A 57,671-nucleotide genomic window follows, 5' to 3' on the forward strand; every position below is an offset into this window, starting at 1 on the left:
ATAGAAGAAATCACAGACTGTGGTTACTCCATAGCGCAGCATCTCACCGAAGGCCAGCAGGGCGCCGGTATAAACCGCATGCTCATCCAGCAGCGGGGAATAGCGGTACAACGCCTGATCCCGCCATTCCAGGAACGGCTTATCTATAGCAATCCCGCGCAGCAGGCTCTGAAAAGAGTGGTTGTGAGCGTTGATCGTGCCGGGAACAATCGCTTTTCCATCCCAGCGGATGTGCCGGATATCCGGATACCGCTGCAGCAGCACCTCCCGGCTGCCTACCTCTGCTATCAGGCCATTCTCGACCAGTACAGCAAGTTCAGGCCGGAACTGGTTCTTCGTGTATACAGCATCTGCCGAATATAACGTCCGCAAGCGGCTCCCCCCTGCCTGTTATGGGCTCAGTTCAACATCCAGCGCCAGAATGGACTGCAGCAGCACATTTCCGGCCTGTTCAATATCCTCTATCCGGCTTTCTTCTTCAGGACAGTGGCTTTTTCCGCCCAGACTGGGCACAAACAGCATGCCGGCGCTGGTCAGAGACGCCATGTGCGCGGCATCATGACCGGCCATGCTGCCCAGCGGATAGGTCTTGATGCCAAGCCTGCCGGCCTGGGCGGCAAGCAGCCGGATCAGCAGCGGGGCCATCGGCTGGGACGGCTGATCCAGGATAAGCCGCCGCTCCAGCGACAGCCCCCGGCGCTTTGCAATAGATGCAGCCTGCACACCCCAGGCTTCCATTACCCAGCGCTTCTGCTCCTGCTGCGCTGCTCTGACTTCCAGATGAAAAACAGTCTGCCCCGGGATAATGTTCGCGGCGTTCGGCTCATTGCTGATCCGGCCGACGGTGCCCACCACTTCATCCGCCGGATGCTCGCGGCAGAGCTGCTCAAAGGCAAGCATGATTTCGGACGCGCCCATCAGCGCATCCTTCCGGTCCTCCATCAGAGTGGTTCCCGCATGATTGGCTTCTCCCGAGACCGTTACCTCCTCCCGGTAAATACCGGTTATAGCGGTCACAATTCCGACCGGGACAGCCCGGTCCAGCAGCCGTTTACCCTGCTCGATATGAACTTCAAGGAATGCTGCCAGCTCCTCCGGACTGCGCCGGGCCCGTTCAAAACGTCCGGGGTTCCCTCCGGCAAGCCGCAGCGCCTCAGTCAGCAGCTGCCCCTGCCCGTTGCGCACATCTGTGAGATCGTCCCGGCTGAGCTTGCCGGTAACTGCACGGCTGCCGAAGGTGGACAGCCCAAAGGGATTCGGCTCTTCGGCGCTGAAGGACACAAGCTCCAGCGGATGCCGGGTAACGGCGTTGTGATCCGCCAGCACCTGCATCACCTCCAGTGCCAGCAGCACACCAAGCGCACCGTCATATTTGCCTCCGTTCGGCACGGTATCAATATGGGAGCCAAAAGCAATGACAGGAAGCGCATCCTCTGATCCGCTGCGCCGCCCCCAGATATTGGCCGCCTCATCCACCCTAACCTCCAGCTGCAGCCGGAACAGCTGATCCTCCAGCCATTCGCGGGCAGCGAGTTCAGCCGCGGTGAACGTCGTCCGGTCCAGGCCTCCCGTAGCTTCATTCAACCCGAACCGGGCCAGCGCTTCGATATTCTTTTGCAGCCTGGCCGCATTGATCCGCAGTTCCTTCACCTGCATCCCGCTCATGCCGTCACCCTCTTTCCGTCACGGATAACAATCCTGCCTTTTTTGAGCACCGTATCCGTTAAATTTACCGCGTAGTGATATTGCAGGTATTGATAATTGGGCGCATCGAAAATGACCAGATCGCCTGCTTGCCGGCCTCAATGTTGCCGATATCCGCAGCACGGTCAATCGCATGAGCCGCATTAAGGGTACAGGCCGTCAGCACCTCAGCCGGGGTCATTTTCATCGTTAAGCAGGCCAGATTCATAATAAAAGGCAGCGATTCCGTCGGCGAGGAGCCCGGATTGCGGTCCGTTGACAAGGCGACCGGCACACCGGCGTCAATCATCGAACGCGCATCGGCCGGCGGAGCCATCAGGAAAAAGGCGGTGCCCGGCAGCAGCACGGCGATTACTCCCTTAAGGGCCATCCGGCGGATGCCTTCGGCTGAAGCATGCAGCAGATGGTCGGCGGAGACAGCACCCAGCTCAGCGGCCAGCTCCGCTCCTCCTCCGGATACAAGCTCGTCAGCGTGCAGCTTCGGTTTCAGCCCCCAGCGTTTGCCCGCCATCAGGATTTCACGGGACTGCTCCACGGTGAAGACCCCTTCCTCGCAGAACACATCGCAGTATTCCGCCAGCCCTGCCCGGGCCACAGCCGGAATCATCTCCTCGATCACCGTCCGGACAAAAGCATCCGCATTCCCTTTATACTCCGGCGGAACCGCATGCGCTCCCATAAAGGTGGACACCAGCTCTACCGGGTGCACCGCATTCAGTCTACGGGCCACTCTAAGCTGCTTGAGCTCATCGGCCAGCCGCAGCCCGTAGCCGCTCTTTGCTTCAACCGTCGTCACCCCGTGGGCCAGAAACCGGTCCAGCCGCCGCTCCGCTTCGGCCATCAGCTGCTCCTCAGAGGCTTCGCGGGTACGCTCCGTTGTAGAGAGGATTCCGCCTCCGGCCTGCAGGATATCCAGATATTTAGCCCCTTGAAGCCGGAGCGTGAGCTCGAATTCCCGCGAGCCGGCGAACACCAGATGGGTATGCGGATCAATGAGGCCCGGGGTCACCGTCTTCCCGGCAGCAGACAGCACCGTGACCGGCTTTCCCCCGGAGTGCAGCTCCACATACCGCCTGGCCTCCCCGCTGCTGCCCACGAAGACAAACCTCCCGTCCTCAATGACTATCCCCCCGTCCTCAATCAGACCGAGCTCTGCCATCTCCCTGCCAATCTTGGGCTTCATGCCTGCCCCGCCCAGCGTGGCAATCTGCGCTGCCCCATCAATGTGGATCATTCCGCTGCTCCTCCCCCGGCTCCAGCATGGGCATGCGGATGCCATGGGCTCTGGCGGTTTCGGCGGCCAGCGGATAGCCGGCATCTGCATGCCGGACCACGCCCATACCCGGATCTGCCGTCAGCACCCGCTCAAGACGCGCCTCTGCCTCCTTCGTGCCGTCTGCGACAACCACCATCCCGGCATGCTGCGAATAGCCCATCCCCACTCCGCCCCCGTGATGGATCGACACCCAGCCGGCTCCTGCGGCCGTATTGACCAGCGCATTCAGCAGCGGCCAGTCGGAGACGGCATCGCTGCCGTCCAGCATGCGCTCCGTCTCCCGGTTAGGTGAGGCCACGGAGCCGGCGTCCAGATGATCCCGGCCGATGACCACCGGAGCGGACAGCTCCCCGGAAGCAACCATATCGTTAAGGATCCTGCCGAACGCGGCCCGCTCGCCGTAGCCGAGCCAGCAGATCCGGGCAGGCAGGCCCTGGAAGGCTATTTTTTGCCCGGCTAAAGTAATCCAGCGCTGAAGGCCTTCATTTCCGGGAAAAGCCCGGAGAATCGCAGCATCCGTTTTATAGATGTCCTCCGGATCACCCGACAAGGCTGCCCAGCGGAACGGCCCTTTCCCTTCGCAGAACTGCGGACGAATATAGGCGGGAACAAATCCGGGAAAATCAAAAGCCCGGCTGACGCCCTGATCGTATGCCGCCTGCCGGATATTGTTGCCGTAGTCAAAGGTGACAGCCCCTTTGCCCTGCAGCTCAAGCATCGCCTCAACATGCCGGGCAATGCTGCCGCGGGCAAGGGCAATGTACGCCTGCGGGTCGCTGCCGCGCAGCTGCCTTGCAGTTTCGGCAGTGAAGCCGGCCGGCACATAGCCGTTCAGCGGATCATGCGCTGACGTCTGATCGGTCAGCACATGCGGCACAAAGCCGCCGGCCGCTATTTCCGGCAGCAGCTCCGCCGCATTGCCCAGCAGGCCGATGGAGAGCGGAGCGCCTGCGCTGCGGCCGCCTCAGCCATAGCCAGCGCTTCTTCCAGCGTCTCTGCTACAGCATCACAGTACCCGGACTGAATCCGCTTCGCGATCCGTGTCCGGTCTACTTCGATACCGATGAACACACCGCCGTTCATGGTCACGGCAAGCGGCTGGGCGCCGCCCATGCCCCCGAGGCCGCTGCTAAGCGTGATCGTCCCCCTTAGTGTGCCGCCGAAATGCTGTCTGGCGCATTCGGCGAAGGTCTCATAGGTGCCCTGCACGATACCCTGCGTGCCGATATAGATCCAGCTGCCGGCGGTCATCTGCCCGTACATGATCAGGCCCTTGCGGTCCAGCTCGTGAAAGCTCTCCCAGGTTGCCCATGCCGGAACCAGATTGGCGTTCGCCAGCAGGACGCGCGGGGCATCCGGATGGGTGCGGAATACCGCCACCGGCTTGCCGGACTGGATCAGCAGGGTCTCGTCGTTCTCCAGCGTCTTCAGCGACCGGACAATCGCGTCGTAAGCCTCCCAGCTGCGGGCTGCTTTACCGGTGCCGCCATAGACAATCAGCTGCTGCGGATGCTCCGCCACGTCGGGGTCGAGATTGTTCATCAGCATCCGCAGTGCTGCTTCCTGCGTCCAGCCTTTGGTATGCAGCGTGCTTCCTCTGGGGGCGCGGCAGATTCTCTCCTCATTACGGCTCATACGGCTGCTCTCCCTCCGTTCCTTATTCCTTCGGTGTTCCCCGGATTTACTCCACACAGGAGTCAAAGGTCACCTTGGCAAACAGTCCGGCCAGCACACCGGGCTGTTTCATCCACTGCGCAACCGTAGCAAAATCGCCGGATAGCACACGGTCCTCCTTCACCGGGGCCGCCAGCTCCCGGCAGCGGTCATACAGCCACTTCGTACCCCGTCCAAGCTGCTGCGGACCGCGGTAATCAAGGGCCTGGGCCGCGCACAGCAGCTCAATTGCCAGCACGGTATAGGCATTATCAACAATTTGGCTTGCCTTACGGGCAGCGATAGTGCCCATACTGACATGATCCTCCTGATTGCCCGAGGAGGGAATGGAGTCCACACTGGCCGGATGGGCTAGTGCTTTGTTCTCCGACACAAGCGCAGCGGCTGTGTACTGGGCGATCATGAAGCCGGACTGCAGTCCACCGTTCTCCGTCAGGAACGGGGGCAGCCCTTCATTCAGCTGCGGATTAACCAGCCGCTCGATCCTCCGCTCGGCAATGCTGGCCAGCTCCGCCGCACAGACGGCCAGATGGTCCATCGGCAGCGCGACAGGCTGGCCGTGGAAATTCCCGCCGGAAATGACCCGCGCAAGTTCGGTAAAGATGAGCGGATTATCCGTGGCCGAGTTCATCTCGGTGGTCAGCTTCCCGGCGATATACGCCAGCGCATCCCGGCTCGCCCCGTGTACCTGCGGCGCACAGCGCAGGGAATAGGCATCCTGCACCCGCTTCTCGCCCTGATTGGTCATCAGCGTGCTGCCAGCCGTCAGGTGCCGGATGTTGCCGGCTGACTGCTGCTGCCCTTTATGCGGCCGGACAGCATGGGCCGCCGGGTCAAAGGCGTCCCGCACTGCCAGCAGCGCCTCACAGGCCAGCGCTGCCGTGCAGTCCGCCCAGTCGGCCAGGTTCATGGCATCCCAGCAGGCCAGTGCGCCGACCGCCGTCATGACCTGCGTCCCGTTAATCAGGGCCAGCCCCTCCTTGGCCTCGAGCACGATAGGCGCAAGCCCGGCCTGCGCCAGCGCCTCTGCCCCCGGCAGGCGTGTGCCCTGAACATACGCTTCGCCCTCGCCGATCAGAACCAGCGCCATATGCGACAGCGGGGCCAGGTCACCGCTGGCGCCAAGCGAGCCTTTTTCCGGAATGACCGGGATGACGCCCCGGTTCAGCATATCAGCCATCAGCCGGATAACCTCCGGGCGGATCCCGGAATAGCCGAGGGACAAGGCGTTAATCCGCAGCAGCAGGATGGCCCGGACCGTCTCCTCCGTAAGCGGCGCTCCGGTTCCGCAGCTGTGGCTGCGGATTAGATTAAGCTGCAGCAGCTGCGTATCCTCCGGGGAGATGTACGTGTCGCTGAACTTGCCAAAGCCTGTGGTCAGGCCATACACCACCTGTTTCTCCAGCAGCAGCTTCTCCACATACCTTCGGGTCTGCTCCACCTTGCGGCAGCTCTCCTCTCCAAGCTCCACAGGATGGTGATAACGTGCAACTCTGACGACTTCCGCAATTGTCAGCGAATGGCCCTGAACAACTACTGCGGTACTGTTTTTTTCCGGCACGGGCGTCACCTGCTTCTGCGTATTAGAAAAAGCCCATACCTAGCAAGAGGTACCGGCTTCCATCTGATTCTGATCCTTGCGGCATGCGTTCATCGATGCTCCTGGCCATGAAAATGCCCTATTATATCCTATTCTTCCGCAGCCCGGATATGATCGCCGCCAGCAAAAAGAGCAGAAGTTCCCGGTAACCGGTACCTTCTGCTCCCTGCAGCCGCATGCTCTACAGCAGCTTATCCAGCTCCCTGCAGGCTTCTTCATATGCAGGCGCAAGCTTCGGCAGCTGCCGTACAGCGAGCTCGAATTCCCCTGCTCCGGCATGGCGTTCCACCGCCGCACACAGATGGGCGAAATACTGCACCCCGATGCTCAGGCTGCCTGATTTCAGGCTGTGGGCCGCTGCCGACATTTCCGCCAGATCGCGTCTGGACGCTGCATCCTCCAGGGCAGCCACCCGCTGCGGAGTATCTTTCTTGAAAATCCCGATCAGCATACGCAGCAGCTCAGGCTCGTCTTCCTCGTCCATCTCCCGGATGCCGGACAGGGTCTCCTCCTGCAGGACGGGAATATAAGGCTTCATGCTGTACCATTTAACCAGCAGCTTGCTCAGCGTCTGCAGATTCAGCGGCTTAACCGTCCAGTCATCGAGTCCTGCCTCAATAAATTGCGCGCGGCTCTCCTCGCCTTCATCCCCGGTCACGCCGATGATCGGAACCCGCACCCTCGACCCGGAAGCCTCCAGCCGGCGGATGGTCCGGACCGCCTCCTCACCGTTCATGGTCGGAAGCCTGCTGTCCATCAGAATCAGCCCGTATTCCTGCCGCTGCCAGGCGTCCACTGCCTCTTTGCCGTTGCCGACCAGGTGGACATCCGTCACCCCCAGCTTCTGCAGCTGCCGCAGCAGCACTGCACTGTTCAGTCCGTTATCCTCGGCGACCAGCACCGGCAGTATGCTGAAGCCGCTCACCGGCAAGTCTGCCCCGCCAGCCGGAGTCGGCTCCGGAAGGACGGTCGGTTTGTCCAGCGGAAGCTCAAACCGGAAAACCGAGCCGGCTCCTGGCACACTCTCCGCCATAATGATTCCGTCCATCAGCTCTACCATGGACTTGCAGATGGACAGCCCAAGTCCCGTTCCCTCGGCAGACAGCTCCGCGTCTTGGCCTACCTGTGAATACGGCCGGAACAGGGAGCCCACATCCTCAGGTGATATGCCAACACCCTCGTCCCTTACTTCAAAGCATAAACGCTGGCGTGCTGCTTCCTCAGAGACCAGACTCACTGTAACTTCTACTTTACCGTTCTGCGTAAACTTCACCGCATTGCCTAGCAGATTAATCAGCACCTGCATGATTTTGGGGGAATCTCCCTCCAGCTGATCCGTAACCCCGTCCAAAATTTGATAGGATAAGCTATTTTCCCGCTTTGCCGCTGCAGGAGAGAGCAGCCGTAACGCATGCTCAACCAGCTTCCGTATGCTGAAGGGTACTCTGCTGATTTCCATTTTCCCGGCTTCAATTTTGGAGTAATCCAGCAGATTCCGGATCATCTGAAGCAGATATTGTGCCGACTCCCGGATCACCTGCAGGTGATTCTGCTGTTCTTCCGTAACGTCCTCTGCCTCCAGCAGCTCGGTTAAGCCGAGAATTCCGTTCATCGGTGTACGGATTTCATGGCTGACAGTAGCCACAAACAGGCTTTTGGCCCTGTTGGCTGCTTCCGCTTCCTCCTTGAGCGCTTTAAGCTCTGCATTATTTTTGGCCAGCAGCCGGTGCATCGTAATGAGTTCGTTATTCATGGCGGAAAACTCGGCCAAAGCCTGCTCTTCCCTATGCTTGCCTGCAATTAACTGTTCTGACAGATTTTCAATCGTGTCCCTCAGAACACCGATTTGCTGCTCACTGCCGTTCATTTTAGTACCTCGCCTTCTGTATCAGTTCTTCTGGCTCCAGGTACCCGGAACAAGCTGTGCTGCGATGTCGAGCGCGCTCCCGGCATCGGGGGCGTAACCGTCTGCGCCGACCTTTTTCCACAAATCCCTGTCTATATTAAACGGCATTCCGCCGACCATGATTTTGAGGTCGTCAAGCTCAGCATGACTACGGATCATTTGAATCAGGCGGACGACCTCAGACACATGAAAGGTCATTGTAACCGAAACAGCCAGCAGATCGGCAGGCTGCTCCTTCAGGTAACGTATCAGGCTTTCAGCAGGCATGTTGGAGCCCAGGTAGAAGGTATTCCAGCCCTTCATTTCAAAAAAGTCTGTCAGCATCCGCAGACCGATTTCATGCAGCTCTTCACCAACACCGACTGCAACCAGCCTCTTGCGGCCGTTCTGCGCCTGAATCCAGCGGGGGTACAGCTGCGAGATAATGCTCTGGGTGCAGGCTGTACAGTAATGCTCCTGGGCGACCGTAATTTGCCCCAGCTGCCAGAGCCGTCCGATTTCGTATTGGCTCTGCTGGAAGATATGCAGGTAAAGATCCTGGACTGCCATGCCGTCATCATACAGCTTCATTATAAATTCCGCAGCCTGGCGCCGTTCTCCGTCCAGCAGAAGCCTGAGGTATTGCTCCGCCTCCCGGAAATAGGGCTGATCCGGCTGCAGAAACGAAGGCACACTCTCTTCCCCGCGCATATGATACATACCCATATCCAGGTAGCTCAGGATCAGCTCTCTGTCCGGCGGCTCTACCTTGACGGTGATTGCATCCTTCATCAGTTCCAGATTGATCCGCAGATCCTCAGCCGTAATCTTATACTGCATGAGCAGTACTTTAAGCCAAATAATATAGTTAATGAACAAGAGCGGGCTTTCCAGCGACACGCTTTGTGCAAGATAACGAAGATGGTATAAGGAATCCTGCCTGGTCCGGGCTATTCCGGAAGGACCAAAGCGCTGCCTTAATTCAGGCTGGCGTTCATATTGACGCAAGGTAACTTCTTCTGCAAGCTGCTCGGCTATCATTTTAAGGCGCTCTCCTGCATTTTGCTGATTAGAATACATTGAGTCACTCCTTCAGTATACGCATTAAAAAATAATGCTTATCTCCTATTATACCTTATTTGGCAAGTCTACCGGAAAAACCGCAGCATTTGTCATATTTTAAAGCACAGCCTGACAATCTATTTAACTTTTGAGAGAAAGCAAAAAGAAACCTGATCTCTTAGTAGAGAATCAGGTTTCCTTGAGAATAGGATGTGCTGGTGTCTGGCAGCTTCAGGCGGGTGATTATCCCCGGGCGGCATCCCCTGAAGCAAACAGCCCCAGGTATCGCTCCAGCCCGTGCGCCGCAAGCTCTTCCCTGGGGACAAAGCGCAGCGCAGCTGAATTGACCCGGTAATGCAGCTTCGCAGGCTCCGGGCCGTCATACAGCAGCTGGCCGAGATAGGCTCCGCTTAACCTGCTCCGCAGCACAGTCCGCGCTGTCCCGCCGCTTAAGTCTGCCTCACGGCGGATCAGCCCCGGCTCAAGCGGTGCGGCAAAGGACGGCCAGCCGGTGCCGGAATCGAATTTATCCAGCGAGCTGAACAGCGGATCTCCATTCAGCACATCAATATAAATGCCTTCACGGTATTCATCCCAATAGGCGTTGTCATATGCAGGCTCTGTACCCTTGTTCCGGACAACCCCATATTGCAGGGCCGTCAGCCGGGCACGCAGCCGTTCCCGGTCTTCGCCCCTCTGCCAGTGCCGCTCCAGGTAATCATCACGGCCCGAGCCCTTGAGATACAGCTTGTAATCCAGCGGATGCGTCTTATAGTAATCCTGATGCTCAGCTTCAGCCGGGTAGAACGGTGCCGCAGGCAGAATCTCTGTTACAACCGGTCCTTTGAACCGTTTTTCTGCCTGAAGTGCAGCCTTCGAAGCCTCCGCCGCTGCCCGCTGCTCCTCACTGTGGACAAAGATGGCGGTCCTGTAGGAATGCCCGCGGTCCATGAACTGGCCGCCGCGGTCTGTCGGATCAATCAGCTGCCAATAAATATCCAGCAGACGCCGGTACGGAAACAGCTCCGGATCAAAGGTAATCTGCACCGCCTCGATATGGCCTGTCGTCTCTGTCCCGACCTCGGCATAAGTCGGATTCTCGGTATGCCCGCCTGTATAGCCCGACACTACCGAGATGATTCCCGGCAGCTCGTCAAACGGCTTGACCATACACCAGAAGCAGCCGCCGGCAAAGGTGGCGAGCTCCAGCCGCTGCCCGGCCTGCTGTAATTCATCCATCCGGTCTGCCTCCTGTTGTTCAGATTTGTTATAACCATGAAAACCCCGCTAACCATATACGGTTAACAGGGCCTGTCTGGCAGGGCTTACAGATAAACCACCTGATTTTTCCCTGCTTTTTTGGCTTGCGCCAACGCTTTTTCCGCCTGGCGGATCAGCTTGGCATGGCTTCGCTGCAGCGTCGGTATCATGCAGGAGACACCGATGCTGACGGTAAGCGAATTGCCGGCCGGCTGCAGGTCAGCCGGTATTTGAACAGCCAATACGGCTTGCCGGATATTCTCGGCCAGTTCGACCGTTACATCCCGGGGAATTCCTGTCAAATACAAAGCGAAGGTCCCCCCGCTATACCGGGCAATAAAGGCGCTGTACTCCGTACTTAGTGCACTGAGCACATCTGCGACCCACTGCAGGCACAGATCGCCTCCCTGAAAGCCCTGGATGGTATTGTACAGTTTGAAATTGTCGATATCCAGCATCATCAGGCAAATGGACCGCTCAATCTTCACACACTGTTCCCACTCATGATACAAGGATTTCTCGAAAAATTGCCGGTTGGAAATTTCGGTCAGCGGGTCCATGTTCATATAGTTCTGCAGCTGGTCCGCTAAATCCGTAAAACCTTCTTCACGGCTTTTGCCCTCTGCCCGGTCTCTGACGATGATCCAATAGGAGACAGTCTCATCAAATTGGACCTGCACAGCTGTTAATTCAACATTCAGCTCCGTCCCGTCTAATGCGGTGAGCGTCTCGTTCATCGTTGACATCTGCTCCGCGGAATGCTCAAGACGCGCCAGCTCCGAGAGCAGCCTTGTTCCTTCATTCTCATGTTTAAACAGCTCATCAAGCGGCTTGTCTATGATTTCAGTGTTAGAGTCTGCGCGGAACATCCCCGCCGCCCGGTCATTGCAGTATACAATTTTGCAGCCGGTCACCGTAAAGAAGGCTGCAGAGGATATATCCATAAGCTGTAAGTATCTTTTTTCGTTTTCTTTGATAATGCGCTTGTTGAGCATCGCTTTCTCTTCAGCCTCATGCAGCTGCTGTTCGGTCCTTTTGAGCAGTACACTGTTAAAGTCCGGTATGACGCGGATTTCAAGCTCACGCCAGGGCAATGAAGTTGATTCTAACACCTGTCTCCATTTTTCAAACGATTTACGGGGGGACAGCCGCAGGCCGTCGTTCTCTTGGATGACCGCTTTTGCCGGATCTCCAGCCCACTCAACGACCTGAACCACCTCCGGACGGAACCAGATGATATAGTCAGTCTGTTCCGAAGACAAGGCTGTATACATGACACCTGAAGCAAGATGCTTGTATACTTCAGCAGGCCTATACTCCCGGCTGAGGTTCGAAGTGTGATACATGTTGTCTTTAGATTGCTTTGACAGCCAGCAGGCCAGATCCTCCACCTCACTGCGGCCGGGTACAGCTCCAAAAAGAGCCAATTCACCCTGATAACATACAGCGGCACCGCCAGCCTTCATGACATCCAGCAATGCCGTTTCTTCTTTTGCCAGCTGCTCCATGACACTCGAAGCCGTTGTGCTACCTATGAATATACCGGACAGCCGGTTGATTCGGGTCTTTAGCTCCACTTCCTCCTGATAATTGTCAAGCTGCAGACGCTGATACAGCTCGCTGGAGAAAAATACACCCAGGAAGTTACACAGATTGCGGATTCTGTGCGGAACATATTTTACAGAATTATGATGGCATGTAACCAGTCCCCAGAGCTGTCCGTCATGAATCAGCGAAATGGTCATCGTAGCCTGAACACCCATATTCTGAAGGTACTCAATATGCATCGGCGACACACTGCGCAGCGTAGACAGGCTGAGATTGAGCGGCAGGTCAGTCCGGGGATTAAGCACAGGAAGAATAGGTACAGGCTTGTAGCCGACATCGACAATCAGCCTCAGCCAGTTCCGCAAATACAGCTCCCTTGCCTGCCTTGGAATATCGGAAGCAGGATAATGATGGCCCAGGTACGGCTCCAGCCCCTTTTTTTTCGCCTCCGCAATGACTTTTCCATTCCAGCTGCTGTCAAACTCATATATCATGACCCTGTCGTATCCCAGAATGAGCCTCAGCTGTTCGGCCGTTACCTGGCTAGCCTCCACTCTGCTCTTTGTTTGCTTCAAAATGTTAAAAAAACTTTGAATCCATTGAAAATCATTCTGCTCCGTGTCCGCTTCGTCATAGCCAGGCTCCAGCTCAACGATCAGCGTGTCCTCACTATCATGCATTATGGCAAAAAAGGGGCTTTTTCCATTGGGAGTATACACGTTAACCTGCATATAGTTTAGTACAGGCGAAACGGAACGGTTCCGGTAGGTTTGAATCATATTGTCCAGCTCCTGCTCCGGAATGAGCTCCTTCAGACTTTTCCCCACAATATTAGTATGCTCTATTCCCAGCAGCTCTCCGGTATTGGTACTGCTCTGAATAATAGTAAGTGTATCTGATGCTATAGCCAGCAGTACCCCATGCGGCTGAATACTGCCCGGAATATGAATGGGTTCCTTCTCACAGTTCGTTAAATCGAGCGGTTCATTAAGAATCTCCCCTTCAGCTGCAAGAAGGGTGCGATTCAGCAGTTCTTTGTTGTTTGTTTTACCCGCTTCAGTCATCCAATCACTCCTTATGTGGTGCATCCATTAGTGCTTATAATCTGCCTATGACTCTCCCGGCTCAGCAAACCATTGATCAAGATAATAGAAGGTATCCTTGGCTGCCTCAATCATCTCTGCCTCAGCTTCGACACTGTCTCCCGCGCTCTCCAGTTCATTACAGAACGCTTTCCAGCGCTCGCGGGTTTGCTCACCGTAACTGTTAAAATAGTTGCCGTTAACAGCCGGATCAATCGGCAGATAACCTGAAAGCATACGGATGATCATCTGCCCGCCGAGCGTTGAACCTTCCAGGACATACAGGCAGCCCAGCGCTTTCACATGCGTAGACAAATCAGGCAGCCGGGTGCACAGCGGCAGTCCAGCTATCCTCTCCTCGCTTAGTCCCAGTGCGGACAGATCCCGCTCCAGCCAAAAGCGCTTATTACCCGCTGACTCCGCGAGCACACCTTCACCGGCCTCTAACCTCTCCCTTAGCCGCTCCTCCACCGGCTTCACGAATCCATAGAATTTCATAAGATATAATTCATATTTACCCATAGTCAGGCTATTATTCATTATGGATTTGGCATATTCATTGTTTTCAATGTTCCGATGCATCGGGGCTGTTTCTTCTTTCAATCGCTTAAGAATAGCGGATGGTTTATGCAAAGTACGGTCTCCTTTAGATTGTCTAGTAGCCAGCTTCTTGAAACGCTAGTAACTTAACGGAATTAATAAAGCAAATTTTATATGAATGTACGGTAATGGTATCTTATAGATACCCGCGAACAAAAGCAAGCTTTGGTTAATAAGAAGCCTCTGCGTTTAGTAAATAATAACTCCCGGATATGTACCGCCCATGTGCTGATTCAACAGAAAAGCAGCGGACCTCCTCTTCCCGGGAGAGCCGCTGCAGGGTGATCGCGCCTATTTATCCTGCTCGTTAATGTCCCACAGATCCTTGTGCGTCAGTCCGGCAAACAGAAGCAGGATCAGCGTCAGAATCATCACCAGCTCTCTGATTGTATTGGATAGGCTGTCCACATTATAACCAAAAACAATGTTCAGCCGCCCCCACAACAGGTTAAGGCACAGCAGTGAAACCATGAAATACGTCATCCATACACTCCGGAGATAGAGGTTATACGTCCGGTTCGGGCCTTTTCCGATAAAAAATGTACGGTACCGCAGCACATAAGCGGCAAACACAATAAAAACAGCTACTTCCAGAGTAATAATAATCAAATCAACGATGGCCATGTAAATCATCTCCTCTCTTGCCCAGGCCGTTACGGTGCAGATCTAACAGGCTTTCAAGATCATTCATTTCATAGGCCTCCCGGATTCTGCCCAGGTTCTCAATTTCTCGCTTTACAGAGCTGGGCTTGACTTCGTTTTTCTTAAAAATATCGAGGAGCTTCACTTGTTGACGACCTCCTCACCATTAGATTTATCGGCTCTCGCTCGTTCCAGGGCCTCTCTTTCAATTAAAAGCTTGACCAGGGAACGGTTGTATTCATTCAGCTGCTTCTCGTTCTCCTCATCACGTTTCTGGTAATTCTGAATGACCTTCTCTTTGCCTGCCATCTGCCGGATAGCCCAAATTAAAGCAACTGATAAAAGGACATTTAGCACGACTGAACCGTTATTGTTGGCAAACAGGCCAGTCAATGCATTCAAATCCATCCATATCACCCCGTTTATTGTGGTCTGGTTTTGCTGGTTATCAGGGCTGTTTATAACCGGGTGAACCTGTCCATCCCCAGGCTGCGCCCATAACTAAAACGCGGCTGCCGCAGGATCAACTGCTATACTCTATTCTTTCGGTGCTAGATTGGTTTGGGTAATCCAGTATCAATAAAATAAAGCCGGACAAACAAAAAAAACCTTGAGAAGCCTGTAAACAGGCCTCTCAAGGTTTACGGTAAATCGTCTTACATCATGCCGCCCATTCCGCCCATGCCGCCCATGTCTGGCATGCCGCCGCCTTTTTCAGGCTCTGGCTTGTCAGCGATGACAGCTTCGGTGGTCAGGAACATAGCCGCTACGGATGCAGCGTTCTGCAGCGCGGAGCGTGTTACCTTCGCAGGGTCAACGATTCCGGCTTCGAACATGTTCACCCATTCGCCGGTAGCTGCGTTGTAGCCTACGCCAACTTTTTCTTTCTTCAGACGGTCCACGATAACGGAACCTTCTTCGCCGGCATTTGCAGCGATTGTACGGATCGGCTCTTCCAGAGCGCGCAGAACGATGTTTACGCCGGTTTTTTCGTCGCCGGATACATCTACTGCTGCTACTGCATTATATACGTTCACAAGAGCTGTACCACCACCGGATACGATACCTTCTTCAACCGCAGCGCGGGTTGCGTTCAGGGCGTCTTCGATGCGCAGCTTGCGCTCTTTCAGTTCAGTTTCAGTTGCTGCGCCGACTTTGACTACGGCTACGCCGCCAGCCAGTTTAGCCAGACGCTCCTGCAGCTTCTCTTTGTCGAACTCGGAAGTGGTTTCTTCCAGTTGGGCACGGATCTGGCTTACGCGGGCATTGATATCCGCTTTGTCGCCGCTGCCGTCTACGATTGTAGTGTTTTCTTTGGTTACGCGCACTTGACGTGCGTTACCCAGCTGATCAATGGAAGTGCTCTTCAGGTCAAGACCGAGCTTCTCAGTGATCACTTGGCCACCTGTCAGGGCAGCGATATCCTGCAGCATAGCTTCACGGCGGTCGCCGAAGCCAGGAGCTTTAACAGCTACAGCGTTGAAGGTTCCGCGCAGTTTGTTCACGATCAGCATAGCCTGTGCTTCGCCTTCGATATCTTCAGCGATGATCACGAGCGGACGGGCCTGCTGTACGATCTTCTCAAGCAGCGGCAGGATTTCCTGTGTGCTGCTGATCTTCTTATCAGTGATCAGGATGTACGGGTTGTCCAGAACAGCTTCCATTTTGTCCGTATCAGTAATCATGTACGGGGAAATGTAGCCGCGGTCGAACTGCATACCTTCAACCACTTCAAGCTCAGTCAGGAAGCCGCGGGATTCTTCAACGGTGATAACGCCGTCTTTGCCCACTTTTTCCATAGCTTCAGCAATCAGCTGGCCTACTTCGTCATCAGCAGCGGAGATAGCTGCTACTTGAGCGATAGCCTGGGAATCTTCGATTGGCTTAGCGATGTTCTGAAGTTCAGCAACAGCCGCTTTAACCGCTTTGTCGATCCCTTTGCGGATAACCATCGGGTTAGCGCCTGCAGTTACGTTCTTCAGACCTTCGCGGATCATGGCCTGAGCCAGAACTGTTGCAGTTGTAGTACCGTCACCGGCTACATCGTTAGTCTTGGTAGCTACTTCTTTAACGAGCTGTGCGCCCATGTTCTCGAAAGCATCTTCCAGTTCGATTTCTTTGGCAATGGTAACACCGTCATTAGTGATCAGCGGGCTGCCGAATTTCTTCTCAAGTACCACGTTACGGCCTTTAGGACCCAGTGTAACTTTTACTGCGTTAGCCAGAGCATCAACCCCGCGGAGCATCGAGCGGCGGGCGTCTTCACTGAATTTAATTTCTTTTGCCATTAGTGTTAACCTCCTAGAAATTGTTGTAAGTGTTTAAAATCTTCTGAAGCTTAAGTATATTTACCGCTATCCTTATAAAGGATCTTCTTAGTCAAGAATCGCGTGAATGTCGCTTTCTTTCATAATCAAATATTCTTTGCCTTCGTATTTGATTTCGGTTCCGGCATATTTCGAGAAGATCACGCGGTCGCCTTCTTTAACTTCCAGCGGTACACGCACTCCGTCTTTCAGAGCTCCGCTACCTACTGCGATAATTTTGCCTTCCTGCGGTTTCTCTTTGGAAGAGTCCGGAAGCACGATACCGAAAGAAGTGGTTTCCTGCTGCTCGCTTGCTTCTACCAATACGCGTTCACCTAATGGTCTGATCATGAAAAATAGCCTCCTTTGAAATTATGTGGTTTAGCTTGAAAACAAAATTGGAATACAAGAATCTGCCCGGGACAATACCGGTTCGGCACACCTGCTGCCTGCCGTTTCCGTAATATCCGGCAGCGTTAGCACTCAACCTTCTTCAGTGCTAACAACAATTTTTATGATACTCAACTTGAAGACGGATTTCAAGTCCTTTTACGTAAAATCAGATCCTGAATGCGGAAAAATATGGCTGAACGGGTTGTCCTTGCGCACACTCACATACATTCTATCCACCGGGAGGCAAAATATGCCTCCACGGCTCCAAAACCAGGCATCTAGCTGTCAACGTCCCTGCTGCTTCACATAGCGCGCCTCCCGCGCAGCATCCTCTGCGAGTTGTCTGCGGTAGACCAGCGCTGAAAGAAACACACTGAATTCATACAGGATAAGCAGCGGAATGGTCACCAGGAAATCCGAGATGAAATCCGGAGGTGTGATGACCACCGCAATAAAGACAAGCGCGAAATAAGCATAACGCCGCATCCGGCGCAGGCGCAGCGGATTAAGCACCCGCAGCTTGGTCAGAAACATGACGATCAGCGGCAGCTCAAACAGCAGCGCCAGCGGAATGCACAGACTGAACATAAAGCTGAAGTACTCGGTAATCCCGTAAGTCTCCTCCAGCCCCATGCTGCGGGTAATGGTGATTGTAAACGACAACGCCATCGGAAAAACAATGTAATAGGCAAATAATAAGCCCAGTATGAACAAAACAGCCACGTAAGGAACATACCTTAGCGCCGCGCTCTGCTCCTCCGGCCGCAGCCCCGGACTGATAAACGCCCACAGCTGGTAGACAATAAACGGCAGCGAAACGGCCAGCGAGACGGCCATGGCAATCTTCATATACATCCCGATGCCATCCCAAAAGGAAAAAGCATGCAGCACAAAGCCCTGCGCCTGATCGGCATCAATCAGATACAGATACACGGGTCTAGCCACAAATAATCCGCCGATCAGACCGGCTGTGAACACTATCAGCACATAGATAATCCGTCTGCGCAGCTCAGTGAGATGATCAACCACCGACATTTCTTCCGATTCCAGAGACATGACTGACACCACCCAGATCCGTATGTAAGATTCCCCGCCAAAGATGGCCTGTGATATGACTGCAGGTTCAAAGCCTCTGCAGCTCTTCTGTTTACAAAAAAAGAGGCGCCACCCGGTCTGAAGCAGACTGAGAGAAACGCCCCCGCGTAGTTACACCTGTTATTCCGGCAGCTTCCGTTCCTGCGGAAGGTCTGCAGCTAATGTCTGCGGGGCCGGCGGTGCAGGAGCTTCACTGCGCCGAGCCGGTTCCGGCTCATTAATAATTTCACGTGCCCCGTCCTTGAATTCACGGAAGGTGCGTCCGACCGCCCGGCCAAGCTCCGGAAGCTTATTCGGACCAAAAAGCAGCAGCGCCAGGATCACCAGTAGAATAATTCCGGGAGCACCAATACCATTCAGCATTCGCTTTTCCTCCTCGCCCTTTGTCCGTTCATGATAGATTAAGCAGCAGCTTAATAATACCATAACTTTTGTCACACATCCAACAGCTTTAGCGCTGAGGCGGCAGGGCGGGGCATCCGTCTGTTACTGGCGGTATTGTCCGGTTACCATAAGCAGGGCCTCCGGCAGCTGATCCATGATCGCCGCCAGGTTCTCATGCACTCCCTTGGGCGTTCCCGGCAGATTGACAATCAGCGTCCGTCCGCGGATTCCGCAAATACCGCGGAAGAGCATGACCGCACGGTTCTTCTGCATCACTGTGCTTCTCATCGCCTCCGACATTCCGGGCACCTCACGCTCAATGACCCGGCGGGTAGCTTCCGGAGTAACGTCGCGGATCGCCAGCTCGGTTCCGCCGGTAGTAAGTACAAGATCCGCCTTGAAATAATCGGTAAGCTCGATCAGCGCAGCAATAATCTCATCCTGCTCATCAGGTACAATTCTGACCTCGATGATCTCACCGCCAAGCTCCTCTTCTACCAGCTCGCGGATAACCTGGGCGCTGGTATCTTCCCGTTCGCCCCTGGATCCTTTATCGCTTGCCGTCAGGATTGCTGTTTTCCACGCCATAGGTTGTTCCTCCCTCTCTTTTCTATGTAAGGAAGGCCGCAATGTGCAGCCTTGCCGCACTTCTCTCTTGCAGTAACTAAGCTTCCAGCTCGTAATTCCCGTTCTTCCCGCCGCTCTTGGAGACAAGCATCGTAGGTCCGATGACCATATCCTTCTGCAGCGCCTTGCACATGTCATAGACGGTCAGAGCCGCCGCCGAAACGGCCGTCAGCGCCTCCATCTCCACTCCGGTCTTTCCGGTCGTCTTCACGGTTGCTTCTATATAAAGTTCATCTTTGCTGTTGTCCGAGAAGCGGATGTCAACACCGGTAAGAGAGAGGGGATGGCACATCGGAATCCAGTCCGAGGTCTGCTTCGCAGCCATAATGCCGGCTACCTGTGCAACTGCCAAAACATCTCCTTTGCCGACGCTTCCTGACTTGATGGCCTCGAGCGTCCCGGGATCCATTGTTACCTTGCTTCTTGCAGCCGCTGACCGCTTGGTGATGTCCTTGTCGCTGACATCCACCATACGCGCCCGGCCCTGCTCGTTAAAATGACTAAATTCCATGCTGTCTCTCCCTCCGGCAATCCATGACGCCGTCTTCCGTAATTAACAAGTCCATGTAAGCATCATGGTCGTCCATGGGCACTTCCTCAACCACCTGGCAGCCGAAAGCCAGACCAATCCATAATGGATCTTTCTCTTGCAGGGTAGCTTCGGTATCCAGGGTGGCCCGCAGGCGGTCGTAATATCCGCGTCCGTAGCCCAGCCTTCCGCCCCGCCGGTCAAAAGCCAGCCCCGGGACGAAGATCACATCCGGCCTGGGCAGGCGATCCTGCCTGTCAGCAGAATCAGCAGCCGGCTCCAGTATGCCGAAGGCTCCCGGTACGAGCTCCTTCCATGAGTGTACCGGATGCAGGCTCATCATTCCTGTGGCTTGTATCACACGGGGCAGCAGTAACGTGCAGCCCTCCGCCCAGGCGCCGGCAATCAGCGGGCGCGTATCCAGCTCCGAACGGAAAGGGACATACGCAAGCAATGTCTTCGCTTCTTCTCCCGCCAGCCTTTCCGCCGCATGCCTGCAGACCAGAGAAGACAGTGCGTTTCTCTGGCTCTCCGGCAGCTTGCTGCGGGCGGCGGCAGCCGCTGCACGCAGCTCCCGCTTCCTTTCAGCGGTCAGGGCACTTTGGCCTGTCATGTGCAGCCGCCTCCCGTTTGTTTTTGCCTAGCTTATCATCGTTTGTAAACTCAGTTTACCACTCTTCTCCCCGGTTCGCCAAGGTTGTATCATTTCCGCTGTTAGACGAATCCGGAAAACCGTCCCCCTCGCGCGGCAGAAGCTTTTCATGTAAACTGTAGTATAAGCAAGATATACAGCCGGGTCAGAGCGCCCGGGCGAATATGCAAGGGCGGAGGGTTCAATCAGTATGCTTCTTCAAGCGACAGGAATTTCGAAATCATATGGTATTCAAAGCGTGCTGGACGGCATCAGCCTGCAGGTGAATGAGAAGGAACGAGTCGGACTCGTTGGCGTCAACGGCGCCGGCAAATCCACCTTTCTGCAGATTCTCGCAGGCGAGATGTCCTATGACAGCGGGCAAATTCATAAATCCAAAGAGACAACCGTAGGCTACCTGGCCCAGAACAGCGGCCTGCAGTCGGACAAAACCATCCAGGAGGAAATGCTGGCTGTGTTTGCTCCCTTAATTGAAGCGGAAGCAGAGCTCCGGCAGATGGAAGCGGACATCGCAGACCCGAAGCTGGCCGATGATCCGAAGCGTTATGAGGATCTGCTGGAGCGTTACTCCAAGCGCTCGGACTGGTTCAAGGACCACGGGGGCTATGAAATGAACACCCGGATCCGCAGCGTTTTGCACGGGATGGGCTTCGGGGATTTCGCGCCGGATACTCCCATCTCCACACTCAGCGGCGGACAGAAGACACGGCTGGCACTCGCCCGTATTCTTCTGCAGGCTCCAGACCTGCTCATGCTGGATGAGCCTACGAACCATCTGGACATTGAGACGCTGACCTGGCTGGAGGATTACCTGCGCGGTTATGCCGGCGGCATTCTGGTCGTTTCCCATGACCGGTATTTCCTCGACCGGCTGGTTACAACAATCGTTGAAATAGAACGCCATCAATCCCGCCGTTATACGGGCAATTACAGCCGCTATATGGAGCTGAAGGCAGCGGAATATGAAATCCGCATGAAGCAGTATGAGAAGCAGCAGGAGGAAATCTCCCGGATGGAGGATTTCGTGCAGCGCAACATCGTGCGCGCCTCGACCACCAAGCGTGCACAGAGCCGGCGCAAGGCACTGGAGAAGATGGAGCGCATTGACAAGCCGCTTGGCGATCTCAAAAAGGCCAGCTTCTCCTTCGAGCCTGATTTCATGTCCGGCAAGGAAGTGCTGCAGGTACGGGACGTTGCCGTATCCTTTAGCGAAGCATCTTCGCCGCTGTTCCGCAGTGCCTCCTTTGAGCTGCGGCGCGGGGAGACGGCTGCCCTCATCGGGCCGAACGGGATCGGCAAATCGACGCTGCTGCAATGCCTGACCGGCACCCGCCAGCCGTCCGCCGGAACCGTCAACTGGGGAGCCAAGGTCAAAATCGCCTACTACGATCAGGAGCAGACACGCCTCAACCCGCGCAATACCGTGCTTGAAGAGCTCTGGAGTGAATATCCGATGCTCGAGGAGGCGCGCATCCGCACCATCCTCGGCAACTTCCTGTTCAGCGGCGAGGATGTCCTCAAGAAAATAGCCGCGCTGAGCGGCGGGGAGAAAGCCCGGGTGGCGCTTTCCAAGCTGATGCTGCGCGGCGCAAATATGCTTATTCTCGATGAGCCTACCAACCATCTGGATCTGGTCAGCCGCGAGGTGCTGGAGGCGGCCTTGATTGATTTTGAAGGCACCCTGCTGTTCATATCCCATGACCGTTATTTCCTGAATAAAATGGCTGAACGTGTCCTGGAGCTGCATCCCGGCGGCATTGACCAGTATCTGGGCAACTATGACGACTACATCGAAAAGAAAAAAGAGCTGGAAGCCATTGCACTGGAGGAAGCCGGACTGCTTGCAGCCAAAGCCGCACGGATTGCCGATGCTGAAGCCGCATCTGCCGACAAGGGCAGTGCCTCCTCTTTTGAAGCCGACAAAGCGGCCAAACGGGAGGAGCGTAACCGTCTGCGGCGGATTTCCGAGCTGGAAGAAGCCATTGCCCGGCTGGAAGAGGAGATTGCCGGCATTGAGAATGAAATGACGAAGCCGGAGGTTTATCAGGATTATATGGCGCTCCAGCAGCATGAAAGCGACCTGAAGGAGAAGAAGGAGCAGCTTAGCGGACGGTTCGACGAATGGGAGCAGCTGGCTGACGAATAATGTAAACAGGTTAAATAAATTTTTTTAAACTGTTCCCGATTTGTTCATAAACAGTTATCCACATGCTCATCCACAGTTTTCGTGTATAACCTCAAATAAAAAAAGCCCCTCGGGGCTTTTTTTTATGCATTAAATCAGCATTTCACCTGTCAAGTACTTTTTATCCACCGAATTGTCCACATTATCCACAGTTTCCACATAAACCTCACATTGGAAAACTCCCCAATCCCGGGTTGCACGAAACAGGCGTTATTGCTGATTTTACACGGTTTTTACACAACCAGGGCGGAATATGTGGATAACGTTGTCCACAGCTTGACAAATCCTGCATTCGCTAAAATTCTACTTTTTCAGACAACATAATCTGCCGCAAAAAAACAGCTTAATTGTCTGCAAAGCTGCTTCTGCCTGCGCTCTGCTTCCGATTGGACGATTATCCCCGTTCGCGGTCTGTAGCATGGTTGACACCGCCCCTTTGTCGGCTGAACCCGCAAACTGTCCAAAGCCGTCTGTACTGCCGGTTACACCGCCGTCTCCCGGCCGGTTTCCGCACGGGCAGAGAGCAGCGCCGCATTGCAGGCGGCTACATAGGCTATTCCTGCCGCCATTACGATATCCTGATGAATAGCCGTGCCTCTGAATTTGGCGCCGTTCCATTCCACCATGACCGCCGCTTCAGCCTGGGCCTGCTCTCCGCTGCCCAGTGAATGCAGCTCAAGACCGTCAAATCCGATGCTCTCGGCAATCCCCAGACTGATCGCTGCAATCACTGCTTCCAGCGGGCCGCTGCCTGTGCTGGTATAGGCTTCCTCCGCACCGCTCTGCAGATTACGCACGGTCACTGCAGCCACCCGGCGCGGCGCACTGCCGGCAAGCACCTGGACATCGCCAAGCTCATAGAACTGCGCCTGCTGTCCGGTCGCACTGCTGACCATGCGCAGCAGCTCGTCATCGCTGACTGCTTTCTGGCGGTCTGCCTTCTCTTTGAAGGATTCGTAGAGCGCATCCAGCTCCGCCGCATCCAGGGCAACACCGTACTTGGCGGCACGGTCCTTCAGCGCATGCCGGCCGGAGTGTTTGCCGAGAATAATCATGCTGCGCGGAATGCCCAGCCGTTCAGGATCCATAATCTCATAGGTGCTGCGGTCCTTCAGCAGGCCGTCCTGATGGATGCCGGATTCATGCTGGAAGGCATTGCGTCCTACGACCGGCTTGTTGAAGGCAATCGGGAAATGCATCGCCCCGCTGATCAGCCGCGAGGTATCATACAGCTTATCCAGCACAATTCCCGTCTCCGCGCCAAGCACATCCCCTCTTGTCTCCAGCGCCATGACCAGCTCCTCCAGAGCACAGTTTCCGGTACGCTCACCGACACCGTTCACCGTAACCTCGATTTGCGTTGCCCCGCCTTCAATGGCAGCCAGGCTGTTCGCAACGGCAAGCCCCAGATCGTTATGACAATGGGCGCTGTAACTTACGTTCTTTCCGCCCCTGGCCCCCAGGCGCACCCTCCGGAACATCTCTCCGTATTCGTGCGGCAAGGCATAGCCGACTGTATCCGGCAGATTAATGATGCTGGCCCCCTCCTCAATAACTGCCTCTACCATTTCAATCAGGTCATCGATTCCCGTCCGGGCCGCATCCATCGCGGTGAATTCCACCACATCGCAGAACTGGCGGGCATAGGCCGTCATTTCACGGGCGGCTGCAACAACCTCAGGCCGGCTCTTGCGCAGCTGATGTCGCAGATGAATATCGGACGAGGAGATGAACAGGTGAATCCGCCGCCGCGCCGCATCCCGGGTTGCCCGGACAGCCGCATCAATATCCCCGCGGACCGCGCGGGCGAAGCCGCAGATCTCTACACCCTGCACCTTCCGTGAAATAGTCTCCACAGCGGCGAAATCCCCCGGACTGGAGACCGGAAATCCCGGTTCCAGCACATCTACTCCCAGCCCGGCAAGCTTGTGGGCCAGAACAATCTTCTGCTCAGGGGTCAGGCTGGCCCCCGGTGCCTGCTCGCCGTCCCGCAGCGTCGTGTCAAAAATCTGAATACGTTTTTTTACCGGAATAATCATTATGAACCCTCCTGAAATGTAAGTTTAGTTTAAGCTGTTCTTCCGCTTGTGCAGGGCGCACGTCGACTTGCACCCTGCTTCTATTCCCGCCCACTGCTGCCGGCAGCACCCGATCCAACTGCAGATAAATTCCGGGCCATAGCCCGGCTAACTGCAAAACAACACAAAATCCCCCCACAAAGTGGAACTTTAACACGGAGGCTGACTCAGATACTTTGCGGGGACCCCAAATAGCTTTCTGATAAAACAAAAAACCCGCCGTCTCTATAAAGAGACGGCGGGTTACCCCTCCGCGGTACCACTCTTCTTGACGCATCCGGCTTACCTTCAAGGCAAACCGCAAGCTGCGTCCAGCTCACCCCAGACCCGCTCTGGTCCATGCAGGCATGGTCAGGCAAGTATGAGTGTCCGGTAACGGGGACTGCCGTTGCAGCGTACATATTTCACTTCCGCCGCTCCGCTCCCGGGCGAGATTCAATGCTTCTCAGGTGACTGCGTCGCACCAACCCGCAGCTCTCTGCACACCTTCTTCATCTACTGCTCCCGTTCATCGCATTTAATCCTTATAAGCATACAAAAAAGCCTGCCGTCTCATTCAAGAGACGACAGGCTGTTCACCTTCGCGGTACCACTCTTGTTGATATCCCGGTTCAGCCGTATTAGGCCGTCCGGAGAATATCCACTCCATTAATCAGGCAAAAGCATCCGGATGACTTCAATCATCCTGCCATTGCTGACCACCCTTTCACGGAGGTTAGCCGTAGACGGTGTACGAAAGGCCCGGCACACTAGCATGCCGTTTAATATTCTTCCGGAATTTCCTCCAGAAAAACATCCCGCTTCCACCGCTCCGCTCCAAGACGAGTTCAGGTCTCCTTCGGCTGCGTCGCACCTACCCGCAGTTCTCTTAACCCGGAAATACCTTACTGCTTCTTTTCATTGCGTTTCGTTATTTGAATTGGGTTGATTATACTCTTCCCGTTTGAGGAATGTCAATAGGCAGAAACTGACCACTGCTCCAGCGACAAGCCGGATCGGCAACCATATCGAGCGGCGTGCTGCCGTCATGCCGCCATTTCACATAGGCTGCCGCCCCGATCATCGCCGCATTATCCGTGCAGTATACCGCCGGAGGAATAATCAGCTCGATGCCCTCTTTCTCACAGCGTGACACCAGTGCTTCGCGCAGCCCTTTGTTAGCGGCAACCCCGCCGCAGAGCAGCAGCTGCCTGGCTTCATTGGCTTTGACCGCACGCACGGCCTTCTCCACCAGAACCTCCACCACGGACTCCTGGAAGCCCCGGGCAATACCGGCCACATCCGGAGCCAGCCCCTTCATCTTACTCTGGTTGACCACATTCAGCACAGCCGACTTCAGGCCGCTGAAGCTGAAATCGTATGAATCGGGCTCCAGCCATACCCGCGGCAGGGCTACTGCCTCTTCCGCTTCATGAGCAAGCCGGTCGACATGCGGACCGCCCGGATACGGGAAGCCGAGAGCGCGCGCGACCTTGTCGTAAGCTTCACCCACCGCGTCGTCACGGGTGCGTCCGATAATCCGGAACTCCCCTTCGCGCTCCATATTCACAAGCTCCGTGTGCCCGCCGGATACAACCAGCGTCATACACGGATACTGCAGCTCCTTGACCAGCCGGTTGGCATAAATATGACCGGCGATATGATGGGTGCCGATCAGCGGCTTGCCCCAGGCCAGCGCCAGGCTCTTGGCGGCCACGACACCGACCAGCAGCGCACCGACCAGCCCGGGTCCCTGCGTAACTGCAATAGCCGTAAGCTCGTCCGGCTGTACACCTGCAGCTGTCATGGCCTCCTCAATCACCAGGGTAATGACCTCCACATGCTTGCGGGAGGCAACCTCCGGTACTACACCGCCAAAAGCGCGGTGGGTTTCGATCTGGCTGGAGATGATGTTCGCCAGCACCTCACAGCCGTCCTTGACAACAGCTACCGAGGTTTCATCACAGCTCGTCTCGATAGCCAATATAAGTACAGGCGCAGCTGCACCCGTTTCTGTATTCATTTCAGATCCACTCTTCCTTCCATCATTCCCTGCTCCCCGTAAGCCGGCAGATCCGCCCACATGATGAGCGCATCCTCGCGGTTGTCCGAATAATACCCTTTGCGGGTTCCGGCCGGACGGAAGCCTTTTTTGCGGTACAGATTCTGGGCCACCTCGTTCGATACCCTGACCTCAAGTGTAATTGATTTCATGCCCAGGAACCCTGCTGTTCTCATCAGCTCATCGAGCAGCCGCTCGCCCCATTTACGTCCCCGGTAAGCTTCCAGGAGCGCAATGTTTGTTACGTGCGCCTCATCAACAATCGCCCACATCCCGGCATATCCGATAATGCGCTCCTGCAGTTCCATCACCATATACTTGGCGAAATGATTATGCGTCAGCTCATTGCGGAACGCTTCCTCGGTCCACGGCATGGTGAAGGCTTCCCGCTCGATTACGAGAATTTCCGGAATATCCTCAAGCTTCATCAGGCGAAAAACAAGCTCGCTTCCCTGATCCCCCACTATCATAGGCTCCGTCATACTTGGCTTGTGCTCCCTTCACTGCTCCGGCGCAGATTGGCTTCCGCTTCGGAAAGCTGGGTATAGTTCGGGATTAACCCGTGAACATCATCACTGCCCGCCAGCAGTGCAGCCTCGCCGAGAAAGCCGGCCCAGCGCCCTTCCAGCTCGTATGGCACCGGCTGTATTTCCGCCTCGCCAAGCAGCGGTTCAAGGCTGGCATGGCTTGCATGCTGAGCGGTTTCACCTACGAACCACAGAATGCGCGGCTTCATGCCCTCTGCCTCCGCCTGCTTCAGCCGCCCGGCAAGATGCGTTACCCAGTCAGCCATCAGCCGGATCGCATCCGGTTCAAGCCGCTGCGGAGCAGCCTGGCCATCAGCTGTAAACAGCCCGGTGTAGGCTTGCCCGCGGCGGGCATCGATCAGCGGAATGATCCAGTCGGGTCCATATCCGCCTTGTCCCGCTTCAGCAGCCGGGCCTTCCGCCTGCTTCTCCAGCGCGGCAGCATAACCGCCCCAGGCCAGCGCATGCAGGCTGGAAACGCCTGCAACCGGCACCTTCCAGGCCCAGGCCAGTGTCTTGGCCGCAGACACCGCAATGCGCGTTCCGGTGTAAGATCCCGGGCCGACGCCCACGGCAATCCCCTTTAGCATGGACGCATCGGTACCGCTGGCCTGCATTGCCTGCTCGATTATCGGGAGGAGATGTACGGAATGGTTCCGCTCCCCGGATGCATTAATCTCATGCAGCACCCTGCCTTCCTCCGTAACAGCTACGCCCAGTATGGCCGTCGAAGTATCCAGCGCCAAAAGCCGCTTCCGCGGCCCGTTATTTTCCTTCATCATCATTCGTTACCCCACTTCTGGATCAGCTCGCGGCACAGTTCCCCGTATGGCTCACCGGCTGCCTTCACAGTAATCAGGCGTTCCTCCGGTCCGGCCGTTTCCATGTATAGATGCAGATGCCGCTGCGGCATCAAATCTGTAATGATGCTGCTCCATTCCACCAGGCAGACTCCCTGCCCGTAGAAATATTCATCGAGCCCCAGCTCGTCCGCTTCCTGCGGGGAGATCCGGTACACATCCATATGGTACAGCGGCAGGCGTCCGTTGTATTCTTTGATAATAGTAAATGTAGGACTGTTCACAATCCCCTCTACACCCAGATGGCGCGCAAAAGCCTGCGAAAATGCCGTCTTGCCGGCACCCAGGTCACCATCGAGGCCGATCACCATGCCCGCCGATGCCGCACCGGCTATCGCAGCTGCAAGCAGCTCCGTATCCTGAAGGCTGTGTGAACGGTAAGTAAATACCGTTTCAACATGATTGTCCAAGCTGCAACTCCACCTTATATAGTATCCTTTTAAAGACATCAACCGACATAGCATAACAATACTTTTAATTATATCGGTATGCTACTTGTCCCGCAACAACCCCCTCTATTCCCGGCTGCCGGCCGTATAGGCTGAATGCGGCTGTCTGCTTCTCTCTGCCTGTTTTTTCTTCGGGTTATGTCCGGAAAACAGGCTGTGCAGCACCATTCCGGCGATAATGACCGCAATTCCAGTCCAGGACAGCAGAGAAGGCAGCGGTGCAGACAGAATCAGGATTTCCCCGATCAGCGCAAACAGCACCTCCAGCGACTGGGTGGCTTCCACCGAAGCCAGTCCGCTCATGCTGCTGCGGACCATATCCGTAGCCCGGAAAAACAGGACGGTAGCAATGACACCTGAGGAAAAAGCGACAATCACAGACTGTAGGGCCTGCGGGCCTGAGGGCAGCCCCACATCTGCCAGACCGATAAGCGATATAATAAGCCAGAACGGCAGGCTGGCCAGTGTCATGCCGAGAATACGCTGGAACACGTCGAGCCGCTCCCCGCACAGCTCCATTGTTTTGCGGTTTCCAAGCGGATACGCGAAGGACGCGATCAGAACCGGGACTATGCCCAGCAGTACCTGTGACGCTTCAAGCTTACGGGCATGATCGGCCTGGAGCAGCGCTACACCAGCCAAAATGATCAGGGACAGTCCGAGGCCGCGCAGCGGAATCCTGCCCCGTTCATAGACGCTTGAACCTCCGGAGCCGGCAACCCATTGTCCGAAGAACGGGGCCAGAAGGGAACCGGAGATAATGGTAATCTGCCAGGTTCGGCGGTCAGCCAGCCCGGCGCATAAGCAGCCGCGAAGCAGATTGGTGCGTAGAACAGGCCAAAGCCGACCGTTCCCCAGAGCAGCCAGGCCCCCGGGCGCTCCTTCATCGCTGCCAGCAGCGGCTTCAGCCTGCCCCGCCCCGCAACGATAGCCACCAAAAACGGAAGTGTAAACAGATAACGCAGTGAGGCGCTCCAGGCCCAGCTGCCTCCCGACAGCTCCATCCGCCGGTTAAGGACAAAAGTTACCGCAAAAAATAGCGCCGAACAGACGCCAAGTAAAATAGGACGCACGTTCATCATCTCTTTTCATCAAATTCACCTCCCCAATATAGGGTCAGACTTTTGCCACCGTCAACCCTTGTGTCAGCTGTACGGCAGCTTGGGCCGGATGGGCGGCCTCTGCTTCACTTCATAAACGCAGCCAGCAGATGCATTCCTTCTGCAAAGGCCCTGCCCGTTATATAGCACAACACAAACAGAGCAGCTATTATCCGTGACAGGACATCGCTGCTCTGGCGTTGTTAGAACACTTTATTATCTTCCGAAGAACCGTTAACGACACAGCCGCATCATTTGCGGTTATTTCCTCTGCTCCTCCAGCCGGTCTACACCGACTGTATGTGTATTGGTTGGCCGTGAGCCTACCTGTACGGTTGCCATTCCATTTTCCTCATCCACACGTTCGATCCAGACCGATTCGCCGTCCAGATGAACGGGGATCATATCCTTGGATGTATAGATATCCATCGCACGTTTTACGTCCATGATTCAAGTCTCCTTCGCAAGCATACGCTTTATTTTTATTAGTACCGTCTCAAAAAAATGGATTTTCCTGCACTTCATCCGCTTCAGGCTCGCCGATGGTGTCATCGGCATCGAGATATCCGGCCTCCGGACCGTAATCCGTATCATCCGGATCGGCAACAATCCCGGCCCAGTCCACAACCTCGGCAGGAATATCCTGCTCGGATAATTCATCAAGCCATTCCTTGCGCCCCTTGCCCATGGTTCTTATCCCTCCGCTTTTCTCCATACATGACAGATATGCCTGCCATTAGGCCAGCTTTTACAAGCCCGGCTTTATTTTTTCCCAAGACTCGCAAAAAATGCATCAGGGTAGAAACTGCGCCCGCACACCATACTAAACAGTAACTACATGATGGGGTTCAGCTCATACAGCACTTATACAGCACTTATAACTCAGGAGGCGATATCCATGCATACCGTCTGGAAAGGGGCCATCAGCTTCGGCCTTGTTCACGTCCCGGTCAAAATGTTCTCGGCAACCGAGGATAAAGACATTTCACTCCGTTACATCCATAAGGAATGCGGAAGCCCGTTGTCCTATGTCCGTAAATGCCCTGTATGCGAAAAGGAAGTCGGGTGGGAGGAGATCGGCAAGGGCTATGAATATGAAAAGGGTAAGTTTGTCCTGTTCGACAAAGAAGAACTGGAGCAGCTGACCGAGGAGAGCAGCAAGAGCATCACCATTCTGGATTTCGTGGATTTGACGGAGATTGACCCGATTTATTTTCAAAAAACCTACTACCTGTCACCCGATCAGGCCGGCACCAACGCCTACCGTCTGCTGATGGAGGCCATGCGCCAGAGCGGCAAAATCGGGATCGCCAAAATTTCCATCCGGTCCAAAAGCAGCCTGGCAGCCATCCGGGTGCTGGAGAACTGCCTGGCCATTGAGACGATTTTTTATCCGGATGAGGTTCGGCCTGTAACCCAGGTTCCGGGCCTGCCGGAAGCAGGCATTGTCAGCGACAAGGAGCTGGAAATGGCCAAGCTGCTGATCTCCCAGCTGTCCACTCCTTTTGAGCCGGGCAAGTATACCGATGATTACCGCCAGCGGATGCTGGATCTGATCTCGCACAAAATCTCCGGCGAGGAGTTCCACATTGCACCAGCCCGCCAGGAGAGCAATGTTATTGACCTGATGGCCGCACTGCAGGCCAGCATCGAGGCAGTTCAGCATATCCCGAGCGATCCTGGGACCGCTCCGGCAGCGGCTGCAGGCAAGTCAAAGACGGGCACCGGCACCCGGAAAAGAGCAGCCAAAGCCAGCGGCACCGAAGCGGCAGCCGGTACTCCTGTCCTCAGCGAAGCAACCGGACCCATTCCGGTTATTGCCCCCAAGACCAAACGGCGCAGCTCAAAAAGCAAAGAGACCGTATCCTGACGCGGACGGTCAGGCACCCAAGGAGGCGGTTTGATGGAATTGAAGCCTGTTACACCGTTCGAACCGGTACTTGCTGCGCAGCTTCCCTCCGGCAGCCAGTGGATTGCCCAGATTAAATGGGACGGGGTCCGCATGCTGTCCTATTATGACGGCAGCCGTATAGAGCTTGTTAACCGCCGGGGCAACCGGCGCACAATGCAATACCCCGAGTTAACTGTGCAGGACCGCTATTGCCGGGCAGACAGCTTCATCCTGGACGGTGAAATTATCGCGCTGGCCGGCGGCAAACCGTCCTTTCATGAAGTGATGCGCCGTGACGGCGTGAGAAGCGAAGCCGCAGTCCGCGCCGTGCTGCCTCAGGTTCCGGTACTCTATATGGTCTTCGACATGCTGTACTGCAGCGGCAAGTGGCTGCTGGATCAGCCCTTGTCCATGCGGCAGCAGATGCTGCAGGATATGCTGCTGCCCCATCCCCATGTGCAGAATGTGCCAAGCTACACTGATCCGGCTAAGCTGTTTGCTGCTGCCAGCAGCGGAGGATTAGAGGGGATTGTCTGCAAAGACCTGGACAGCACCTATGCTCTGGGCGGCAAAGACAAACGGTGGCAAAAGCGTAAGAACATCCTCGACGTAACCGCTGTAGCCGGAGGAGTCACGTTCCGGGACGGGATCGTTAATGCCCTGCTGCTCGGTCTTTATGACAATGAAGGCAGGCTGCATTACATCGGCCATGCCGGGGCCGGCAGAATGACCGCCATGGACTGGCGTAATCTGACCGCCCAGGCCCATAACCTGACTATACCTGCATCGCCTTTTGCAGCCATGCCGGAGCGCAGCAAGGATGCGGTATGGATCAGTCCGAGCCTGGTGTTCAAGCTGCATTTTCTGGAGTGGAACCCATCCGGAACGCTGCGCCAGCCGGTCATCCAGGCACAGGTAGATTTGCCGGCTGAGTCCTGCGCCTTGAGCAGAGAGGCTGAGCACTATTTTACAGGAGGTGAATCTGTATGCCGGCAACCCTTAAAGGCACGATTACCATTGACGGACAGGAGCTTACCGTTACGAATCCGGAGAAGCCGCTTTGGCCGGAGATGGGTATAACGAAGCGGATTTATCTGCAAAAGCTGGCCGCCCTTTCGCCTTACCTGCTCAGCTACTGCAGAAACCGGCTGCTGACGGTGATAAGGTACCCCCACGGCGTGCCCGGGATGTCCTTTTACCAGAAAAACGCCCCGCAGCCGCGGCCTGAATTTGTAAAAACAGCTGTGCAGGACGGGATCGAATATATTGTTCTGCATGGCTTGCCGGAGCTGTTATGGCTGGGGAATCTGGCCGCGCTGGAGTTTCATCCTTCGCTGCATTACGCCGGAAGCAGCCTGCCCTGTGAGTGGATGATTGACCTCGATCCTTCCCTTGAAGTGGAGCCGCGTATTATGGAGGCTGCTGCTCTCGTCGGCGATGTGCTCAAATCACTGGGGCTTGCTTCAGTTCCCAAAACTTCAGGGGCTACAGGGGTTCAGATCATTGTTCCGGTGCAGCAGGGTATTACCTTTGAAGAGCTGCGCAAGACCGGACACTTCATCGGGCGTTATGTGACTGAGAAGCGTCCCGACCTGTTCACGCTGGAACGCCTGAAAAAGCACCGCGGTGACCGGATTTATTTTGATTATCTCCAGCACTACGGCGGCAAAACGCTGGCTGCCCCATATACTCCCAGGGCACGCCCGGGAGCAACCGTGTCCACTCCGCTGCTGTGGGAAGAGGTTGCCCGCAACGTATCGCCGCTTGATTATCATCTGCTGAACATTGAAGAACGGCTGAACCGCACGGGTGATCTTATTGCCAAGGTAGCGCCACAGCCTGTAGGCGAGATTGCTGCGAAGCTGCCTTGAAGCCGCAGATCAGGCAGGGTCGGCAGAGCCGCAGAACAGCATACAGACAGCAATAAGCCCGCAATGCCTATAATGGCTGCGGGCTTATCAGGCGTCCAGCTTGTGGACGGAAGGTATTGTTCTATATGAGAATTCGGTACAAAGAGCTGCGGGCACCGGATTGATTACTCTGACTTTCGTAAATATACCTTCCTTCGGACAGCGTACCCGTTCCCCCGGATCACGCTAGTGGATTGATTTCTTTTTGAAGCGGCCGCCTTTTACATCGTGGATATTGCCAATTGCAATAAATGCATCAGAATCCCAGTCTTCTACAATGGATTTGAGCTTTGCTTCTTCCAGACGAGTAATAACTACAAAAATCACCTTTTTATTTTCACCGGAAAAACCGCCTTCGCCATCCAGATACGTCACACCACGCCCGAGACGCTCCGTCAGCGCTTCCCCGATATCACGGAACTTGTCGCTGATAATCCAGACCGATTTCGACTGGTCCAGACCTTCGAGTGTTACATCAATCATCTTGAAGGCAATATAATAGGCAATCAGGGAAAACATCGCATTATTCCAGCCGAACACAAAGCCCGCTCCGGAAAGGATAAAGAAGTTGAAGAACATGACTACTTCTCCGACAGAGAATGGCAGCTTCTTCGCAACCAGAATGGCCACTATCTCCGTACCGTCAAGCGATCCCCCGTATCTGACAACGAGCCCGACCCCGACGCCCAGTATAACCCCGCCGAACACGGCTGCCAGCAGCGGCTCAACGGTTATCGGATTGACCGGATGCAGCAGCTGAGTACCGATCGACATGACAACGACTGCAAATAAAGTGGATAAGGCAAAGGTCTTGCCGATCTGCTTGTAGCCGATTATCAGGAACGGCAGGTTGAGCAGGGTCAGCAAAATACCGAGAGGAATATGAAAAATATGGGATAGCATAATGGAAATACCGGTTATTCCGCCGTCAATCAACTCATTGGGAACCAGAAAAATTTCCAGGGCCACCGACATCATCGATGCACCCAGCACCATCATAACCACCCGTTGGGCGAACCGCAGTCTGGCGGTCTTCAAGGATGCTTTCTGAGGCTTTTTCTGATCCTCATTCGTAAAGATTTGCTGGCTCACAGTCATAGAACTCCCCCTATAAATAAGTGTCCAAAGAATAACTGAAAGCATAAGGTTGAGCTATACTTTCTTATATTTCTTCTCGTACTTATATTATATCACAAAAGACGGCCAAATAAGGTATGGAACATATTCGCGCCTTAGAAAAGTTAAGGTTTAGTCCTATTTTTGGTCATAAAAGCGGAGATAACAGCTGACAAAGACCTTGAATCAACTTGACATTTCTGTCCCGCTTCATGAATTTGTCAGGGTCAATAAACTCGCTGTGCTTCTGGTCTTTTTCAAAAGCGGCGGCAAGCCGGACAACCATATCCGGGGCCAGCAGTACCGCAGTAAGCTCGAAATTGGAATAAAAGCTGCGCATATCCAGATTGGCACTGCCGGCCGTCGCCAGCAGATCATCCACAATCATGACCTTGGCATGCATGAAGCCCGCAGTATATCGGTAAAATTTCACCCCGGCATCCTGAAGATTTTCCAGATAGGATAAGGAGGCAGCATAGACAAGCTTGTTGTCCGGCTTGGCCGGAATGATGATCCGCACATCCACTCCGCTCAGCACCGCATTTTTCAGTGCCCGGCAAATCGGCGGATCTGGTATGAAGTAGGGCGAGGTGATCCAGATACGCTTTCTGGCCGCCGTAAGAGCGCCAAAAAACATCTCCTGGGACCCATCCACCGCGCCGTCCGGCCCGCTGGCCACGATCAGCACAGCTTCCTCCCCGCTGCAATGATGCTCCGGAAAAAAACGCGGATGGCTGAGCCAGTCTCCTGCGGCCAGCTTCCAGTCCTTCAGGAACACATACTGCAGATCATATACCGCATCTCCCTCCAGCCTTAAATGCGTGTCGCGCCAGTTGCCCATTTTGGGGTCTTTGCCCAAATAGTCATCTCCGACATTCATTCCGCCCGTAAACCCTACCAGCCCGTCGACAACCATAATTTTGCGGTGATTCCGGTAATTGAACCGCCGTTCCAGCAGCGACACCAGCGGCGGCAGGAAGAAATGAACCTCTACACCGGCATTTTTCAGCGTCCGGATGAACCTCTTACCCAGCGCATGACTGCCCAGGCCATCGCATAAAAGACGGACCTTCACCCCCTGGCGGGCCTTGCGGACCATGACATCCTGAAACCGTTCGCCAATCTCATCATCGCGGAAAATATAAAATTCCAGGTGGATATGCTCCCGCGCACTTTCCATCGCCTCCAGCATAGCCTCATAGGCAGCTCCGGCGTTGGGCAGGATCCGGCATCGGTTACGTCCGGTAATCTTCATATCGGACAGCCCGGAGAGCAGACGAAGCAGGCTGCCCCGGCCGGCAAATTTGGGATTTCCGCATTCCTCCGTTTTTTTAATTATCCTGATTTTACTGCAGACATGTGTGCGGATTTCACTACGGCGCGCCGGCGTACAGCGCCTGCCTATTCTGCGGCTCTGCCAGTAATCACGCCCGAGAAAATAATAGAACGCAAGACCTGCCGGAGGGCAGCAGAAGCTGAGAAATATCCAGGCCATAGCCCTTTGGGGACGGCGGTATTCGAACAGCATGATGGCTGCAATCTGCAGTATAAAGAGAGCCAGTAAGAGTGCAATAATGGTCAAGCCGTCACCTCCGCAATCTCAATAAACACCAGCCGGCAACCTCTGATCCGCTGCTCTGGACAGGCTGATTCTAGTACAGGTTTTGCCGGAACTCTTCCTCTTTATTCAGGCAAACCGTTGTCATGTTCATCCAAAGGGCTGAATACATAGAGTAATAGGACAAATCGGATGAGCCCCAGGATTGCAGGATTTACGGATTCACAGCCAAGTACAAGGCGGCTGCGCAGCCGCAGAAAGGAGAAGCTATGAAACCCCAGCATAAGGATAACCGGATTACCCTGCTCGTTGTCCGCGAAGCCGGACGTCCGGTCAGACAACTGCAGCTGTCCAAGCCTCTGGCCCTGGCCCTGCCGGCTGCGGCTGCCCTTTCCATTTCCAGTCTGGTCACCTCGATGCATTTTCATGCCTCGCGTTCCATTGCCGAGCTGGAGGCGGAGGCCGCCTCCTTGTCGCTGGCCAATCTCCGGATGGAGATGAAGGTGGCCGACAAGGATCAGACGCTGCAGCAGCTCCGCAGCCAGGTAACGGAGCTGTCCGAAGAAGCCGAGGTAATCAAAGACAAGCTCAAAAGTGTAAGTGAGCTTGAAGCAGAGCTGCAGTCGCTGATTGATACTGAGGAAGCAACCGGTACAGATTCAGACGCAGATATGGACTCTGCCTCTATCTCAGGGATTCCCCCGGTATCCGCTTCCGGAAATGCATTTGCGGCTACTGCAGCAGGCCCATCCGCAGGCTCCAGAACAGCTGCCTTAAATACAGGACCGCAGGTAAGTCCTGCCGCCGCCCTTGCCTCCCTGCCGGCCATCAGCTTCCGTCTCGGAGCCATCTCAGGCGCGATCAGCAGCACGGTAACTCCGCAGGTAGGCGGAGAATATATCGCTGTCTATCAGGATGATCCCCTGGGAATGGTACAGGAGGCACGGGATGACTACGAAGAAATCCGCAGCCTGCTGGATGAGATGCTCGCCAGCCTGTCCGCCACCATTACAGAAGCCAAAGAGGTCCGGGATACAGAGGCCCAGCTTAAGGCCAGCCAGGCCCTCGCTGAGAAGGCACGTCTGGCACCGGCCGTTATCTGGCCTACCCGTTCCAAGATCATTACCTCCAGCTTCGGCTACCGTTCCGATCCCTTTAAGAGAATCTCCGCCTATCACTCGGGCATCGATATTGCCGGCAGTATCGGAGACCCCATCTATGCGGCCATGGAAGGTGAGGTTACAGCATCGGATCAAATGGGCGCAAGAGGCAAATACATTATTATCAAGCATGCAAACGGTCTCGAAACCTGGTACATGCATCTGAACAGCATGACCGTCTCCGCCGGTGACAAGGTCGGCAAAGGCGAGCAAATCGGCACCCTCGGCAATACCGGGCGCAGCACGGGGCCACATTTACATTTTCAGGTTATCAAGCAGAATAAAGCGGTCAACCCTTTGGGTTATGTCAAACCATAGAACATGGATGAGAGGCGGGTATACATGTGGAATAAACGTAAGCAGGCTGCGCCGTTCAGGCCGACGGATTCGCTGATCGGCCACGGGGGCAATCTGGAGGGCAAGGTGCAGTGTGATACGAATCTGCGGATTGAGGGGAACTTCAGCGGAGAAATCCAGTGTCAGGGCACTGTTACAATCGGCGAACAGGGAACCGTACGGTCCTCAATCAAGGCAAGAGAAATCATCATCGCCGGAAAAGTGTACGGTGACGTCACAGCGGATCAGCGGCTCACCATGACAGGCACTGGTCAGCTGCACGGCAACATTCTGGCGGGCACGCTGAGCATTATGGAAGGCAGTGTGCTGAACGGCTCAATCGCTACAGCCGAACAACCTGCAGCCTTGCTGTCAGATGCTTCCGCCGGGGCGGAAAACACGGACAAAGCAGGCAAGCGCGGGTCCAAGCAGCAGGGCAAACGCGAAGCAGGCTAAGCGGGCAGTGCCCGCTTAGCCTCACTTTTATTACATCAGATGACCTGTTTAAGCAGCTACATCCCTTTTACTGAAGACAAGCCAGGAAACGGCCAGGAACAGCACATAGTACGCAGCCAGCACTGCAACCGAGAAGCCAAGGCTGACCCCTCCCGGACCTGTATCGCTGAGCAAATAGCCCCGCAGGTCCATATGGGTAAAGATCAGATACTTGGCCCACTCGAAGCGTTCAGGATTAAAAATCTGGACAAAATATTTTGGTGAACATGATAAACAGCGACAGTCCGATCGCCAGCCCGCTTGCGCGGAAGACACTGGAGACCATAAAGGCAAGGGCTGCTGTCAGGAACAGCTCAATGTAGCGGCAGAACAAATCCATGAACGAGTATTCCGCCGGGGTCCAGGACATCAGATTGGTTACATCAGAGGTATCCTGCCCGGAGAAAATGAGCGATGACGCATATCCGAAAGCAACCAGCACAGCGGTGCTGAGCAAGCTGAACAGGATCATCGAAATGTATTTCGAGAGCAGAATTTTGGAGCGGCTCCACGGACGGATCAGCAGCAGCTTGATGGTTCCCCAGGAAAATTCACCGGCCACAGCATCAGAAGCGATCACCACCGTAAAGATGGTATTCAAAAAGAAGGAGATTGTTACCGTCAGCTGAAAATTATCCCACACTCCAACCGGGTCAGAACTGCTTGTAAAATAAATCAGTGCCGGAAACAGCGCACTCATGAGTCCCAAGATAACCAGCATAACCCATGTGCGGACCCGGCTGTAAATCTTGATGTTCTCATTATGTATGAGAGCTGCGAACTCACCCAATGCCTTCACCTCCGGTAATCTCCAGGAATTGATCTTCAAGTGACCGTGACAGCGCCCTGATGCTATATACTTTGAAGCCTGCCGCCACAAGTTTTGCATTCAGCTCAGCAATGTCCTCACGTCCGGCCTCCACGGAGATCCCCCCGTTTTTTAACACGCCTTGTCCCAGCACGGCCAGCGCACCCTCAGGATCATCAACCTCAAACAGCGTTTCCGTGACCGGCAATACAGCGTCCCCCACTGCTTTCAGCTGCTTGACATCAATCAGCCGGCCGTTCTGGATAATGGCCACGCTGTCACACATCAGCTCCATCTCGGACAGCAGGTGGCTGGAGACAAATACGGTCGTACCCTCCTCCTGGCACAGCCGCCGCAAATAATCGCGCAGCTCCCGGATGCCCTGGGGGTCAAGACCATTCGTCGGCTCATCCAGGATCAGCAGCTTCGGCCGGTGCAGCAGGGCCTGGGCCACACCCAGCCGCTGGCGCATGCCAAGCGAGTAGGTTTTGACTTTGTCATTAATTCTCTGGCCAAGCCCGACCAGCTGCACAACCTCATCAATCCGCTGCTTCGTAACACCGGGAATCATCCGGGCATACTGGCGCAGATTCTGGTACCCGCTCAGGAACTTGTACATTTCCGGATTCTCCACAATTGCGCCGACATTGGCCACAGCCTCTTCAAAATGATCCTTGATGCTGCGTCCGCAGATCAGAATATCGCCGCGGCTGATCGAGATCAGACCGACCATCATGCGGATCGTAGTTGTTTTCCCGGCGCCATTGGGCCCAAGGAACCCGAAGATTTGTCCGGGCGGAATATCCAGCGTCAGATCACTTACCAGTGTTTTGGAGCCGATTTTTTTGGTCACCCCCATCAGGCTGGCTACAGGCTTATTCGCTGATTCTGCCGTAAGTGGCATTCCTTCACTTCCTTTCTTTCGTTTATAAAATGAAATAATTTTAGATTGAACAAAGAAATATCCTGTATTAGGATTAGCCGTGACTCCAGAGAATATTTGGACTTCCGGCCGCTGCCCTTCTGCAGATTTCTTTATTTATACCGTTCTTAACGGTTGAAATCCGCAGACTGCCTATGCTTCCGTAGCGAGCTTTTCTGCGAAAAGCTTTCAGGCGGTCGCTACGCTCCTCCAGTTCCAAAATTCCCCTCCGTCACTCTTCCTTTAACATAAAATTCCCAGTTAAATCTATATAGCCATTTCATTTTATATATTTTCCATTTTACCACATCCTGCCTTTTTCCTGAAAACCAGGGAAAAAGGAAGAGTTAACTAACTAATAGACGGTTTAATAGGACGGTAACCCTGCATATATAGAAAATTATAAGAAGAATGTCGCTCCATGCGCCCCCCTCTACCTATAAGCCCGAATTAACCGCCGCCAATCTTTAAATAGGACAATGTTCAACAGAAATAATGGGATTTTCCCCTCTATTGCGGCTCACTCTGGTTACTTTGAGGATGTTCCTGCATTTGGGACTGAGCAGACAAGCCTGCTTTATTGTAGGTAATCCATTATTAGCAATCTATCATGCTTAGGATAGTGGGATGGCAACAACTATTCCGGTACATATGAGAAAGGGCCGTATCCTTCGCCAAGCGGAAGAATACAGCCCTTTTCTCATTATTCCATTAAGCCGGTCAAAAAGACACGGCTATGATGATTTAGCCTCCAACACGCGCAAGCTCACGCATATTGGCTTCAAAAGCAGCCATTAGGGCAGCTTCGCCGGTCAGGCCGGTCTGCTCAACCTTGCGGATCTGCTCCAGCATCCGTTTGTAATCCTTCGGAATGACGCGGACGAACTTAGGCAGCGACGCTTCCCAGGAGTCCAGAATCCGGCCTGCGGCAGCACTGCCTGTAAGCTCGGCATGACGGCTGATCAGCTTGTGCAGCTCAGCTGCTTCCTCAGCTTCTTCAACCCGCTCCAGCAGGACCATTTCCAGATTACAGCGTTTGATGAAGCTGTTCTCCGGATCGTAGACATAGGCGATACCGCCGGACATCCCTGCCGCGAAGTTGCGGCCGGTTGCACCCAGCACGGCTACGCGGCCGCCGGTCATATACTCACAGCCGTGGTCACCCACGCCTTCTACGACTACATTCGCACCGGAGTTGCGGACCGCGAAACGTTCGCCGGCAATACCGTTGATGTACGCTTCTCCGCCGGTTGCCCCGTAGAGCGCCGTGTTTCCGATAATGATGTTATCTTCGGCGGCAAAGGTAGCCTTAGGCGACGGCTTGATGATCAGCTTGCCGCCGGACAGCCCCTTACCCACATAGTCATTGGAGTCGCCTTCGACCGTAATCGTGATCCCCTTAGGTACGAAAGCACCAAGACTTTGTCCGGCAGAGCCGGTGAAGTTCAGGCGGATCGTATCATCCGGCAGCCCGGCAGCCCCGTATTTACGGGTCAGCTCACTGCCCAGGATGGTGCCGACAGCACGGTTGACGTTGGTAATCGGCAGGGATACCTCCACCGGCTGGCCGGATTCCAGTGCCGGAGCCGCCAGATCGAGCAGCTTCGATACATCAATCGTTTCTTCCAGGCCGTGGTTCTGGAACTTGCTGCGGAAGCGGGTGCTTCCTTCCGGCAGTTCCGGCGTATGCAGCAGGCCGCTCAGATCGACACCCTTCTTCTTCCAGTGGTAATCAGCATGGACAGCATCCAGGCAATCCGTACGTCCAACCATCTCTTCAATGGTCCGGAATCCAAGCTCTGCCATAATCTCGCGCAGATCCTGAGCCACAAAGGTCATGAAGTTAACGACATGCTGCGGATCGCCGGTAAAGTTTTTGCGCAGATCCGGATTCTGGGTAGCAACGCCGACCGGACAGGTGTCCATCTGGCAGACGCGCATCATGATACAGCCTACCGCTACGAGCGGCGCGGTTGCAAATCCGTATTCTTCGGCTCCCAGCAGTACAGCTACCGCAAGGTCGCGCCCGCTGAGCATTTTGCCGTCAGTTTCAAGTACAACACGGTCACGCAGATTGTTCAGCATAAGCGTCTGGTGAGTCTCGGCAAGGCCGAGCTCCCACGGCAGACCGGCATGGCGGATCGAGTTCATCGGGGAAGCCCCGGTACCGCCGTCATAACCGCTGATCAGGATAATGTCGGCACGGCCTTTGGCTACGCCGGCAGCAATCGTTCCGACACCAACCTCAGACACCAGCTTCACGTTAATGCTGGCCCGCGGATTAGCGTTCTTCAGATCATAGATCAGCTCTGCCAGATCCTCGATTGAGTAGATGTCATGATGCGGCGGCGGCGAGATCAGGCCTACGCCTGCTGTAGAGCCGCGCACTTCCGCTACCCAAGGATAAACCTTGCGGCCCGGAAGCTGTCCGCCTTCACCAGGCTTCGCTCCCTGTGCCATCTTGATCTGGATCTCATCGGCGTTCACCAGATAGTTCGAGGTTACCCCGAAACGTCCCGATGCCACTTGTTTGATTGCACTGCGGCGGGAATCGCCGTTAGCGTCAGGAATGAAGCGGGCCGGATCTTCCCCGCCCTCACCGGTGTTGCTCTTTCCGCCGATGCGGTTCATTGCAATCGCCAGCGTCTCATGGGCTTCCTTACTGATGGAGCCGAATGACATTGCTCCGGTCTTAAAGCGTTTCATGATCGATTCTGCCGGTTCAACCTCATCCAGCGGAACCGGCTGGTTCACGGATTTGAATTCCAGCATGGAGCGGATCGTCTGGTGCTTCTTGCTCTCCCCTTGAACAAGCGCGGCATATTTCTTATACAGCGCGTAGTCACCGCTTCGTACAGAATGCTGCAGCAGATGAATGGTCTGCGGGTTGAACAAATGATCTTCCCCGTCACTGCGCCATTGATAATCACCGCCGGAATCGAGCACCTTGTCGTTGCCGTCCTTATCAGTGAATGCGCGGTTGTGGTGCATCAGGGCTTCAGCCGCCACTTCCGCAAGGCCGATACCGCCGATGCGGGAAGGTGTCCAGGTGAAGTAACGGTCCACGAACTCTGTGCTCAGGCCGACCGCTTCAAAAATCTGTGCGCCGCGGTACGACTGAATCGTGGAGATCCCCATTTTGGACAATATTTTAACTACGCTCTTAGTCGCAGCCTTAATGTAGTTCTTAACAGCCTTCTCATGCGAGATGCCGCGCAGCAGACCCTGGCCGATCATATCGTCCAGACTCTCAAAAGCAAGATAAGGATTGACTGCACTCACGCCGTAACCGAGCAGCAGCGCGTAATGATGCACTTCACGCGGTTCGCCGGACTCCAGCAGAATGCTGACTTTGGTCCGCGATCCGGAGCGGATCAGATGGTGATGCAGGCTGGATACAGCCAGCAGCGCCGGAATGGCTGCATTCTCACGGTCTACGCCGCGGTCAGACAGGATAAGGATATTGTGGCCTTTGGCCATTACACGGTCAGCCGCTTCATTCATGCGCTCAAGCGCGATGCGCATGCCTTCCGCTCCAAGCTCAGCCGGGAACAGAATCGGAATCGACATCGACTTGAAGCCGGCACGGCGGACGTGGCGGATCTTGGCGAAATCCTCATTTGAGAGGATCGGCGACTCCAGGGAGATCTGCCGGCAGCTCTCCGGTTCAGGCTTCAGCAGGTTGCGTTCCGGACCGATTGTGGTAGCTGTAGACGTAACCAGCTCCTCACGGATGGCATCAATCGGCGGATTGGTTACCTGAGCGAACATTTGTTTAAAGTAGTTGTAGAGACGCTGCGGACGGTCCGAGAGCACAGCCAGCGGGGCATCATAGCCCATCGAGCCGACGGCTTCGGCGCCGGTGGAGGCCATAGGCTCAAGCACCTTGCGCAGATCTTCAAAGGTATAGCCGAACGACTGCTGCAGCTGCTGCACATTGTCATGCTTAGGATTCGGCAGCTCAGGCGCTTCAGGAAGCTGATCCAGACCGATCAGGTGCTCATCGAGCCACTGGCGGTAAGGCTGCTCGGAGGCGATTTGGGCTTTTACTTCCTCATCCGAGATAATCCGGCCCTGCTTCGTGTCAACCAGCAGCATACGTCCCGGTCTCAGCCGGTCTTTGTATAATACATCCTCTGCCGGAATATCAAGCACTCCCGCTTCCGAGGACAGAATAATCATATCGTCTTTGGTTACATAATAACGCGCAGGACGCAGACCGTTGCGGTCAAGCATCGCACCTATTTGCACACCGTCGGTAAAGCCCATTGCGGCCGGCCCGTCCCACGGCTCCATCAGCGTGCTGTGATACTCGTAGAATGCCTTCTTCTCTTCGCTCATAGTCTCATGGTTGCTCCAAGGCTCAGGAACCATCATCATGGCTACATGCGGCAGGGAGCGTCCGCTGAGATAGAGGAATTCAAAGGTGTTATCGAACATAGCGGTATCCGAACCGTCAGGATTGACAATCGGCTTGATTTTGCCGAGGGATTCCCCGAATACTTCACTCTTGAACAAGGACTGGCGGGCATGCATCCAGTTCACATTCCCCCGCAGCGTATTAATCTCACCGTTGTGGATCATGAAGCGGTACGGGTGGGCACGCTCCCAGCTCGGGAACGTATTCGTGCTGAAACGGGAGTGAACGAGGGCAATTGCCGACTCCAGCTCTTCATTCTGCAGATCCAGGTAGAACTGGCCTACCTGCTCGGTTGTCAGCATGCCTTTGTATACGATCTTGCGGCAGGACATGCTTGGCATATAAAAGGATTCAGCCTCTTCAACACCGCCGTAGCGGATAGCGAGCTCTGCACGCTTGCGGATTACAAACAGCTTGCGTTCAAAGGCCAGCTCATCAGCAAGGCCTTCGGAACGGCCGATAAACACCTGGCGTACATAAGGCTTGGCAGCCTTAGCGGTTTTGCCCAGCATTTCATCATAGGTGGGAACATCACGGTATCCCAGCACTGTCTGGCCTTCTTCAGCAATAATCTCGCTTAACAGAGCTTCATGACGGGTGCGGATCTCCTCGTTATGAGACAAAAAGATCATGCCCACGCCATATTGGCCCTGTTCCGGCAGCTCAAAGCCAAGCTTTCTGGCTTCACCGGCAAAGAAACGGTGCGGAATTTGCAGCATAATGCCGGCTCCGTCACCGGAGTTCGGCTCGCTTCCCTGTCCGCCGCGATGCTCCATATTAAAGAGCATGGTCAAAGCGTTGCTTACGATATCATGGGAAGGTTTACCTTTAATATGGGCAACAAAGCCCATGCCGCATGCATCTTTTTCGAACTGGGGATCATAAAGACCTTGTTTGTTGGGCAGTTCAGTGTGTCTCATCATACGCAACCTTTCTATTCTAAAGTAGTACCTTGATTCTCAGGAAAATGTTACAAAGAAATACTTAATATTTATTCAAGCCAGATTGGTTATATAAGTTTATCATCGACCTGACATGAGCGCAATTTAAAGTTTTTTATGAGTTTGATTAACATTTGTTTTTACGGTACAGCTTTACTGAGCGAAAGTGTAAAAAAACTTTATCATGCATATTTATGCATAACCGATGTATAAGTCCTTATCCAATGAAAACGCTTCAGAGGGTTTTCTTTTTCACTATGTACTCTTTTTTATGGACTTTTCCGCATATAAAAAACACAAGGGCGCCCCCGCAAGGACGCCCTTTGTTCATATCAGCCATTTTCAGATAATGTGATTATACAGTCAAAACTTGTTCACCTTTTACAGAAATTTCATTCTCCTGCTCACGGGTCATGAAGTACGTAAACGTAAGGGCCAGGAATACAATCCCATAAATGGCCAGCACTCCCGCATCACTCCACATCACACCGTAATTGCCGGTGGAAATGGCTGCCTTGAACCCGCGGACACTGTAGGTCATCGGAAGCAGCGGATTAAAGAATTTCATCCAGCCCGGAATCAGCTCCAGCGGGAAGGTTCCTGCGCTGGTTGTCAGCTGGAAGATCAGAATCACAATCACTACAAAACGTCCAGGCTGATCCAGCCAGGTTACAATCGCCTGGATCATCCACATGAACGAAATACTGGTAATAAAGGTGAACGCGTAGAACAAGGCCACATTCTGTACCTCAAGGCCAAGGCCGTACAGTACAATCATTGCCGCCATCAGCGACTGGAGCACACTCATCATCGAGAAGGTCAGCGTACGGCTGATGAACCGGTTGAACCGGCTGGCACCTGGAACTTCGGAGCTGCTCATCGGAATGACCAGTGTGCAGATCAGCGCGCCTACAAACAATCCGAGTGACAGGAAGTAAGGGGCAAAGCCTGTGCCGTAATTCGGTACTGCGCTGACCTTCACTTCTTCAATCTGCACAGGCTGTGCGAACATGGACACCAGAGCGTCCGTCTTGTTCACTGTGCTGGTCTGGGAAGCGGCATCTCCAAGCTTGGAGGCGAGCTCACCGGAACCGGACTTCAGCTCGTCGAGGCCGTCCTTCAACTGGCCCGCACCGTCGCTGAGCTTCTTCGAGCCGTCCGCTACGGAGTTCAGGCCGCTGCTCAGCTGGCCTGCGCCTGCAAGCAGCTTGGAGGTGCCGGCTTCCAGCGCCTTGCCGCCGTCAGCCAGCTTCGCTCCGCCTGCGGCTGCTTCGTCCAGCTTCGCGCCGAACTGCTGCATCCCGGCGGACAATGTGCCGCCGCCGGTTTCCAGCTTCGCTGCGCCGGCCACGAGCTGCTGCTGCCCGGCCAGCAGCTGCGTGCTGCCTGCATTCAGCTGCTGCGCACCTTCATGCAGCTGGGCAACCCCCGCGTCCAGCTGCTGCGTTCCCGCCTGCAGCTGGTTCGCGCCCTGCACCAGCTGCCCGTGGCCGCTGTGCAGCGAAGTTGCGCCAGCCAGCAGCTGCTGCTGGCTCTGATCGAGCTGCGCTGTGCCTTCGGCTACAGCGGCGCTTGCGGCCAGCAGCTTCTGCACATCTGCACTTGCAGCAAGCTGCGGGTTCGACTTGGCCAGCTGCTGCAGGCCGTCTGATACAGCCTTGGCAGCGGCGCTAACCTTCGCGCTGCCCTCCTTGGAAGCCTGAAGACCGGCTTCCAGCTTCGCACTGCCTTCATTTGCGTCCGTCAGTCCGGCCGCAAGCTTCGCGCTGCCGTCCACTACGGACTGCGTGCCGGCCGCAAGCTTCGCTGTCCCGTCCACGGCCGACTGTGTGCCGGCCTGTAATGCCTTGGCTCCGGCTTCTGACTTCTTCAGTCCGGCGCTGAGCTGCTTGCTGCCGTCTGCAGTCTGGGCAACGCCGGCCTGCAGCTTCTTGTGTGCAGCGGACAATTGCTCAAGTCCGCCTGCCAGGGTGCTGCTGCCGCTCTCCAGCGCTGCGGCCCCTGTATTCAAGGCGGTTACGCCTTCTGTCAGCGGAGCTACACCTTCTACCAGCTTGCCCGTGCCTTCAGTCAGCACAAGCAGATTATCCTTCAGCTTGAGCGCACCGTCATCCAGTTTGGCTGCGCCGTCGGCAATTTTCGTTGCACCGTCTCCGGCATCGCCGAGCCCATCGGCGATTTCCGTAATTTTATCGAACACGGAAGTCGTATAAGCTTCAGTAATTTTGGCGGATACCTTGGTCTTGATATCCTTTACTGCAGTCCCGCCGATCTGGCCGGCAAGGAAGTTATAGCCTTCATTCGGCTCATAGATAATTTTGGCCGGCTGCGGATCTGCTTCCAGCAGCGTCGTCGCGTTCGCGGAAAAATCCTCAGGAACGATAATAGCCATATAGTACGTATTATCGTCCAGACCCGCTTCCGCCTCGGCACGGGTTACGAAATGCCATTTGAACCCGTCGGTCTTTTTAAGCTCCTCCACCAGATCACTGCCGGCGGTAAGCTGGGAGCCCTCGTACTCGGCGCCCTTATCCTCATTGACAACAGCCACCGGCAGCTCGTTCATCTTACCGTACGGGTCCCAGAAAGCCTTGAGGAATAATCCGCTGTACAGCACGGGAATGAACAGGACGACAAACATGGGAATCAGCACCTTCGGATTCTTCAGTGCCGCACCCAGGTCCTTGAAAAAGACAGATAAAGATTTCATTCTGGTTCTCTCCTTATAATCATATGCTCTTTATACAAAGCTATAAATCTCTCTCTGTTTAGGCGGGGCTGCTATTTGCTAGCTGGATGAAAGTTGCAGTAACACCAGATGACCATTTTCCCCATTCGGTCAATTAAGAGCAAAAAAAATTTGTTCAGCCTTTCTGCTGCACTCTCCACATGCAGCACCGTACTAAGGGACAGCGGACAAACTGTGCGCCGTTCCCTCCGGCAGCCCATGGCTTACTGTGCCAGGCCATCTGACAGAAACAAGTGAAAATAATCCTTGATCTGCTCCTTGCTCAAAGGTACATGCACCTTGTTCAGCTCGGCGGTCAGTACAATGTACAGCCTGAACATTACTATGGACACGATCTTGGGGTCACACGGCTTGATTTCCCCTTGCTGTATGGCCTGCTCCACCTCCCGTTCCAGATATTCCAGCACAACGTTCTCGAGCTTGTCGAGCCCGTCACCGGCCTGCGGCGTTCCGAAATCGCGACTTTCCTGGGAAAGCTTGATAAACAGCTCATGTTCGCTTCGAAATTCAAGCAGTGCATCCAGCACCCTGTGCAGGTTATCAAAAAACGGCTTATCCCGCCTGATCTCCCGCTCGGCGATATGCTTCATCTCAGTAATGACATCACGCAGAATCTCATCAAACAGCTGCTCCTTATTCGTAAAAAAGGTATAAATCGTGCCTTTTCCGACATTCGCAATCTTGGCGACCTGATCCATTGTCGTTGCCTTATAGCCGAATAATGAAAAACATTTCGTCGCGGCCTGAAGCACCAGCTGCCTTCGATCTACCACAGCCACCTGTATCCACTCCCTTTCCTGCAAAAAATCGCTGCCGCATTATCTTGACCACTTTACTAATCCGGTCATTTGGTCATTACCCACTTTATCACTTTCCCTTTCACTTGGCAATACCCGGCTGCGCTCTTTATTTTTAATTTATTGCAGTGTTTTAACTTTCCAATTACGTCTTATTTGTATAATGTGAGATAAGGGGTTCATTCCCTTGTATAATGTAATAGAACTATTACAGAGAGGTATCTCGTATTCGATCTAAGAAGAGGACCCGCAATTCTACCCATAAAGGAAAGTAGCAGGTGAACTTATGCGAAAGAAAAGAGTACTGCTGTTTTCGGAAGGCTTCGGCACGGGCCATACAGGGGCAGCCTATGCTCTGGCCGAAGGAATCAGACTGCTTAACCCGGACGTCCAGTGCCGGGTCATTGAGCTGGGCAAATTCCTGAATCCTACGGTTGCGCCTTGGATCCTTTCCGCTTACCGCAAGACAGTCAGCAGCCAGCCTAAGCTGGTCGGCATGATGTATAAAACCCAATATCATAAATCACTTAACCGGCTGACCCGTGCAGCGCTGCACCGGGTTTTTTATACTCATGCCAAAAAGGTGGTCGAGCAGCTGAAGCCCGATCTTATTATCTGCTCCCATCCGATTCCTGCCGCTGTCATCTCCAGGCTGAAGCAGCAGGGGCTGGATATACCGCTTTATACTTTGATAACAGATTATGACGCGCACGGCAGCTGGGTGAACCCTGAGGCTGACCGCTACCTGGTCTCTACCTCACGGGTCAAATCCATCCTTACCGGGCGGGGAGTGCCGCCTGAGCGGGTCACAGTCACCGGGATTCCGGTGCACCCGAAGTTCTGGGAGCGTTCCAACAAGACATTGCTTCGTAAAGAGCTCGGACTGGCTGATATCCCAACTGTTCTAATTATGGGCGGAGGCTGGGGCCTAATGTTCGGCCAGGATGTCATGGATTCCCTTACCGCCAGAATGGATCAGATTCAGCTGATCTTTTGTATGGGGAGCAACGACAAGCTGGTAGCGCGGATGCGCTCCACTCCGCTGCTGAATCATCCCAATGTAAAAATCCTGGGCTACAGCAGCGAAATCAACAAGCTGATGGACGCTTCAGACCTGCTGATAACGAAACCGGGCGGGATGACCTGCACGGAAGGGCAGGCCAAAGGGATTCCAATGCTGTTCTACAGCGCCATCCCCGGCCAGGAAGAGAAGAACTGCCAGTATTTCGTAGAGCTCGGGCTGGCCGAGGTGCTCGACTCCCAGGTGGTGGACAAATGGTTCTCCCTCCTGCTCCGCGAATACGCGGGGATCGAAGAGCAGCGCAGACGGCGGCTCGCCCTGGAACGCCAGCAGCCCCACAACTGCGCCTCCACGGTGCTGCAGCTTCTGGGCAAGACCGCAGACGGACCTGCCGAGCTCCGGAGCACACGGGCGCAGGCGCGGACAGAAGAGGCTGTTTATGTTACGCCCTGAACGATCAAAAACCTCCAATTCTGCCTGATGCAGATTTGGAGGTTTTTTAGTTGTCTGCAGGCAGGACCCTTATTTATAAAAGGTATGATTGCCGATGGTCTTGGCATAGGTGCGTGAATGATGTACGGTCAGATCCTGGGCCAGCTGCAGTGACAGGAAAAAATACGTATCGTCCGTAACCTCTTTCACTCCGGAAAGAGCGGCATTGACCGCTTTTATACTGTCTTCATTCGGTTTCACACGTTTAAGACGCCCGTTAGCTACCGGGCTAAACTGGCTTTTCTGATAAATAACCTCATATATAGTGTCGGGAAAATTGGCTGACCGTAGCCTGTTCAGAACAACGTTGGCGACTGCCACCTTGCCCTGGTACGGTTCACCCTCCGCTTCTGCCATTACAATCTTTTGCAGCAGTAGCAGGTCTTCTTCGGATACGGCGTAGCTCCAGGTTGCTTCCGCTTGCTGTTCCTGGTTTAGTAGCTTTGTCCGGGAGAAGAACAATTTAAGGGGGGGATTTTGCTGAGATGCCGTTTTGACTTTGTTTACAGTCTGATTCCCCTTGGCTGCCGCCTGTTTGAGTGCTGTCTGCACTGCCGGCGGGGCCTTCATCAGAGTGGCTTTGGGCTGAACGGCTGGTTTAACGGCTGCCTGCTTGGGCTTCAGCTTACCAGGATCGAACCATTCCGCCTTGGGCTGCTTGTCCTGCCAGACCTGGCCAAGACTTGTTGCTGATGTATAAAAGACAGGGGTGCTTATCCTGCCTGACCTCTCCTGAGCTGACGATTGCTGTACCTGCAGCGCTGCGGCTGCGGCATGGCCGGCTCCGGCTAATTTATCCAATTGCTGTGTATTCTGGCCTTCGGTAACAACGCCGGGGCTAAACAGGCTTATCGCTGAGAAACACACTAGAATTACGCCGACCAGCAGCGCAATACAGCGGTTTTGTTTAAAAATCTCCATCACTTACCTCCTAGTTTACGGCACATTCCTATTGTATGTAACCGAAAATGGAAGCTTTGAAAACTTTCTTGTCGATTTAAGCTTAGAAAAATGACATTTTTCCGATCATTTCATACATAGGAATGGCATGCATTCTAGTAGCATACACCACAAAAGCATCAACCGTCCAGTCTTTTACCGAACAATTGTTCTCTATTTTGTCTGTCCGGTCCCGCATATCGCCCAGCAGCCCCGAACTGAAAACGCGTTCATCCCGGTATTTGCGGGCTAAAGTCAGGTGCGGAGAATAGGATCTTTTTTCCGCCTTAAACCCCAGCGCCGAAGTTGCCGAAACGACGTCGCGCTGGAGCTCCTGCAGCCGCTCCAGCTCACCGGAAATCCCGGCCCACAGCACTCTTGGCGACTCCGGAGCACCGAAGGTTCCCCATTCCCCGAGACGGAGCCTGAACGGTTTCTGTCCGGCAGAAATTACCTTCAGGGCAGCAAGCAGTGCGGGAATTTGGGCAGCCGGGGTGTCACCCAGAAACTGGAGGGTAATATGATAATCATCGGGATATGTCCATTTGGCGAACTTCAGCCTTGAAGACAGTGCGGCCGCTTCCTGTCCCAGCAGCCTTCCCTGCTCCTCAGGCAGCTTCACGGCAACAAACAGACGCTCAGGATCACGGCCAAACGTACGGTTTTCCATGTGTATTTCACCTTTCGGGACAGATTTGATATCCTTATTGTATACAAGATCAGCCAATTTTACGAAAATTGTATAACGGGAGGGAACCATCATCACTAAATCCATTGTTTGTTTGCAGCCACTTACTTCTCAGCAGCAGGAGACCATTCTCGCCGCCGCTCCGGGTTATACCCTTACACTGGGAAATGCCAAAAGCCCGGATCTTGATCAGCTTGCCCGCGCGGAAATTATAATCGGCTGGGGCAAAGGCATAGCAGATACCGTGCTGCAGCCGGGTTCACCGCTCCGCTGGGTCCAGACCTGGTCTGCCGGCGTGGAGAAGCTGCCGCTTCGGAGGCTGGAGGAGCGGGGCATCCTTCTGACAAATGCCAGCGGTGTCCATGCCGAGCCGATCACGGCCGTTATTATCGGATTCATGCTGATGTTTACCCGAAACTTTCACACAGCGATCCGCAATCAGCTGGAACGCAAGTGGCATTCGGACGGCAAGGAAAGCGAGCTGACCGGTAAAACCGCCGTCATTGCCGGAACGGGCTCCATCGGAAGCGAGACCGCCAGAATCGCCAAGGCTTTCCGGATGAAAACCATCGGAATCAGCCGCTCAGGCTCAGAGGTTGACGGGTTTGACAAGGTCTACACCACTGCACGGCTGCATGAAGCAGCCGAATCTGCCGACTTCCTGATCAACACCCTGCCGCTTACCGACGAAACGAAGGGACTCTTTAATGCCGATGTGTTTAATGCCTGCCCGCAGGGGGCTTATTATATCAACATCGGACGCGGGGCGACCACGGATACTGAAGCCCTTATGACCGCGCTGAACAGCGGGCAGCTGGCCGAGCGGGTCTCGATGTCTTTGACCCCGAACCGCTCCCTTCTGAACATCCGCTTTGGGGCATGGAGCAGGTCATTATTACACCGCACTGCGCCGGTACGACGGACCGTTATGCCGACCGGATCGTAGAGCTCTTTACCGAGAATGTACAAGCTTACCTGAAGGACGGCCAGCCTTCCCGTAACCTGGTGGATTATAGCCGGCAATACTAATATCGTTTAACATCCCGGTTCGTTTTAAAAAGGGGGATTCCCGGCAGCTTTTCCTGCCGGGAATCCCCCTTTGTCTTTTGCTGTTCGCGGTTAAATCCGGAAACGCGTTACCGACTCCTCAAGCTCCACCAGACGGCTGCGCAGCTGGCCGATGCCGGCTGCCACCTCACTGGTCGCCTGCACCTGCTCATTGGCAGAGGCTGACGTCTCCTCCACTCCTGCTGCCGACTGCTGGGCAAGTGCCGAGATATGCTGGCTGAATTCATTCATCGTCTCACTTGCACCGGCCATTTTCCGGATATCTCCGCCCATATTATCAATGGTGCCTGCCATTACATCTACCGAGCGGTTAATATCCGCCAGGGCGCTGCCGGTCTCCAGAATCTGCCTGCCGCCCTCCTCCGTCTTCAGTACACCTTCCCGCAGCTGCTCCACCATCTCTCTGGAATCCGCCTGAATCCCTTGAGTGATGCTGGTGATTTCGGATACGGTCTGCTGCACATCCTCTGACAGCTTGCGCACTTCCTGGGCAACGACCGCGAATCCGCGCCCGCTGTCCCCGGCTCTGGCAGCCTCTATCGCCGCGTTGATGGCCAGCAGATGAGTCTGTTCAGAGATGCTGCGGATGGAGCCGACCAGCCGGAAGATCCCTTCATTCTTACGGTTAAGCTCCTCCACTGTATCCATCGACTGGGATACAACTTCGGCAATCTGGCCCATCTGTGCCACCGAGCTTTCCATCAGTGCTCTGCCCCGCTCGCCTTTGGTGCGCACCTGATCCGAATGCAGCCGCAGCTCTTCCCCCTTGCCGGCAAAGTCGCTTATCAGCTTGTTCAAATCCTCAACCGCCTTCGAGGCTTCCACAGCGGATTCCGCCTGGCTGCCTGCCGCATTGGCCAGCTCCTCCATTGTAACGGCAATCTGGCTGCTTCCCTCTTTGGTCCCTGACACCGTGCGGACCAGCTCATCGCCCTGCCGGGCGATGATTCCCGAGACGTTACGAATCTGGCTGACGATCGCAAGCAGCGTCCGGTTCGTGTCATTGGCCGTTTTGGCAAGCCGCCCTATCTCATCCTCATTGCGGATCAGGGTATCCTCCGAGGTCAGATCCCCCTCCGCAATCCGCTGCAGATGAGCGGTTACCGCTTTGATCGGGTTAATAATCGTCTTACGGATTACCATATTGATCAGGCCGATAATCAGCAGTACAAGCAGTATGATTATACTGATAATAGTAAGCGAGGCGTGAAATGCATCCTCCGAGTGTCTCCCATCCTGCTCGGCATCCTCCTGGCTGTGCTTGACCAGCGCCTCCAGATCAATCTGCATCGCATTAAAGGCATCAATCCCTTTTTGCGAGACCTCCAGCGCGAGCTGCTCATTCCCCTCGTCACTAAGCTTGATAGCCTGACTATTGATCGTCATGTATTCATTCCATTTGTCACTGAGGGCTGACAGCTGCTCCAGTCCTGTGTCACTGTCAAGCGATTCTCTGTAAAGCTTCATCAAATCGGCAACCTTGCGGATCGCCTGAGCCCTTTGTTCTTCAAGCTTAGCCTTTTCAGCACTGTCTGTATTGAGAATATGCTGCATACTGAGCGCCATAATGTGCTCTGTATAATAATTGATATCATGCACCTGATTAAGCGCCGGTATTGCTTTTTCAACAATATTCCCTGTGTTTTTCTGCATATTGTACATTTGATAGAGGGAGGTACCCCCGATTAGCAGAACCAGCAGGGCCAAGGCTGCGTAGCCTGTGGCGATTTTTGCTCCAACGCTTTTTTTTCTGGCCTCCATGACCTTTTTCATAGTACCTTTTGTCTGCTTCAGTACGGATTCCAACCGATTCCGCTCTTTTCCCACAACTATGCCCCCTCTGATTTCCGAAAACCTTACAAGTAATTTACAATCGATTGCTTTCATTTTCACAATTGGGCAAAACGATACACTACTCTCTATATTTCGGCAGGAATTACGGATATTTTTAGATGATGTCATATATCCTCCGCACAATAAAACCGGGCTCCCGCAGGGAACCCGGTCTGTCTGAACGGCTTAATCCAGGTCGTAAATGGAGCCTACCTTCAGGCCGTACAGCTCGTTATAGATTTTTTCGGCAAAAGCATCCGTCATCCCGGCGATGTAGTCGATCACCATATGCTCCCAGGTCCAGATCGGCTTCTGCTGCCGCTGGTCCTTCTCAAAGCGCTGCAGCCAGTCGCTCGGAATGATCGCCTTGGAGGTCTCCGGATCGTTGAACGCCCCCCACAGCCGGCGGAGAATCCATTCACTGCGTTTTTGCAGGCGCTGCACGCGCAGGTCGCGGATCATCGTAACCCAGGCGAAGCTTTTGAGCACACTGACCGTCCGCAGCATATCCTCATCCTCTGCGCCATCCTTGATGAACGTGACCTTCTTCCAGTCCCCGTCGGAAATGACCCCGAGACTGGCGACGAAGGTGCTTACCCAGTAAGCCTTCACCTCCCGGCGCGTACGGGAATAATCATTTTCGCAGGTCGGCATCTTGTCCATCCAGACTCTCAGGAACTCGCTCAGTACCGCCTCCACCTTGATGTGGATCGCTTCAGGCTGCCAGCCCTTCCAGAAGGAGTCCTCCAGCGTCGTAATCTTCTCTACAATCAGCCGCTGGATATAGGTATCGTGCATAAAATGCTCATGGACTTCAATCTTGCCCGCCTTGATCCCGTCCTCCAGATCATGCGCGGAATAGGCGATGTCATCGCACAGGTCCATCAGCTGGGCCTCCAGCGTCTTTTTGCCGTCAGGAATCCCCCAGTCCTTGCGGATCTCCGAGATATAATTCCATTCGGACAGATACATGCCCTTCTTCAGCACCGTGCCGGGAAAAGGATACTTGTTGATCCCCAGCAGCACGGCATCAGACAGATTCAGCCCGTCGATATTCTCGCGCTTCTCCAGAAACATGATCAGCCGGAAGTTATGCGCATTGCCCTCAAAATGCTCATACTGCCGCTTCATATTCCCTTCGATCGTCTGCTTCTGCACCGGGCCGGCGCCTGACTTCAGCGCTTCCTCGGCTGTTTTTTTGGCGATAAGCTGCTCCAGGATGTTGTCCAGCACCTCTTCCCCTTTATGCCCGAACGGGGGATGGCCGAAATCATGGGCGATGGCTGCACATTCCACCACTTCAGGATCAATGACAAGCCCGGGGTTGTCCGCCTGTCCGGTTTCCACCTCAGGATAAGAACGTAACAGGCTTTTGGCTGCCTCGCGGGCAATCTGCGCCACCTCGAGCGAGTGGGTCAGACGGGTCCGGTAATAATCGCCGGTGCCGGCGCCGAATACCTGTGATTTGCCCTGCAGCCGGCGGAAGGTCGGTGAGTGAATCAGGCGTGAATAGTCGCGTTCATACGCCGCTCTTGATGTCTCCAGACGGGTAATCTCCGGATACTGCCTGTGCTCTCTTTTCTCAATTAGTGTCATATCCGCTGCCCCTATCCATGTTCTGTATTTAGTACTTCATTATAGACATTTCCGGCAGAACTTTCACTCTAAAATAGAAAAAACGAGTTCTCGCCTGCCGTGAATATTTCATCACAGGGATGGAGCATTCTAAGGTCAAAATAGCCCGTTTCCCGCACACGGGTCCGCTATGGAGTGAAGCTGACAAACCATGAAAAGATTCCGCCGAATATCAGCAGCAGTTCTGGCCCTGCTCATGCTGCTGGCCAGCTGGTCAAGCCACGCCCTGGCCCGTTCCGATACCAAGAACCGCCAGTATCATGAGCAGAAGGGCGACATGATCTGGGAAGTGCCGACGCGCCAGAAAGTGATCGCCCTGACCTTCGATGATGGCCCTGACCCGACCGACACTATCAAGATTCTCGATGTACTGCAGGAATACAACGCCAAGTGCACCTTTTTCGCCATAGGCAAAAAAATCGCCGCCTATCCTGAAATCGCCAGCCGGGTTATCTCAGAGGGCCATGAGCTGGCCAATCATACTTATAACCATGTATATTTCAAACGGCCTATCTCCGTAGAGCAGGTAATGAAGGAGCTGAAGCTGACGGAAGACGAAATTGTAAAGGTTACCGGCCGGCACAGCAGCCTTTTCCGGCCGCCGGGCGGGATGTATGACGAGACGCTGGTCAATGTCTCAAACCGCATGGGGCTGAAGCCCGTGCTGTGGTCGTGGCATCAGGATACACGCGACTGGAACCGTCCGGGGGTTTGGAATATCTCCAGCAAAGTCATCACGAATGCTCATAGCGGTGATATTGTCCTCTTCCATGACTATGTTCACGGGCAATCCCAAACGTATGAGGCCCTGCAGATCATTCTGCCTGCCCTGGAGAAGCAGGGATACCGGTTTGTTACCGTCTCCGAACTGATCGGACTGTCAGCCTCCGAGAAGGCGGGAGACATCAGACAGCTGGCCTATTAGGGACTGCCCGGCCTCCTGAGGGTTCTTTAATTGCACAGGCTCTCAAAATAAGGTAGGCTTGATCTATCATTTAGACTGATTGGGCGCTGCCGCAGTGCACCTCTAGGAGGCTTTATCCCATGTCCGAGAATACTTCCTATACAACCGAGGAAATCGCCCGGCTGTTGAAGATATCGAAATTAAAGGTCTATGACCTGATCAAAAAAGGCGAGCTGCCGTCATACCGTGTCGGGAAACAGATGCGGGTAGACCACTCTGATCTTGAGGCCTATAAGCAGAATTCGCGCAGCACAAGTTCGTCCGCAGCGCCGCAGGGGGCTTCTGCCGCCCCTGTCCCTCTGCAGACAGGTATGCCGTTTGTTCTGCCGCCGGCAACCTTCTCGCCTCCGCTTCACCTTACCCAGCCTG

44 protein-coding genes, 5 pseudogenes and 1 other annotated feature (2 of these 50 only partly in view) are annotated in these 57,671 nt (G+C 54.6%); of the genes and pseudogenes, 10 read left to right on the forward strand and 39 right to left on the reverse strand.

Annotated features, from left to right (window positions below; all coding sequences use genetic code 11):
* The 20 genes and pseudogenes from AWJ19_RS32605 to AWJ19_RS32695 all read right to left on the reverse strand — a co-directional run.
* Nucleotides 1–372, reverse strand: partial view of an amidohydrolase family protein gene (locus AWJ19_RS32605; protein ID WP_277815773.1) — the 5' end (the start) only. Its footprint begins 774 nt before the window's first position; only the first 372 of its 1,146 coding nucleotides appear in the window; it begins with the start codon at nt 370–372; the stop codon falls past the left edge of the window.
* An 18-nt stretch (nt 373–390) separates the two neighbouring features.
* Nucleotides 391–1,665 carry a Zn-dependent hydrolase gene (locus AWJ19_RS32610; protein ID WP_241781550.1) on the reverse strand — a complete coding sequence of 425 codons (1,275 nt, stop codon included), beginning with the start codon at nt 1,663–1,665 and terminating at the stop codon, nt 391–393.
* A pseudogene (gene hutI, locus AWJ19_RS32615) lies at nt 1,662–2,938 on the reverse strand (imidazolonepropionase). The gene AWJ19_RS32610 and the pseudogene hutI overlap by 4 nt, the downstream one beginning before the upstream one ends.
* Nucleotides 2,925–4,615 (reverse strand): annotated as a pseudogene (gene hutU / locus AWJ19_RS32620) (urocanate hydratase). Before hutU ends, hutI begins: the two co-directional pseudogenes overlap by 14 nt.
* A gap of 46 nt (nt 4,616–4,661) precedes the next feature.
* Nucleotides 4,662–6,215 (reverse strand): histidine ammonia-lyase, encoded by a 1,554-nt coding sequence (gene hutH, locus AWJ19_RS32625; protein ID WP_068720760.1) that lies wholly within the window; start codon nt 6,213–6,215, stop codon nt 4,662–4,664.
* A 220-nt stretch (nt 6,216–6,435) separates the two neighbouring features.
* On the reverse strand, nt 6,436–8,121 hold the full coding sequence (locus tag AWJ19_RS32630; RefSeq protein WP_068720758.1) for an ATP-binding protein: 1,686 nt from the start codon (nt 8,119–8,121) through the stop codon (nt 6,436–6,438).
* A 21-nt stretch (nt 8,122–8,142) separates the two neighbouring features.
* Nucleotides 8,143–9,180: a cobalamin-dependent protein gene (locus AWJ19_RS32635; RefSeq protein ID WP_241781549.1), complete on the reverse strand. Its 1,038-nt coding sequence runs from the start codon at nt 9,178–9,180 to the stop codon at nt 8,143–8,145.
* A 264-nt stretch (nt 9,181–9,444) separates the two neighbouring features.
* Nucleotides 9,445–10,440 (reverse strand): peptide-methionine (S)-S-oxide reductase MsrA, encoded by a 996-nt coding sequence (gene msrA / locus AWJ19_RS32640; RefSeq protein WP_068720754.1) that lies wholly within the window; start codon nt 10,438–10,440, stop codon nt 9,445–9,447.
* 86 nt (nt 10,441–10,526) lie between these two features.
* Nucleotides 10,527–13,073 (reverse strand): diguanylate cyclase, encoded by a 2,547-nt coding sequence (locus AWJ19_RS32645; protein ID WP_068720752.1) that lies wholly within the window; start codon nt 13,071–13,073, stop codon nt 10,527–10,529.
* Between the two features lie 45 nt (nt 13,074–13,118).
* A complete protein-coding gene (locus AWJ19_RS32650) occupies nt 13,119–13,724 on the reverse strand; it encodes a biliverdin-producing heme oxygenase (protein ID WP_082707634.1) in 606 nt (201 codons plus the stop codon).
* Between the two features lie 258 nt (nt 13,725–13,982).
* Nucleotides 13,983–14,315 (reverse strand): hypothetical protein, encoded by a 333-nt coding sequence (locus AWJ19_RS32655; RefSeq protein ID WP_068720751.1) that lies wholly within the window; start codon nt 14,313–14,315, stop codon nt 13,983–13,985.
* Nucleotides 14,302–14,478, reverse strand: coding sequence for a hypothetical protein (locus AWJ19_RS35535; RefSeq protein ID WP_157889913.1), 177 nt, complete (start codon nt 14,476–14,478; stop codon nt 14,302–14,304). The genes AWJ19_RS32655 and AWJ19_RS35535 overlap by 14 nt, the downstream gene beginning before the upstream one ends.
* Nucleotides 14,475–14,741 carry a hypothetical protein gene (locus tag AWJ19_RS32660; protein ID WP_068720749.1) on the reverse strand — a complete coding sequence of 89 codons (267 nt, stop codon included), beginning with the start codon at nt 14,739–14,741 and terminating at the stop codon, nt 14,475–14,477. Before AWJ19_RS32660 ends, AWJ19_RS35535 begins: the two co-directional genes overlap by 4 nt.
* Before the next feature lie 248 nt (nt 14,742–14,989).
* Nucleotides 14,990–16,621 (reverse strand): chaperonin GroEL, encoded by a 1,632-nt coding sequence (groL, locus tag AWJ19_RS32665; RefSeq protein WP_068720747.1) that lies wholly within the window; start codon nt 16,619–16,621, stop codon nt 14,990–14,992.
* Nucleotides 16,622–16,708: 87 nt separating this feature from the next.
* Nucleotides 16,709–16,990, reverse strand: a complete 282-nt coding sequence (gene groES / locus AWJ19_RS32670; protein WP_068720745.1) for a co-chaperone GroES — start codon at nt 16,988–16,990, stop codon at nt 16,709–16,711.
* 327 nt (nt 16,991–17,317) lie between these two features.
* Nucleotides 17,318–18,088, reverse strand: coding sequence for a twin-arginine translocase subunit TatC (gene tatC / locus AWJ19_RS32675; RefSeq protein ID WP_068720743.1), 771 nt, complete (start codon nt 18,086–18,088; stop codon nt 17,318–17,320).
* A 159-nt stretch (nt 18,089–18,247) separates the two neighbouring features.
* On the reverse strand, nt 18,248–18,487 hold the full coding sequence (gene tatA / locus AWJ19_RS32680) for a twin-arginine translocase TatA/TatE family subunit (protein ID WP_068720810.1): 240 nt from the start codon (nt 18,485–18,487) through the stop codon (nt 18,248–18,250).
* A gap of 126 nt (nt 18,488–18,613) precedes the next feature.
* Nucleotides 18,614–19,099 (reverse strand): MogA/MoaB family molybdenum cofactor biosynthesis protein, encoded by a 486-nt coding sequence (locus AWJ19_RS32685; RefSeq protein ID WP_039870183.1) that lies wholly within the window; start codon nt 19,097–19,099, stop codon nt 18,614–18,616.
* 76 nt (nt 19,100–19,175) lie between these two features.
* Entirely contained in the window at nt 19,176–19,649 is a 474-nt protein-coding gene (gene moaC / locus AWJ19_RS32690; RefSeq protein ID WP_068720741.1) for a cyclic pyranopterin monophosphate synthase MoaC, read from the reverse strand.
* The gene (locus AWJ19_RS32695) at nt 19,639–20,280 is read right to left on the reverse strand and encodes a 5-formyltetrahydrofolate cyclo-ligase (RefSeq protein WP_068720739.1); all 642 of its coding nucleotides are present in this window, start codon (nt 20,278–20,280) and stop codon (nt 19,639–19,641) included. The genes moaC and AWJ19_RS32695 overlap by 11 nt, the downstream gene beginning before the upstream one ends.
* Nucleotides 20,281–20,509: 229 nt before the next feature.
* Between AWJ19_RS32695 and AWJ19_RS32700 the strand changes: the two genes are divergently transcribed.
* Nucleotides 20,510–22,465 carry an ABC-F family ATP-binding cassette domain-containing protein gene (locus AWJ19_RS32700; RefSeq protein ID WP_068720737.1) on the forward strand — a complete coding sequence of 652 codons (1,956 nt, stop codon included), beginning with the start codon at nt 20,510–20,512 and terminating at the stop codon, nt 22,463–22,465.
* 521 nt (nt 22,466–22,986) lie between these two features.
* On the opposite strand, the gene AWJ19_RS32705 is transcribed toward AWJ19_RS32700, so the two are convergent.
* The 8 genes and pseudogenes from AWJ19_RS32705 to AWJ19_RS32745 form a co-directional block, all read right to left on the reverse strand.
* A complete protein-coding gene (locus AWJ19_RS32705) occupies nt 22,987–24,543 on the reverse strand; it encodes a 2-isopropylmalate synthase (RefSeq protein WP_068720735.1) in 1,557 nt (518 codons plus the stop codon).
* A gap of 267 nt (nt 24,544–24,810) precedes the next feature.
* Nucleotides 24,811–25,103: a binding site (T-box leader), on the reverse strand.
* A gap of 432 nt (nt 25,104–25,535) precedes the next feature.
* Nucleotides 25,536–26,584 (reverse strand): annotated as a pseudogene (gene tsaD / locus AWJ19_RS32715) (tRNA (adenosine(37)-N6)-threonylcarbamoyltransferase complex transferase subunit TsaD).
* A complete protein-coding gene (gene rimI, locus AWJ19_RS32720; protein WP_241781548.1) occupies nt 26,581–27,105 on the reverse strand; it encodes a ribosomal protein S18-alanine N-acetyltransferase in 525 nt (174 codons plus the stop codon). The pseudogene tsaD and the gene rimI overlap by 4 nt, the downstream one beginning before the upstream one ends.
* Nucleotides 27,102–27,932: a tRNA (adenosine(37)-N6)-threonylcarbamoyltransferase complex dimerization subunit type 1 TsaB gene (tsaB, locus tag AWJ19_RS32725; protein ID WP_068720806.1), complete on the reverse strand. Its 831-nt coding sequence runs from the start codon at nt 27,930–27,932 to the stop codon at nt 27,102–27,104. The genes rimI and tsaB overlap by 4 nt, the downstream gene beginning before the upstream one ends.
* Complete coding sequence (gene tsaE, locus AWJ19_RS32730) at nt 27,932–28,420, reverse strand: tRNA (adenosine(37)-N6)-threonylcarbamoyltransferase complex ATPase subunit type 1 TsaE (RefSeq protein ID WP_068720732.1); 489 nt, start codon at nt 28,418–28,420, stop codon at nt 27,932–27,934. Before tsaE ends, tsaB begins: the two co-directional genes overlap by 1 nt.
* A gap of 105 nt (nt 28,421–28,525) precedes the next feature.
* Nucleotides 28,526–29,532 (reverse strand): annotated as a pseudogene (locus tag AWJ19_RS32735) (multidrug resistance efflux transporter family protein).
* A 288-nt stretch (nt 29,533–29,820) separates the two neighbouring features.
* Entirely contained in the window at nt 29,821–30,006 is a 186-nt protein-coding gene (locus tag AWJ19_RS32740; protein WP_068720730.1) for an H-type small acid-soluble spore protein, read from the reverse strand.
* Between the two features lie 49 nt (nt 30,007–30,055).
* Nucleotides 30,056–30,247 (reverse strand): hypothetical protein, encoded by a 192-nt coding sequence (locus AWJ19_RS32745; RefSeq protein WP_068720728.1) that lies wholly within the window; start codon nt 30,245–30,247, stop codon nt 30,056–30,058.
* A 210-nt stretch (nt 30,248–30,457) separates the two neighbouring features.
* On the opposite strand from AWJ19_RS32745, the gene AWJ19_RS32750 reads away from it, so the two are divergent.
* Genes AWJ19_RS32750 through ligD form a run of 3 tightly spaced genes read left to right on the forward strand, consistent with a single transcriptional unit; the run spans nt 30,458 to nt 33,321 of the window.
* Entirely contained in the window at nt 30,458–31,429 is a 972-nt protein-coding gene (locus AWJ19_RS32750) for a Ku protein (RefSeq protein ID WP_068720726.1), read from the forward strand.
* Nucleotides 31,430–31,462: 33 nt separating this feature from the next.
* On the forward strand, nt 31,463–32,530 hold the full coding sequence (locus AWJ19_RS32755) for a DNA ligase (protein ID WP_068720724.1): 1,068 nt from the start codon (nt 31,463–31,465) through the stop codon (nt 32,528–32,530).
* Nucleotides 32,437–33,321, forward strand: a complete 885-nt coding sequence (ligD, locus tag AWJ19_RS32760) for a non-homologous end-joining DNA ligase (RefSeq protein ID WP_068720722.1) — start codon at nt 32,437–32,439, stop codon at nt 33,319–33,321. The genes AWJ19_RS32755 and ligD overlap by 94 nt, the downstream gene beginning before the upstream one ends.
* Before the next feature lie 225 nt (nt 33,322–33,546).
* Here the strand turns inward: ligD and AWJ19_RS32765 are convergent, their stop codons facing one another.
* Nucleotides 33,547–34,458: a YitT family protein gene (locus tag AWJ19_RS32765; RefSeq protein WP_068720721.1), complete on the reverse strand. Its 912-nt coding sequence runs from the start codon at nt 34,456–34,458 to the stop codon at nt 33,547–33,549.
* 166 nt (nt 34,459–34,624) lie between these two features.
* Nucleotides 34,625–36,058, reverse strand: a complete 1,434-nt coding sequence (gene cls / locus AWJ19_RS32770; protein WP_198536441.1) for a cardiolipin synthase — start codon at nt 36,056–36,058, stop codon at nt 34,625–34,627.
* Between the two features lie 245 nt (nt 36,059–36,303).
* Between cls and AWJ19_RS37480 the strand changes: the two genes are divergently transcribed.
* Together AWJ19_RS37480 and AWJ19_RS32780 are read left to right on the forward strand one after the other, a co-directional pair.
* Entirely contained in the window at nt 36,304–37,512 is a 1,209-nt protein-coding gene (locus AWJ19_RS37480) for a peptidoglycan DD-metalloendopeptidase family protein (RefSeq protein ID WP_068720719.1), read from the forward strand.
* Nucleotides 37,513–37,536: 24 nt separating this feature from the next.
* Nucleotides 37,537–37,986, forward strand: coding sequence for a polymer-forming cytoskeletal protein (locus AWJ19_RS32780; protein WP_068720717.1), 450 nt, complete (start codon nt 37,537–37,539; stop codon nt 37,984–37,986).
* A gap of 48 nt (nt 37,987–38,034) precedes the next feature.
* On the opposite strand, the pseudogene AWJ19_RS32785 reads toward AWJ19_RS32780, so the two are convergent.
* The 5 genes and pseudogenes from AWJ19_RS32785 to AWJ19_RS32805 all read right to left on the reverse strand — a co-directional run bounded on the left by AWJ19_RS32785 (nt 38,035) and on the right by AWJ19_RS32805 (nt 48,644).
* Nucleotides 38,035–38,815 (reverse strand): annotated as a pseudogene (locus tag AWJ19_RS32785) (ABC transporter permease subunit).
* Nucleotides 38,808–39,737 (reverse strand): ABC transporter ATP-binding protein, encoded by a 930-nt coding sequence (locus AWJ19_RS32790; RefSeq protein ID WP_068720715.1) that lies wholly within the window; start codon nt 39,735–39,737, stop codon nt 38,808–38,810. Before AWJ19_RS32790 ends, AWJ19_RS32785 begins: the two are co-directional and overlap by 8 nt.
* A gap of 762 nt (nt 39,738–40,499) precedes the next feature.
* Nucleotides 40,500–45,095, reverse strand: coding sequence for a glutamate synthase large subunit (gene gltB, locus AWJ19_RS32795; RefSeq protein ID WP_068720803.1), 4,596 nt, complete (start codon nt 45,093–45,095; stop codon nt 40,500–40,502).
* Nucleotides 45,096–45,471: 376 nt separating this feature from the next.
* The gene (locus AWJ19_RS32800; RefSeq protein ID WP_068720713.1) at nt 45,472–47,826 is read right to left on the reverse strand and encodes a YhgE/Pip domain-containing protein; all 2,355 of its coding nucleotides are present in this window, start codon (nt 47,824–47,826) and stop codon (nt 45,472–45,474) included.
* 242 nt (nt 47,827–48,068) lie between these two features.
* Nucleotides 48,069–48,644 carry a TetR/AcrR family transcriptional regulator gene (locus tag AWJ19_RS32805; protein WP_068720711.1) on the reverse strand — a complete coding sequence of 192 codons (576 nt, stop codon included), beginning with the start codon at nt 48,642–48,644 and terminating at the stop codon, nt 48,069–48,071.
* Between the two features lie 304 nt (nt 48,645–48,948).
* Here AWJ19_RS32805 and AWJ19_RS32810 point away from each other — a divergent pair, with 304 nt between their 5' ends.
* A complete protein-coding gene (locus AWJ19_RS32810; protein ID WP_068720709.1) occupies nt 48,949–50,136 on the forward strand; it encodes a glycosyltransferase in 1,188 nt (395 codons plus the stop codon).
* A gap of 69 nt (nt 50,137–50,205) precedes the next feature.
* Here AWJ19_RS32810 and AWJ19_RS32815 read toward each other — a convergent pair whose 3' ends face one another.
* Together AWJ19_RS32815 and thpR are read right to left on the reverse strand one after the other, a co-directional pair.
* The gene (locus AWJ19_RS32815; RefSeq protein ID WP_068720706.1) at nt 50,206–51,096 is read right to left on the reverse strand and encodes a cell wall hydrolase; all 891 of its coding nucleotides are present in this window, start codon (nt 51,094–51,096) and stop codon (nt 50,206–50,208) included.
* A gap of 82 nt (nt 51,097–51,178) precedes the next feature.
* On the reverse strand, nt 51,179–51,784 hold the full coding sequence (gene thpR, locus AWJ19_RS32820; protein ID WP_068720802.1) for an RNA 2',3'-cyclic phosphodiesterase: 606 nt from the start codon (nt 51,782–51,784) through the stop codon (nt 51,179–51,181).
* A gap of 112 nt (nt 51,785–51,896) precedes the next feature.
* Between thpR and AWJ19_RS32825 the strand changes: the two genes are divergently transcribed.
* A complete protein-coding gene (locus tag AWJ19_RS32825; protein ID WP_241781547.1) occupies nt 51,897–52,748 on the forward strand; it encodes a D-2-hydroxyacid dehydrogenase in 852 nt (283 codons plus the stop codon).
* A 173-nt stretch (nt 52,749–52,921) separates the two neighbouring features.
* On the opposite strand, the gene AWJ19_RS32830 is transcribed toward AWJ19_RS32825, so the two are convergent.
* Together AWJ19_RS32830 and dgt are read right to left on the reverse strand one after the other, a co-directional pair.
* Entirely contained in the window at nt 52,922–54,697 is a 1,776-nt protein-coding gene (locus AWJ19_RS32830; protein ID WP_068720704.1) for a methyl-accepting chemotaxis protein, read from the reverse strand.
* Nucleotides 54,698–54,889: 192 nt separating this feature from the next.
* A complete protein-coding gene (gene dgt, locus AWJ19_RS32835) occupies nt 54,890–56,299 on the reverse strand; it encodes a dGTP triphosphohydrolase (protein WP_068720702.1) in 1,410 nt (469 codons plus the stop codon).
* Between the two features lie 190 nt (nt 56,300–56,489).
* On the opposite strand from dgt, the gene AWJ19_RS32840 reads away from it, so the two are divergent.
* Together AWJ19_RS32840 and AWJ19_RS32845 are read left to right on the forward strand one after the other, a co-directional pair.
* On the forward strand, nt 56,490–57,263 hold the full coding sequence (locus tag AWJ19_RS32840) for a polysaccharide deacetylase family protein (protein WP_068720700.1): 774 nt from the start codon (nt 56,490–56,492) through the stop codon (nt 57,261–57,263).
* Between the two features lie 119 nt (nt 57,264–57,382).
* Nucleotides 57,383–57,671 carry the 5' portion of a helix-turn-helix transcriptional regulator gene (locus AWJ19_RS32845; RefSeq protein ID WP_068720698.1) on the forward strand. It continues 731 nt past the right edge of the window, so only the first 289 of its 1,020 coding nucleotides appear in the window; its start codon is at nt 57,383–57,385; its stop codon lies beyond the right edge, outside the window.

Origin of the sequence: Paenibacillus sp. DMB5 (assembly GCF_001517085.1) — a bacterium.
Taxonomy (GTDB): domain Bacteria; phylum Bacillota; class Bacilli; order Paenibacillales; family Paenibacillaceae; genus Paenibacillus_AQ.

Excerpts from the sequence above, each read along its gene's own strand:
- AWJ19_RS32705 (WP_068720735.1), bottom strand. The coding sequence starts at position 24,543 with ATGATTATTCCGGTAAAAAAACGTATTCAGATTTTTGACACGACGCTG.
- AWJ19_RS37480 (WP_068720719.1), top strand. The coding sequence starts at position 36,304 with ATGAAACCCCAGCATAAGGATAACCGGATTACCCTGCTCGTTGTCCGC.
- gltB (WP_068720803.1), bottom strand. The coding sequence starts at position 45,095 with ATGAGACACACTGAACTGCCCAACAAACAAGGTCTTTATGATCCCCAG.
- moaC (WP_068720741.1), bottom strand. The coding sequence starts at position 19,649 with ATGGAATTTAGTCATTTTAACGAGCAGGGCCGGGCGCGTATGGTGGAT.
- AWJ19_RS32655 (WP_068720751.1), bottom strand. The coding sequence starts at position 14,315 with ATGGCCATCGTTGATTTGATTATTATTACTCTGGAAGTAGCTGTTTTT.
- AWJ19_RS32790 (WP_068720715.1), bottom strand. The coding sequence starts at position 39,737 with ATGCCACTTACGGCAGAATCAGCGAATAAGCCTGTAGCCAGCCTGATG.
- AWJ19_RS32765 (WP_068720721.1), bottom strand. The coding sequence starts at position 34,458 with ATGACTGTGAGCCAGCAAATCTTTACGAATGAGGATCAGAAAAAGCCT.
- AWJ19_RS32630 (WP_068720758.1), bottom strand. The coding sequence starts at position 8,121 with ATGAACGGCAGTGAGCAGCAAATCGGTGTTCTGAGGGACACGATTGAA.
- groL (WP_068720747.1), bottom strand. The coding sequence starts at position 16,621 with ATGGCAAAAGAAATTAAATTCAGTGAAGACGCCCGCCGCTCGATGCTC.
- AWJ19_RS32645 (WP_068720752.1), bottom strand. The coding sequence starts at position 13,073 with ATGACTGAAGCGGGTAAAACAAACAACAAAGAACTGCTGAATCGCACC.
- msrA (WP_068720754.1), bottom strand. The coding sequence starts at position 10,440 with ATGGATGAATTACAGCAGGCCGGGCAGCGGCTGGAGCTCGCCACCTTT.
- AWJ19_RS32685 (WP_039870183.1), bottom strand. The coding sequence starts at position 19,099 with ATGGCGTGGAAAACAGCAATCCTGACGGCAAGCGATAAAGGATCCAGG.
- ligD (WP_068720722.1), top strand. The coding sequence starts at position 32,437 with ATGCCGGCAACCCTTAAAGGCACGATTACCATTGACGGACAGGAGCTT.
- AWJ19_RS32745 (WP_068720728.1), bottom strand. The coding sequence starts at position 30,247 with ATGGGCAAGGGGCGCAAGGAATGGCTTGATGAATTATCCGAGCAGGAT.
- AWJ19_RS32635 (WP_241781549.1), bottom strand. The coding sequence starts at position 9,180 with ATGATAGCCGAGCAGCTTGCAGAAGAAGTTACCTTGCGTCAATATGAA.
- AWJ19_RS32755 (WP_068720724.1), top strand. The coding sequence starts at position 31,463 with ATGGAATTGAAGCCTGTTACACCGTTCGAACCGGTACTTGCTGCGCAG.
- AWJ19_RS32800 (WP_068720713.1), bottom strand. The coding sequence starts at position 47,826 with ATGAAATCTTTATCTGTCTTTTTCAAGGACCTGGGTGCGGCACTGAAG.
- AWJ19_RS32750 (WP_068720726.1), top strand. The coding sequence starts at position 30,458 with ATGCATACCGTCTGGAAAGGGGCCATCAGCTTCGGCCTTGTTCACGTC.
- tsaB (WP_068720806.1), bottom strand. The coding sequence starts at position 27,932 with ATGATGAAGGAAAATAACGGGCCGCGGAAGCGGCTTTTGGCGCTGGAT.
- AWJ19_RS32660 (WP_068720749.1), bottom strand. The coding sequence starts at position 14,741 with ATGGATTTGAATGCATTGACTGGCCTGTTTGCCAACAATAACGGTTCA.
- dgt (WP_068720702.1), bottom strand. The coding sequence starts at position 56,299 with ATGACACTAATTGAGAAAAGAGAGCACAGGCAGTATCCGGAGATTACC.
- AWJ19_RS32810 (WP_068720709.1), top strand. The coding sequence starts at position 48,949 with ATGCGAAAGAAAAGAGTACTGCTGTTTTCGGAAGGCTTCGGCACGGGC.
- AWJ19_RS32695 (WP_068720739.1), bottom strand. The coding sequence starts at position 20,280 with ATGACAGGCCAAAGTGCCCTGACCGCTGAAAGGAAGCGGGAGCTGCGT.
- AWJ19_RS32610 (WP_241781550.1), bottom strand. The coding sequence starts at position 1,665 with ATGAGCGGGATGCAGGTGAAGGAACTGCGGATCAATGCGGCCAGGCTG.
- tatC (WP_068720743.1), bottom strand. The coding sequence starts at position 18,088 with ATGTCTCTGGAATCGGAAGAAATGTCGGTGGTTGATCATCTCACTGAG.
- AWJ19_RS32815 (WP_068720706.1), bottom strand. The coding sequence starts at position 51,096 with ATGGAGATTTTTAAACAAAACCGCTGTATTGCGCTGCTGGTCGGCGTA.
- AWJ19_RS32740 (WP_068720730.1), bottom strand. The coding sequence starts at position 30,006 with ATGGACGTAAAACGTGCGATGGATATCTATACATCCAAGGATATGATC.
- thpR (WP_068720802.1), bottom strand. The coding sequence starts at position 51,784 with ATGGAAAACCGTACGTTTGGCCGTGATCCTGAGCGTCTGTTTGTTGCC.
- AWJ19_RS32780 (WP_068720717.1), top strand. The coding sequence starts at position 37,537 with ATGTGGAATAAACGTAAGCAGGCTGCGCCGTTCAGGCCGACGGATTCG.
- rimI (WP_241781548.1), bottom strand. The coding sequence starts at position 27,105 with ATGACGGAGCCTATGATAGTGGGGGATCAGGGAAGCGAGCTTGTTTTT.
- AWJ19_RS32700 (WP_068720737.1), top strand. The coding sequence starts at position 20,510 with ATGCTTCTTCAAGCGACAGGAATTTCGAAATCATATGGTATTCAAAGC.
- AWJ19_RS32840 (WP_068720700.1), top strand. The coding sequence starts at position 56,490 with ATGAAAAGATTCCGCCGAATATCAGCAGCAGTTCTGGCCCTGCTCATG.
- groES (WP_068720745.1), bottom strand. The coding sequence starts at position 16,990 with ATGATCAGACCATTAGGTGAACGCGTATTGGTAGAAGCAAGCGAGCAG.